Source organism: Paludibacillus litoralis (genome assembly GCF_037646705.1).
Taxonomy (GTDB): Bacteria; Pseudomonadota; Alphaproteobacteria; order Rhodobacterales; family Rhodobacteraceae; genus Pikeienuella; species Pikeienuella litoralis.
Genome location: NZ_JBBHER010000004.1, coordinates 401072 through 457364, shown reverse-complemented (window position 1 = coordinate 457364; position 56293 = coordinate 401072). Strand labels below are relative to the sequence as shown.

Genomic DNA, 56293 nt, shown 5'->3' with positions numbered 1-56293 from the left:
GTCTCGCGCCGAAGAGGCCCATCCGGGCCGGGGGGCGCCATGGCCGCGCCGGGCTTCATGGCGTTTCTGGTCGGCGCGCTCGCGCTTCGCCGCGCCGCTTGCATGGCGCGCGGCCCCGGGCGCATACAGGCGCCGGGCGGCGCCGTCTCATCGCTTTCGCCTTCGTCGCTCCTCGCGATGGGGGCGTGAATCACAAACCCTTGACGCCGTTCGACCCGTTTCGAGTTGGCCTCGCCGGAGCGTGCGATTATCGGTCAACTCTGCGGATCGGGCGCGGGTCGGCGGCCGCAGGCAGGATAGGGAGCGGACGGCATGGACGTCAATTCGGATTTTTCGCAGCGTGTCCTGGTGCATTCGGACGAGACGCCATGGCGCGCCTCTCCCTCCGCCGGCGTGGAGCGCCGGATGCTGGATCGGATCGGCGGCGAGGTCGCGCGGGCCACGACGATCGTGCGCTTCGCGCCGGGCCACAGCTTTTCCCCGCACACCCATGGCGGCGGCGAGGAATTCGTCGTGCTGGAGGGCGTGTTTCAGGATGAGCGCGGCGATTATCCGGCCGGAACCTATGTGCGCAATCCGCCGACCACGCGGCACACGCCCCGCTCGGACGCGGGCTGCACGATCTTCGTCAAGCTCTGGCAGTTCGACCCCGCCGACCGCGACCAGTTCCGGAAGACCATGACCGACGGCCTGAGCGCCGCGGGCGAGGGGGTCAGGCGCGCGGAGCTGCACAGGGACGCGCGCGAAACCGTCAGCTATCTCGATGTCGCCGCCGGCGCCTCTCTCCATGTCGACGCGCCGGGCGGCGTTGAGCTTCTGGTGCTGAGCGGCGGCCTGACGGAAGGCGGCGACGGGTTGCGGCCGGGCTCCTGGCTCCGCCTGCCGGAGGGGCGCCCGCTCGCGGCGGCGGCGGGCGCTGACGGGGCGACGCTGTGGATGAAGACCGGGCATCTCCGTTTCGTGGCCGCCCCGGATGCCTGACGCGCCGCAGCGGCGCCGCGCGACACCGGCGGCGCGGTCCCATGCCGGGTGAAGACGGTCCGATGGAGACGGAGGTCGCGATCGTCGGCGGCGGGCTCTCCGGCCTGGCGCTTGCGCGCCGGCTCGATCGATCGGGCGTGGATTTTCAGCTTCTGGAGGCGCGCGGCCGCTTCGGCGGGCGGATCGCCGCGCTGGAGACTCCGTCCGGCCCGGTGGATCTCGGCCCGTCCTGGTTCTGGCCGGGACAGCCGCGGATGGCGGCGCTTCTCGCGGCCCTCGATCTGTCCGGGTTTCCGCAATACGCGGAGGGAGACCTCTCCTTTGAGGATGAGGCCGGCCGGGCGCATCGCGGCGTGGGCTTCGCCTCGATGGCGGGGTCGATCCGCATCGCGGGCGGGGTCGTCCGGCTTGTCGACGCTCTGGTCGCGGGCCTTCCCGGGAGCCGCCTCCACCGCGGCGCGCGCGTCTCCGCGCTCGACAGCGCGGGCGGGGTCCATCTGGCGGACGGGCGGGCATGGCGCGCGCGGCGCATTGTGCTCGCGCTGCCGCCGCGCGTCGCGGCGAAGGTGACGTTCCGCCCGGCCCTCGCCCCGGAGCAGATCGGCCGCCTTGAGCGCATACCGACCTGGATGGCCGGACACGCGAAATTCGTCGCGGTCTATGACGCTCCGTTCTGGCGCGCCTCGGGGCTTTCCGGCGACGCGATGAGCCGGCGCGGCCCGCTGGTGGAGATCCACGACGCGTCGGGGCCGGATGGCGCGCCCGCCGCGCTTTTCGGCTTTCTGGGGCCGGCGCCCGCGCATCGCGCGCATCGCGCCGATGAGATCGAGGCGGCGGCGCTGGCGCAACTCGCCCGCATCTTCGGCGCGGCCGCCGGCGCGCCGACTCAAACCGCGCTTCAGGACTGGGCCTTCGAGCCGGAAACCGCGACGGAGCAGGACTTCATCCCACCGGCGGCGCATCCCGATTACGCCGCGCCCTTCGCGCGTCCGGGGCTCTGGAATGGAAGGCTTCAGTTCGCCTCGACCGAAACGGCGCCCGAGATGGGCGGCTACATGGAAGGGGCTCTGGCCGCCGCGGAGCGCATGGCGGCGGATATAATCGAATTATACAAGTAGAATCAATAGATAATATGTAATTCTTAATGTGATGAGTGAACTTAACGCCCGCGAGCGTCAAGCGGGGCCTCAAATCTCGACTTTTGGATTATCTATATATTGCAATAGGTTGACCCCCTTATCGCGTGCGATAACGCGCGATAACGCGCGATATCGCCCCCGCCGCGCCGACCCGGCCGGGGGGGGGGCGCCGCCCCCCGCCCGCGCCTCTCACCTCAGGATGTGAACGGCGCAGCTCGCATGCCGCGCGACCCATGCGGCGGTGGAGCCGAGAAGGTAGTCCGCGATTTCAGGGCGATGCGACGCGATGACGATGCAGTCGACCTTATGATTTTCGGCGTATTCGACGATCGTGTGCGAGACGCTCCCCGCGACGATGGCGGTCTCCACGGTCTGCTTCGATTGGAGCGCGAGCGCGCCGAGTTCGGCCTCCACGGCCTTCCTGTTCTTTTCAAGAACATCGGCGGGAACATAGTTCTCGACATAGCTCGGGACGGTCTCCTGAACATGCAGGAGCGTGACCCGCCCGCCGTCATCGAGGAGCCTGTCGGCCACTTTGAGCGCGGCCGCGCCTTTTTCGGCGCTTCCATAGGCGATCGGGACGAGAATGTGAGGATACATTGCGTGGTCTCCGTTGAAAATGAAGTCAGGACGAGAAAAGAACCGGCGCCGTCATGCTTTCGAGCAACCTGGTCGTGGCGGCGCCGATCACGAAGTCATAGAGCCTCGAATGGCCGAAGGCGCCGGTGACGATGAGGTCGACGCCGCGCTCGAACGCCTCGTTGAGCAGGATGTCGCCGACCGCGACATCCTCCGCGACGCGCTCGACGAACTCCGCCTTCACCCCGTGGCGGGCGTAGGCCTGGGCGAGCTCCTTGGCGGTGGCCGTCGCCGCGCTTTTCGCTTCCTTGGACCGGGCGGTCACGATCACCGCTTCGCATCCCGGCGCGAAGAGCGGAAGCGCGTCATGCGCCGCGCGGGCGGCCTCCCGCGTCGGGCTCCATCCGATCAGGGCCTTGCTGGAGAGCCCTTCGAACACGCCGGCGTAAGGAATGACGAGCACCGGCCTGCCGCTCTTCCGGATCGTGCGCTCGAGGATCAGCGCGCGCGGCCCGCTCTGCGCGTCGGGGCGCTCCTGCCCCATGATCACCAGATCGGCGGCGCGGCATTGTTCGAGGACCGCGTCGGAGGCGCTCGAGAACCGATTGTCGTCGTATCGCCATTCGCTCACGAAATCCTCGCCCTCCGTGGCGGCCCTGAAAACCGCGGCGATCTCCTCGGCGCGCTTTTCCCGCTCCTCGAACACCACGCTCAGATCCGGGAGCGCGGCCATCCCCGGATAGCCGGTGTAGACGGCGATATCCCCCGCGACATGCAGGCCGATCAGATGCGCCCCGTGGCGCCGGGCGACATCCACCGCGGTGTGGAGCGTCTGCTTCGCCGATTCCGGGTCGTTCATCGATACGAGGATGGTCTTGATTGGCATGACTGAACGCTCTCCTGAAGCTTCTGGGTCAATGTCAGATCAATATAGGCGATGAGCGCCGCCACAGACACCCGCGCGCCTGCGACCGATCGCAACGGGGGCGGGCCTCCCACATCCGTTCAGCATCGCGCCCGGCGCCCGGATCGCCGGCGTCATGGCCGGTGCGACGACGCGAAGAAGGATTGCTATTCGGCTCTCGGTCAGCCGAGAGTGCGGGTACACTTGTCCCGACCTGAAATTCCAAACCAGCGAGATGGCTCGCTTCCAGACGCCTGGATGCTGAAGAAGATCAGCCCACACTACGGAGTGCTCTCATGCCGAACTCAAGCGCCAAGACCAATCCGCCGCTCTTCTCGACCTTGCCGGACGTCCGCGTGGACAGCCGCGCCAAGGGCATGCCGGACTCCATCGAGGACATGCCGCTCTCGGCGATCGGCGAACAGGGCTGGAATCTTCTGCGGCGCGACCTGCCGACCCCGCTTGCCGTGCTCGATCGGGCCGCGATCGAGGAAAACAGTCGCTGGATCGCGGCGGTGACCTCCCATTACGGCGTGTCGCTCTGCCCGCACGGCAAGACCACCATGGCGCCGCAACTCTTTCGCAAGCAGCTCGCCGACGGCTGCTGGGGAATAACGCTCTCCACGCAGCATCACGTGCAGGTGGCGCGCCACTATGGCGTGTCGCGCATCTTCCTCGCCAATCAGATCCTCGATCCGGGCTTTCTCGGCTATATTTCCCGCGAGCAGGCCAAGGATCCTGATTTCGACTTCTACTTCCTTCTGGATTCGCTGGAAGGCGTGGAGCTTCTGGAGCGGGTCGCGGCGGGCTGCGCGGGCCATCGGCCGTTCCAGGCGCTGATCGAACTCGGGTCGCCCTACGGGCGCGCCGGCTGCCGGACCGAAGCCGAAGCGCGCGCCATCGCCGAGCGTCTGGCGCGCATGCCGCAGGTGGCGGCGCTCGTCGGGATCGAAGGCTTCGAAGGCAGCATCCGCGGGGCGGATCAGGGCGAGATAGAGCGCCGCGTCAACGAATTCCTCGTCTTCATGACCGACACGGCGAGCGCCCTCGCCGCGGCGGGCCTGTTCGGCGGGCGTGAAATCCTGTTGACCGCGGGAGGCTCGGCCTTTTTCGATCTCGTCGCCAAGGCCCTCAAACGTCCGGTCTTCGACAAGCCGTCGCGCGTGGTGCTGCGCAGCGGCTGCTATATCTCGCACGACGCCTGCATGTACAAGCAGGCGATCGCCCGGGTCCTCGAACGCTCGCCGGAGCTGGCCGCGCTGGATGTGAAGCCGCGCCAGGCGCTGACCGTGTGGACGACGGTGCAGTCGCGCCCGGAGCCGGGGCTCGCGTTTCTCAACGCCGGGCGGCGGGACGTCTCCTTCGATGCGCACCTGCCTCGCCCGCTTCGATACGCCTCCGGCGCGGCGACGATGACCGCGCATGACATGCCCGAGGGCCACGAGGTCATCATGCTGAATGACCAGCACGCCTATCTGAAATGCCCGCCGGACAGCCCCCTTCGCCCCGGAGATCTCGTGGAGCTCGGCATTTCGCATCCGTGCACGACGTTCGATAAATGGGGCGTCCTCTCGGTGATCGACGATCGCTTCGACATTGTCGAAGCGATCAAGACATTCTTCTAGCTGCGGAGAGCCCGAATCTTGCGAGGCGCCGGCTGAGTCCGCCGGCAGGCGGCTCAACCCGTCCTGAGCGGCGTCAAACCGCGCCGCCGCCCGCCCGGGGGGCGCCCGCACCTCCGAGGGCGGGACGCTCCGGACCTGCTTCAACTCGGGCTTCGCCAGCGCGGCCAGGCTTCGGATCCGTGGCCGAATTGGCCCATTCGGACCGACGCCTCGAATGGACGGGGGCGCATCTCGGGACGCGCTTCATAATCTTCGCGTATCAGAGCGATTGGAAAATCCAAATTCTAATTATGAATCTCATGTGGTAGACGTTCGCCCGAGCCGGTCAGGTGCGCGATCGGGCTCGGGTGATGAAGCCCGGGAGCGGGCGTCGGACTTCGCAAGCGATAGCGATGAGGATTGATCATGAAAGACCAGACAAGCAAACCCACCACGACTGACGCGGGGGCGCCGGTCGCTAGCGATGAGCATTCACTCACGATCGGCGCGGATGGCCCGATCGTGCTGCATGATCGTTATCTGATCGAGCAGATGGCGATGTTCAATCGTGAGCGCATTCCGGAGCGCCAGCCGCACGCCAAGGGCGCCGGCGCCTTCGGCCATTTTGAAGTGACCCACGATGTCAGCAAGTATACGCGGGCGGCGCTGTTTCAGCCCGGCGTCAAGACCGACACGTTGATACGCTTCTCCACGGTCGCCGGGGAGCGGGGCAGCCCCGACACCTGGCGCGATCCACGCGGTTTTTCGCTGAAATTCTACACCAGCGAGGGAAATTACGATCTGGTCGGCAACAATACGCCGGTCTTTTTCCTGCGCGATCCGCTCAAGTTTCAACATTTCATCCGGTCGCAGAAGCGCCGCGCCGACAGCGGCCTGCGCGATCACGACATGCAGTGGGATTTCTGGACATTGTCGCCGGAATCGGCGCACCAGGTCACATGGCTGATGGGGGATCGGGGCATTCCGAAAACCTGGCGGCACATGGACGGCTTCTCCAGCCACACCTACATGTGGGTCAACGCGGCGGGGGAGAAGTTCTGGGTCAAGTATCATTTCAAGACCGACCAGGGCATCGAATGTCTGACCCAGGCCGAGGCTGATCGTCTGGCCGGCGAGGACGCCGACTACCACAGGCGCGACCTCTTCACCGCGATCAAGAATGGCGATTTCCCGAGCTGGACGCTGCACATGCAGATCATGCCGTTCGAGGAGGCCAAGACCTACCGCCTCAATCCGTTCGACCTGACCAAGGTATGGCCGCATGCGGATTACCCGCTGATCGAGGTGGGCAAGCTGACGCTCGACCGGAATCCGACCGACTTCCACACGGAAATCGAGCAGGCGGCGTTCGAGCCCGACAATCTGGTGCGCGGCATCGGCCTGAGCCCCGACAAGATGCTGCTTGGCCGCAGTTTCGCCTATGCCGACGCTCATCGCGCGCGTCTCGGCGCGAATTACAAGCAGATCCCCGTCAACCGGCCCAAATCCCCGGTGCACAGCTACAGCAAGGACGGCGCGATGCGGGTGGAGAACGTGTCGGACCCGGTCTATGCGCCAAATTCGTATGGCGGGCCGAAGGCCGATCCGTCCCTCACCGATGACGCCGGACTCTGGTACGCCGATGGCGATATGGTGCGCAAAGCCTACACCTTGCGCAAGGACGATGACGACTGGAGCCAGGCCGGCATTCTGGTGCGCGACGTGATGGACGACGCCGCCCGCGACCGGCTGGTGAGCAACATTGTCGGTCACCTCAAGGGCGGCGTGTCGGAACCGATCCTGAAACGAGCCTTCGAGTATTGGCGCAACGTCGACAAGACGCTCGGCGAGCGTGTCGAGAAGGGCGTGAGGGAAGGCTGATCTCGCCGCCGATCGATGATCGCCGCAAGGTCATCGGTCGGCGCGAGCAGGAATGGAGCCGGCGGCGGACGAGGCGAATGCTCTTCTCCGCCGTCGGCCTCGGGCGATGACATGACGCCGCCTCGAAGAGCGGGGCGGTTTTTTTGATTCAGGCTGCTCGTGGCGTGACAGCCGTCACGGACGGCCCGGCAGAGGCCCGAGACCCGTTGATCTTCATCGCGAAAGCGCCAGAGGGACGGGTCGTCTCCGGCATGGGGCGGCGCCGCGGATGAAGGGCCCGATCCGGCCGCCGGATGCGCGGAAGGATTGACAAACATACCCCATTGCCTTTCCAAGGGCGGCCAATCCGCTGCGGACGGCGCCCGAGCGTCGCGTCATGGCGCCGGTCCGGGGAAAGCGCTGAAATTGGTGAAACCGGCCCGATCCGGCGGTGCTTGCCACGTAAGGAGTTAGTTGATGTCGTTGCCGCCGCTCTTCAATTCGCTGCGCGCGCCGATCGTCGGGGCGCCGCTCTTCATCATCTCGAACCCGAAGCTGGTCATCGCGCAGTGCAAGGCCGGCATCGTCGGGGCGATGCCGGCCCTGAACGCGCGGCCGGCCGAACAGCTCGACTCGTGGTTGAAGGAGATCACCGAGGAGCTGGACCGGCACAATCAGGCGAACCCGGACACGCCGGCGGCGCCTTTCGCGATCAATCAGATCGTCCATCGCTCCAATGACCGGCTGATGCATGATCTTGAAGTCTGCATGAAATACCGTGTGCCGATCACCATCACCTCTCTCGGCGCGCGCGAAGAGATCAATCAGGCCATGCATTCCGTCGGCGGGATCACGCTTCATGACGTGATCAACGACAGGTTCGCGCGAAAGGCGATTGAAAAAGGGGCGGACGGCCTGATCGCGGTCGCCTGGGGGGCGGGCGGCCATGCGGGCCGGCTCTCTCCGTTCGCGCTGGTCTCGTCGATCCGCTCCTGGTTCGACGGGCCGCTTCTGCTTTCGGGCGCGATCGCGACCGGCGGCGCGGTGCTCGCGGCGCAGGCGATGGGGGCGGACCTCGCCTATATCGGCTCACCGTTCATCGCGACGCATGAGGCGCGCGCTTCGGACGAGTACAAACAGGCGATCGTGGACGGAAACGGCGAGGATATCGTCTACTCGAACCTCTTCACCGGGGTGCATGGAAATTATCTTCGCAAGAGCATCGAAAACGCAGGCCTCGATCCCGACGACCTGCCGGAGAGCGACCCATCGAAAATGAGCTTCGGCTCAGACAGAACGAAAGCCTGGCGGGATATCTGGGGATGCGGGCAGGGCATCGGCGCAATCGACCGTGTGCAGGGCGCGGCGGACCTCGTCGGAAAGCTCATCGCGGAATATGAAGCGGCGAAAAAGCGGCTTGCGGCCTGAGGGCTTCCACCGTGGCGGCGGCCGCGCGCTCCTGACGTTGGAGCGCGCGGCGCGCCTCTTGTTCAGATCCGCCCCATGAGAGCGAGTATGAGCAGAACGATGACGACGAGGCCGAGAACGCCCGAGGGGCCGTAGCCCCAATTCGCACTATATCCCCAGCGCGGCAGGGCGCCGATCAGCAGAAGGACGAGGATGACGACGAGGACCGTGCTCAACATGGCGTATTCCTTTCCTGTTCAGTCTCTTTGCTCCATCGCCCCCGGCGGCGCGCCGCGGACGTCCGGGATCAGCGCGCTTTTCTGAGCCAGCTGGGAACGGCGACGTCGACGGAGAGCCCTTCGTCCCGGTGCTTTCCGCCTTCGATCGCGGCGAACCAGGCGGCGGCGGCGCTGATTGCGGCGGCGGCGACGCTGGCGAAGCCGAAAATCGCGCCCGCATTGGCGATGATCCGAGCCTGCGCCGCGGTCGGCTCGATAGCGGAGGCGGCCTGAAGCGCCGGCGAGGCCAGCGCAGCGGCGACGAGCACGGCGACAAGAGTCGCGACCGCCCAGACCACCAGGCCATGCGCTCCGTCCCTGAATTCGGCCTCATCAGGTTTGGCGTCGCCGACGCGCGCACGCAACCGGCCGGCGAGATAGCCTCCCGCCGCCATGCTCGCGATGGCGACGAGCATCACCCATAACCCGGCCAGAAAGACGCTCCATGACGCGGAGCCGTCAGCGCGGAAGGGCTCATGAAGACTGAGTCTGGCGGCGGCGCCGAACTGGGTGAGGACGACCGCGATCGCGAGCGCCAGAGCCGCCCCGCCCGCGGCGGCGCCCCATTCGAGGGGGGAATGAGTTTCAAGTCGTGAATGTGTTCCGGTTTCCATTATCGGCTCCATTTTCTGTTCAACGCAGGCCGAGGAAGGACAGAATGAACAATACGATGACGACGAGTCCGACGAGGTAGATGATGCCACCCATGGCTTGAGCTCCCTTGATTGAATTCTTACTTCTGGAGAACGTGGACTGTGGGTATTGGTTCCTCGAATTCCGAACTCAGGTGCGAGCGGGTTGCCGTGCGGGCCGGAAGCTCGCACTCTCCCTGAAAAAGAGGAGCGCCGTTCATGAGTGATGTCATTCTCTACGATTACTGGCGGTCATCCGCGGCTTACCGCGTCAGGATCGCGTTGAATCTGAAAGAAATTTCTTATCGTTCGGTTCCGGTGGACCTGCTGGCGGGGGAGCAGGGCGAGGCGGCGAATCTCTCGCGGAACCCGCAGGGGCTGGTGCCGACCCTGGAGATCGACGGCCTGGTGCTGACGCAATCGGCGCCAATCGTGGAATATCTCGATGAGACGCGGCCGGAGCCCGGCCTGCTTCCGGAATCGGCGGCCTCGCGCCAGCGCGTGCGCGCCATCGCCGCGGCGATCGCCAACGAGATCCATGCGGTTTGCAACCTTTCCGTCGCGCGCCATGCGGCCGGAGCGAGCGGGGAGGCGATGGAGCGGTGGATGCGCCATTTCATCCCCAAGGGGCTGACGGCGGTGGAGGCGATGGTGGTGAAGGGGAGAACCGGCGGGTTCGTTCATGGCGATGCGCCGGGTCTTGGCGATGTCTGCCTCGCGCCGCAGCTTTACAACGCGCGCCGCTGGGGCGTGGATCTCGCGCCGTATCCGACATTGCGGGAGATCGACGCGCGCTGCGCCGCGCTCGACGCGTTTCAGGCCGCGCATCCTGACATGGCGAGGGCCGCGGCATGAGTTACGGCGCGCATGCGTACGACGCCGACCCGCGAAACGCCGATGTTCTGATTTCGGTGAACGGCGATCTTGTCCCGCGGGACAAGGCTGTGGTCTCGGTCTTCGATTCGAACTTCATGCTCGGGGACGGCGTCTGGGAGGGGCTTCGTCTGAAGGGCGGCGGGATTCCGTTTCTGACGCGCCATCTGGAGCGGCTTTACGGCGGCGCGCGGACGCTCGATTTCGAGAACATGATTCCGCCGGCGGAGATGCGGGCGCGAATCTTCGATTGCCTTGACGCGAACGGGATGGAGGACGGCGTCCATATCCGCCTGATGGTCAGCCGCGGGGTGCGGGCGACCCCCTATCAGGATCCGCGGGTCACGATCACGCCGCCGACGGTGGTGATCATCCCCGAATACAAGGCCGCGAAGGTCGACCAGCGGGGCCTGTCGCTCTTCACCTCGACCATACGGCGGAGCGCGCCGGACGCGCAGGATCAGAAATTGAACTCTCATTCGAAGCTCAACTGTATCCAGGCCTGCATCCAGGCGGCGAAAGCGGGGGCGGACGAAGCGCTGATGCTGGACCCGTCAGGCGCAGTCGCCACATGCAACTCGACGCATTTCTTCATCGTGCGGGGGGGCGAGATCTGGACCTCGACCGGCATGTACTGCCTTGGCGGCGTCACCCGGCGCGCGGTGCTGGATTGCGCGCTCGAGGCCGGGATCCCGGCGTTCGAAAAGCCGTTTTCCCTGTTCGACGTCTACACCGCCGATGAGGCTTTCGTGACCGGGACCTTCGCCGGCCTCTCGCCGGTCCGGACCGTGGACGGGCGCCGGCTCGGCCCGGTGCTGGAGCCCGAGCCCGCCGTTCCCGGGCCGATGGTTCGGCGGCTCCGCACGCTTTACAGCGCATTGCAGGAGCGCGCCGCGGAGGGGCGTGATGGGTGAGCCGGCGCCGAAGAAAGGCGCGCCGATCAGGATCGCGATGTGGTCCGGGCCGCGCAATCTTTCGACCGCGTTGATGCGCAGCTTCGGCGCGCGCGCCGATTGCGCCGTGGCGGATGAGCCGTTCTACGCCGCCTATCTCGCCTCCGGCGTCGAGCATCCGATGAAACGGGAGATTCTCGCGGCGCATGAGACGGACCCGGAAGCCGTCGCGCGGACGCTGCTCGGCCCGGCGCCGGGCGGTCGGGCGATCTGGTATCAGAAGCATATGCCGCATCACATGCTGCCGGGCTTCCCGCGCGGCTGGTTCGCAGCGTGCCGACACGCGGTGCTGATCCGGGCGCCGGAGCGGGTTGCCGCGAGCTTCGACGCCGGGCGCCCGCGCCCGACGCTGGAGGATCTCGGCGTGCCGCAACTGGACGATGTGATCGCCGGGATCGAGCGCGCGACGGGGCGGACGCCGCCGGTGATCGAGGCGGAGGATATCCGCGCCGATCCCGAGGGGATGTTGCGGGCGCTTGTCGCCGCGCTCGATATTCCGTTCGACGCGGCGATGCTGGCCTGGCCGCCGGGTCCGCGCCCGACAGACGGCGTCTGGGCGGCGCATTGGTATGGCGCCGTTCTGGCGTCGTCCGGGTTTGCGCCGCCGCCCAGGGAGGAGCCGGTTCTCGCGCCGCATCTCCGCGAGATCGCGGCCCGCGCCCGGCCGTCTTTCGAGCGCCTTCAGGCGCGAAAGCTGACGCCTCTCTGAGGCTGGCCCTCGGCGTCGGACGACGATAGGTTCGGCCAAAGCGTCGGAAGGGCTTGTCGTGGAATGAAGATTCGTAATCCGATCCGACATTATCGCGTCTGGCGGCGACGGACGGCCGGAGCGAAGCGGCGGCGCCGATCGGATTTTCGGTGGCGGCCGTTTTTTTACGGCCTTTTCGCCATGGCGCTGGTGGTGACGCTTCAGATCGCGGACCCCGCCGGGCTTCGCGCCGTCAACGAGGCTGCGTTCGATCAGTATCAGCGGTGGAAGCCGCGGCAGGTCGACCCGTCGGTGCCGGTGGCGGTGGTGGATATCGATGTCCGCTCGCTCCAGGCGCTGGGCCAGTGGCCGTGGCCGCGAACCGAAATGGCGGCGCTCACCCGCCGCCTCGCCGATCTCGGGGCGCTGGCCATCGCCTTCGACGTGGTTTTCGCCGAGCCGGACCGCACGTCGCCCGACCGGGTGCTGAAGGATTGGCGGAAATACGATCCCGCCGCCGAGATCAAGGTTGACGAGACGCTCCACGACAACGATGCGGTTTTCGCCGCCGCCATCGCCGAGACGCCGACCGTGCTCGGCGTGGTTCTCAACAACGACCCCGATGGCGTGCGCCCGCCGACCCGGGCCGGGGTCTCCTATTCCGGGTCCGACCCGCGCCCGGTGATCCCCAACTTCGCCAGCGCGAACGTCAATCTGCCGCTGCTCAGCCATTCCGCGTCGGGCATCGGCAACTTTTCGCTCGGAAACGAGCGGGCGGACATCATCCGGCGCGTGCCGCTTCTGACGCGGGTCGATGATCAGATCGTGCCGACCCTCGCGCTGGAGGCGATACGCGTCGGCTTTCAGGCGGGCTCGATCCTGATCAAGAGCAACGACGCCAGCCGCGAATACGGCGCGACCGGGGCTGGCATCGCCTCGATGAGGGTGGGGCCGATGGAGGTCCCGGTGGAACCCGATGGCGGGCTTTATATCTATTATTCCGGCGACAGCGTGACGCGCGCCGACCGGGTCGTCTCCGCCATGGATATCCTCGCCGAGGGCGCGCCCGATCCTGCTCTGGCGGAGAGGATCGCCGGCAAGGTGGTCTTTGTCGGAACGTCCGCGCCCGGCCTTCTCGACCTCGTGGCGACGCCGTTCGAGCCGGCCGCCGCGGGGGTGAATGTTCACGCCGAACTCGCCGAGGAGATCATCGCCAGGTTTTTTCAGACCGATCGCATCGCCTATCGGGACGAACTCCGGGCCGCGCTCCCCGCGCTCGAGCCGAAGGAGCGGCTCGCCGCGCTTGAGAAGATCTCCGATCTGGAGGCGCAGATCGCCAAATTCTCGGAGCCGGTCTTCATTTCGAAGCCGGATTGGGGCGAGGGGCTGGAGCGGATCTTCATCGTGCTGATCGGCGCGCTGGCGTCGCTTCTTCTCGCGTATAACCGGACCATCCTCGCCGGGGTCGTGGCGATGCTCGGCGTGATCGTGGTCGGCGCGGCGAGCTGGTTCGCGTTCGATCTTTCGGGGTTTCTGCTCGGGCCGGTCTACCCGGCGCTCGGCGTCTTCGCGCCCTGGGGGACGCTCACGGTCTATAACTATGTCCGAACCGACCGGGACAAGCGCGCCGTCCGGAACCAGTTCGCGCATTTCATGTCGCCCGAGGTGATCGAGCAGATTGCGGATGATCCCCAGCGCTATCTGACGCCTGGCGGCGATCTTCGCCCGCTTTCGATCATGTTCTGCGACGTGCGGCGGTTCTCCACCATCACCGAAAAGATGAGCCCGCAGGAAACCATTCAATTCATCAACGAATTCCTGACGCCGCTCTCCGAGGTCGTGATCCGAAACAACGGCACGATCGACAAATACATGGGCGACTGCATCATGGCGTTCTGGAACGCGCCGCGGGAATCTCCGATGCATATGGAGCAGGCGACGCTGTCTCTGTTCCAGTTCCGGGCGGCGCTGGTCGAGATCAATCGGAAATTCGTCTCCATCGGCTTTCCGGAGATCGATATCGGCGTCGGCGTCAACACCGGGCCGTGCGCGGTCGGCGCGATGGGGTCCAAATCCCGGCTCGACTATTCCTGCATCGGCGACGCCGTGAACCTCGCCTCGCGTCTCGAGGGGATCACGAAGCAATACGGGCTCTGGAACTGCATCGGCGACACCACCGCAACCGGAGTGAGAGAGTCCTTCGCGCTGATCCAGATCGATCAGGTCGCGGTCAAGGGCCGCTCCAAACCGGAGACGATCTGGACCGTCGCAGGCGAGGCGGATGTGCTGTCGGACCCTGACTTTCTCGCCATTCAGGCGGCGGTGGAGGAGGGGCTCGCGGCCTACAAGGCGCAGGATTGGGACCGCGCCGAGGCCGCGTACCGGCGCGCCGGGGCGTATGAGCTTGACGCGTTCTCGCCGAAAGGCTTGGTGGACGTCTTTCTCGGGCGGATCGCCGAATACCGCGCCGCCCCGCCGCCGGCGGATTGGGACGGCGTCTATGTGGCGACGAGCAAATAGGGGAACGGAATGAAGCGGCAGGTGGCGATAGAGATCGGAACCGGGACCGATCTTCGGGGCGAGGATTGCACCAAGGCGGCGGTGCGCGCGGTGAAGGACGCGTTGCACCGGAACGGGCTCACGGTGGCGGATGCGCTCGGTTTTCCGAAATCGGCGATGCTGGTCGATATTCGGGTCGGGGTTCCCGACCCCGCATCGGTCGATCTGGCGGAGGTGGCCGCCGCCGCGCCCTATGGCGTGGTGACGGCGGAGGCGGTCGTCGGCGGGCTCAAGGCGCCCGCGTCTTCGGGCGGATTCACGCTCATCGCCAACGCGATCGTTTCGGTTTCGTTCGATATGGAGGCGGTATGACCGAACGGCGGATCATTCTTGAGCTTGGCTCGGGCGCCGATCTTCATGGCGGCGATCAGACCAAGGCGGCGGGGAGGGCGGTCGAGGACGCGCTCCGGCGCTCCTCGCTTTCTCTGTTTCGAACGCTGGAGCTGGACCCGAAATCCATGCGCGTCGTCATCACGATCGGCGCGCCCGACCCTGCCAGCGTCGATGCGGGCGTCATCGCCCGAATTCCGCCTTACGGCGCCGTCGAGGTGGACGTCGTCAAAGGCGGCGTCTCCGCCGCCGGGCTCGGGGGCGGGGGGATGGGGAGCGACGCGGTGATCGTCGCCGCCGCGATCGCCGTTCATGTCGATATTCCGGATGGACGCTGGCGACTCGCCTGAAACCGGCGCCGACGTCGCTTACTGCTGAGACGACCACCTCCGAACCTGCCATAGGGGACCGAATCGGAGGGCTGGGTCTATGGCGGCGCATGAGCGGCGGATACCGGAGTTGTTGCGACATGCGCCAGCGCCGGGGGTGAAGGGATTCGCCTTCCTCGCGTCGATCGAAGCGGCGGCCCGGGGGATCATGGTCTCCGTCTATCCACTGGCGATGTATCAGGCCCTCGGCGACGCCGAGACGGTCTCGGAGGCGTATTTCTTCATCGGCGTCGCGGCGCTGCTGGCGTCGCTTGTGGTGCCGGCGTTGACGCGCCTGATCTCGCGGCGCTGGACGTTCACGGTCGGCGCGCTTCTTCTCGCGGCGGGCGCGCTGACCGCGTCCCGGGGCGGGCCGCTGATGACGCCGCTCGGCCTCGGCATGACCAACGCCGGGGTGGTCTGCGTCTTCATCTGCTTCAACGCCTATGTGATGGACTATATCGACCGGGCCAATCTTGGCGAATCCGAGACGCTTCGCCTGTTTTACAGCGGTCTCGCCTGGACGGTCGGGCCGATTCTGGGCGTCTGGCTGATGACATTGTGGCCGCCGGCGCCTTTCTACATCGCCGCGACGGCGGCGCTGGTTCTTCTGGGGGTGTTCTGGTGGATGCGGCTCGGCGACGGCAAACTGATCGTCGCGGCGCGGCGGCGCACGGCCAGTCCGCTGCGGTATCTCCCGCGCTTTCTCGCTCAGCCGCGCCTGATCGCGGGGTGGTTCTTCGCCGTGATCCGCTCCGTCGGCTGGTGGGCCTATGTCGTCTACATGCCGATCTACGCGGTCGAGGCGGGTTACGCCAAGGAGGTGGGCGCGGGCTTCGTCTCCATGGCCAACGCCTGCCTTTTCCTGACGCCGTTCATGCTGCGCTGGATGCGTCGCCGTTCGGTCCGGGCGGCGGTCCGCACCGGATTTCTCGGCGCGGCGCTTTGCTTCCTCGCGGCCTCCCTTGCCGCGTATCAGGCGCCGCCGGCGACCATCGCGCTGTTGGCGATGGGCGCGTTTTTTCTGGTGCTTCTCGATGTCTCAGGCGGGTTGCCGTTCCTGATGGCGGTGCGCCCGCATGAGCGGACCGAAATGGCGGTGATCTACTCCAGCTTCCGCGATGTCTCCGGTATCGTCACACCCGGCGCCGTGCGGCTGGTTCTGGCGGTCGCGCCCCTGGCCGCCGTTTTCGCGACGGCGGCGGCGGCGCTGTTCATCGCCTGGAGCGTCGCGGGGCGGCTTCATCCGAGGCTCGGCGTCAGCCCGCGCGAAGGGTTGCAGCCAGAGGCGAAACCGTCGAATGTCCGGGCGGGAATCTGAAGGAGACCGGATATGAAAACCCGTGCGGCGCTGGCGACGAAGGCTGGGGAGAAACTCGAAGTCACCGAGGTCGATCTCGAAGGCCCGAGGGAGGGCGAGGTGCTGGTCGAGATCAAGGCCACGGGCATCTGCCATACGGATGATTTCACGCTCTCCGGCGCAGACCCGGAGGGGATCTTTCCGGCGATCCTCGGGCATGAGGGGGCCGGCGTCATCGTCGATGTCGGACCGGGGGTGAAATCCCTGAAGAAGGGCGATCACGTCATCCCGCTTTACACGCCCGAATGCCGGGAATGCGAATACTGCCTGAACCCCAAGACCAATCTCTGTCAGGCGGTCCGCGAGACGCAGGGGCAGGGCCTGATGCCGGATGGCACGTCGCGCTTCTCGACCCTCGATGGCGATCCGATCTTTCACTACATGGGAACCTCGACGTTCTCCAATTACACCGTGATGCCGGAAATTGCGGCCGCGAAGATCCGTGAGGACGCCCCTTTCGACAAGGTTTGCTATATCGGCTGCGGCGTCACCACCGGCATCGGCGCGGTGATCAACACCGCCAAGGTCGAGATCGGCTCCCGCTGCATCGTCTTCGGGCTCGGCGGGATCGGACTGAATGTGCTTCAGGGGCTGCGCCTCGCTGGCGCGGACATGATCGTCGGGGTCGACATCAATCCCGGCCGGAAGGAGATGGCGACCCGTTTCGGCATGACCCATTTCGTCAACCCGAAAGAGGTCGAGGGCGATCTGGTGCCCTATCTCGTCAATCTCACCAAAGGCGGCGCGGATTACACTTTCGACGCCACCGGCAACGTGCAGGTGATGCGCACCGCGCTCGAATGCGCGCACAAGGGTTGGGGGGAGAGCATCATCATCGGCGTCGCGCCGGCGGGCGCGGAAATCTCGACCCGGCCTTTCCAGCTCGTCACCGGCCGGACCTGGCGCGGCACCGCCTTTGGCGGCGCGCGGGGACGGACCGACGTGCCGAAGATCGTGGAGTGGTACATGGACGGCAAGATCGAGATCGATCCGATGATCACGCACACGATGCCGCTTGAGGACATCAACAAGGGTTTCGATCTGATGCGCAGGGGCGAGAGCATCCGCAGCGTGGTGCTTTATTGAGCCGGGCGGAGCCTCGACGTGAAAATCTATGTCGACGCCGACGCCTGCCCGGTGAAGGCGGAGACGCTTCGCGTGGCGGAGCGCCATGGCGTCGGCGTGGTCTACGTGTCGGACGGCGGCGTTCGCCCCAATCCTCACCCCCTCGCCGAGGTGGTTGTGGTGACGCAGGGCGCCGACGCCGCCGATGACTGGATCGCCGAGCGGATCGCGCCGGGCGATATCTGCGTCACGGCGGATATCCCGCTGGCGCATCGGTGCGTCTCGGCCGGGGCGCGCGCGATGAAGCATGACGGGGCGCTCTTCACCGCCGCCAATATCGGCGAGGCGCTGGCGATGCGGAATCTGATGACGGATCTCCGGGCGGCGAATCCCTTGCGTCAGGGCGGCGGCGGGCGGCCCTTCTCGAAAGCGGCGCGCTCAAGGTTTCTGGAGGCGCTGGAGCGGGAGCTTCGCCGCCGGTGAGCGGCGAGCAGCAGCAGCACGGCGATCAGCGCCGCGCCGGTGAGCGCGGTGAAACGGAGCGTGACACCCACCCCGAACAGGTCCGCCGCGGCGCCCATCGTCAGCGAGCCGAGCGACGCGCCGCCGATTCCGGTCATGATCCAGAGGCTCATCACCCGGCCTCGATATGCGTCGCTGACGGCGATCTGCACCACTGATTGCATGGTGACGCCGGCGATCGTGCTGCAAAAGCCGATCATTGTGACGAGCGCGAGCGCCGCCGGCCAGGTGGGCGCGACGGTGAGGAGCGTCATCGCGGAGAATCCGCCGAAAAGGGCAAAATACGTGCGAAGCGGGGGATGCGGGGATTCGCCCTCCCGCTCGCGCACCGAGTCGCTGGTGGCGAGCCAGAGCGCGGCGGTGAACGCGCCTGCGCCCGCCGCCGCCATCAGCGCTCCAAGGCCGGAGGCGCCGCGCTCGAAAATACCGTCGGCGATAACGGGGAAAAGCTCCATGACTCCCCGAACCACCGACGCGAACGTCGCCATGAGCGCCATCGCGGAGCGGATCGGCGGATGCGAGGCCACATAGCGCGCGCCCTCGCGGATCGATGCGAAGATGCCGATGCGGGGCGACGGCGTTCCCGTCGCCGGGTAGGCGCGGATGACGAAGAGCGCGGCGATCACCGGCAATGGCATGAGGGCGACCACCCCTTGCGTCGCGGGCGCGCCGAAATGCGCGATCGCATAGCCCGCCACCGCCGGCCCCGACAGGCGCGCCAGGTTGAAATTCATCGAGCCGATCGCGATCGCGTTCGCGATCGCAGGACGCCGGACCAGCCGCGGCGTCAGCGCCATTCGCATCGGGTTATGCGCGCTGATCGCGATCCCCTGGGCGAGCGCAAGCGCGGAGAGCGCTCCGAGCGTCAGCATGTCGAGAATGAGCGCGAGAAAGAGTATCGCCGAGACGAGCGCAAGCGCGCTTTCTGTGAGAAGCACCGCGTGGCGCAGGTCGCTCCGGTCCGCGAGGACGCCGAAAATCGGCCCGGAGACGAGGGTCGGCGCGAAACTGAAGAACGCGATCAGCCCGACCCAGCCCGCCGAGCCGGAAAGCTCCCAGGCGAGCCACGCGACGATGGTCCTCTGGGCCCACATTCCCTGGAGCGCAAAGAAATTCCCGGCGGTGAAGAGCCGGTATCCAGGGTCCATGAGGGCGATGGGAAGACGCATGACGCCCCTCGCATACGATAGGTCGCATGCCGGTTCCAGCACGTTGCGCGGGCGGCGGTCCTGCGTCGGCGCGAGGCGCGGGGGGCCGCATGGCGGAAATGGGCCAGGAAGCGCGCCGATCGGCCTCGGATCGCGTTAAGGACTGGTTGACCCGCGTTGCGTTGGGCGCAAGGCGGAGTTGCTCTTACGTATGTTGCGCCAGTGTGTGCGGTGCACCATTTGCTGCACAGCAACAACGCAATGAACTCAGGAGCCGAAACGTGGCCTATCTTCAAACCAGCACCGCCCCTTGCCCCGAAATTGGCCTCGCCGCCCATTTCCACAAGCTCGTCGCCCGGATCAACGCGTGGCGTTCGTACCGCGCGACGGTTCGCGCCTTGAGCGCGCTTTCCGACGCCGAGCTGAAGGATATCGGACTGACCCGCGACCAGATCATTGGAGTTTCGCGCCGGTCGCTCTGATCAATCTGACGAGGACTGCAGCATAAGGGGCGGGCCATAGGGTCCGCCCCTTACGCTATGCGGCCCACTGGATGTTCGCGCGACGGGTGGACCGCCGAGATGATCAGCCGATGGCCTTTCGTTCGGGCGGACGCCGGGGAGTGAACCTCGGGCGGTAAGCGCGCTTCGCTACGGGGACAGGCGGCAGGGTCGACATATGGTGATCGACGGCGGCCGCGCCGGTCCAATCCACTAAACTCGGCGTCGCCCCCCATTTTTAAGGGGTGGCGCAAAGGATTTGCGAGGGCCCTGATGCGGACGGCGCGCTTTCGATGAGTCGAAGCGGGGCGTCCCTCCTTCGGATATCTTGGATATGTCTGTCGGGCTGCCCCAATGGCCCAAGCCTCAGGAGAACCGGGTCTGGGTGTTTTGGTGGGGCGCTGGGCGTGGGTGGGCACGCCCGGCGCTTTTGCTGGTAAATGTTAACGGCGCGATCAGCAGGCGGCGACGGCGCGTCCGGTCATCACGCGCACCAGGTGCGCGCGATATTCGGGCGAGCCGTGAAGGTCGCCGATCATGCCGTCCGCGGATGGCGCGGCCGGGACCGCATCGGCGGAGAAATTGGCCGAGAGCGCCTTTTCCGCCTCCGTCCAGCGGAAAACGCCGCCTTCGGATGCGCCGGTGACGGCGACGCGGACCCCGTCCTTCCCCTTCGCGACGAAAACGCCGACGAGGGCGAACCGGGAGGCCGGCTGGACGAATTTCTGGTAGTTGGCCGCCTCGGGGACGCTGAAGGTCACGCCGGTGACGATCTGCCCTTCGCCGAGGGCGGTGCCGAACATGCCCTGAAAGAAGTCGTCCGCGGCGATGTCGCCGTCAGAGGTGTGAATCACCGCGTCGAGCGCGAGGCAGGCCGAGGGATAGCAGGCGGCGGGGTCGTTGTTCGCGACGGAGCCGCCGATCGTGCCGCGATGGCGCACCGCCGGATCGCCGATATGCCCGGCGAGCGCGGCGAGCGCGGGGATCGCGCCGGCGACGGCGGCGCTGGACGCGACCTCATGATGCGTGACCGCGCCGCCGATCCGCACGGTGGAGCCGGCGGCCTCGATCCGCTTCATTTCCGGGACGCCGGTGAGATCGACGAGCGCGGAGGGCTGGCCGAGCCGCGCCCTCAGCGTCGGGAGCAGGGTCTGCCCGCCGGAGAGCGGCTGCGCGTCCTCCGCGGCGAGCGCCTTGACCGCCTCGGAGATCGAGCCGACTTTCACATAGTTGAAATCATACATTCGAAGTCTCCTTATCTCGCCGCTTCGATCGCCGCCCAGACCCGCGACGGGGTCAGGGGCATGTCGATATGCGCGATATTGTGGCCGCCGGAATTCAGCGCGTCGAGCACGGCGTTGACCAGGGTGGCCGGCGCGCCGATCGCCCCCGCTTCGCCGCAGCCCTTCACCCCGAGGGGGTTGTGCGTGCAGGGCGTCTGGCAGGAATTGTCCACGGTGATCATCGGCAGATCGCTCGCGCGGGGCATCGCGTAATCCATGTAGGAGCCGGACAGCAGCTGCCCGTCTCCGTCATAGACGGCGCGCTCCAGCATCGCCTGGCCGATGCCCTGGGCGACGCCGCCATGGACCTGCCCGTCGACGATCATCGGGTTGACGACATTGCCGAAATCGTCCGCCGCGGTGAAGGCGCAGATCTCGACGACCCCGGTCTCCGGATCGACCTCGACCTCGCAGGAGTAGGCGCCCGCGGGGTAGGTGAAGTTGGAGGGATCGTAGAACGCGGTCTCCTCCAGCCCCGGCTCGAGCTCCTCCAGCGGGTAGTTGTGCGGCACATAGGCCGCCAGCGCCACGGCCGCGAAATCGAGCTTCTTGTCGGTGCCGGAGACGGTGAAGACGCCGTCCTTGAACTCGACGTCCTCGACCGCCGCCTCCATCATGTGGCCGGCGATCTTCTTGGCCTTGGCGATGATCTTCTCGGCCGCCTTGACCATGGCGGAGCCGCCGACCGCGAGCGAGCGCGAGCCGTAGGTGCCCATGCCCATCGGGCCGCGCCCGGTGTCGCCGTGGACGATGCTCACCATGTCCTCCGGCACGCCGAACATCTCCGAGATCACCTGGGGAAAGGTGGTCTCGTGCCCCTGGCCGTGAGAGTGCGAGCCGGTCATCACCACGATGCCGCCGGCGCCGTTCACGCGCACCGTGGCGCTCTCGTAGAGCCCGGCGCGGGCGCCGAGCTGGCCGACGAGATGCGAGGGGGCGATGCCGCAGGCCTCGATATAGGCGGAGACCCCGAGGCCGCGCAGCTTGCCCCGCGCCGCGCTCTCGGCCCGGCGCGCCGGGAAGCCCTTCAGGTCCGAGAGCTCTTCGAGCTTGTCCATCGTCGCGAAGTAATCGCCGGAATCATAGGTGAGCGCGACCGGCGTATCGTAGGGATAGGCGTCCTTCGGGATGAAGTTGCGGCGGCGAAGCTCGATCGGGTCGATCCCCATCTCGCGCGCCGCCTTGTCCACCGTCCGCTCGATCGCGTAGGAGGCCTCCGGCCGCCCGGCGCCGCGATAGGCGTCCACCGGAACCGTGTTGGTGAACAGCGCCTTCACATTGCAGTAGACCAGCGGCGTCTTGTAGTTGCCGGCGAGCAGCACGCCGTAGAGCCAGGTCGGGACCGACGTCGAGAAGGTCGAGAGATAGGCGCCCAGATTGGCCAGCGTGTTGACGCGGAGCGCGAGGAAATTCCCGTCCTTGTCCAGCGCCAGCTCGACCTTGCTGACGTGATCTCGGCCATGGGTGTCGGTGACGAAGGCCTCGGACCGATCCGCGGTCCATTTCACCGGTCTTTTCAACACCTTCGCCGCATAGGTGCAAAGCGCTTCTTCGGCGTAATGCGGAATCTTGGTGCCGAACCCGCCGCCCACGTCCTTGGAGATGACGCGGAGCTTGTGCTCCGGAATGCCGAGCACGAAGGCCCCCATCAGAAGCCGGGTCACATGCGGGTTCTGGGTGGTGGTGTAGAGCGTGGATTCGCCCGTTCCGGCGTTGAAGTCGCCGATCGCGACGCGCGGCTCCATCGGGTTGGCGATCAGCCGGTTGTTCACCAGTTCGAGCGTGGTGACGTGATGCGCGTTCTTGATCGCCTGATCGACGGCCTCGCGGTTTTCCTCGACGAACCCCCAGTCGTAGCAGAGATTGTCCGGCGCCTCCTCATGGACGGGCGCGCCGGCCCCGGAGAGCGCGGCCCTCATGTCGATGACGGCCGGGAGATCCTCGATATCCACCTCGATCGCCTCGGCCGCGTCGCGCGCCGCGCCGAGCGAGGTGGCGACGACGGCCGCGATCGGGTCGCCGACATGGCGGACCTTGCCGTGCGCGAGCACAGGGTGCTTCGGCTCCTTCATCGGCTCGCCGTCGCGCGAGGTGATCAGCCAGCCGCAGGGCAGGCCGCCGATCTCGACGAAATCCGCGCCGGTGAAGATCTTCAGAACGCCGGGCATTTTCTCCGCGGCGGCGGTGTCCACGCCGTTCAGCTTCCCGTGCGCGACCGTCGAGCGGAGGAAATAGACGTAAGCCTGCCCGGCGAGATTGAGATCGTCGGTGTACGCGCCGTCGCCGGTCAGAAATCGGATGTCCTCGCGCCGCTTGCTCGACGCGCCGATACCACTGTCCTTGGCCATGATCTCCCCTCCTATTCAGCCGCGATCATGGCGGCTGAAGCCGCCTGAATCGACTTCACGATGTTGTGGTACCCGGTGCACCGGCAGATATTGCCTTCGAGATAGGCGCGGATCTCGGTCTCGGAGGGGTTCGGGTTCCGCTTCAGGAGATCGGCGGCGGTCATCACCATGCCGGGGGTGCAGAAGCCGCATTGCAGGCCGTGATTGTCCTGGAACGCCTGCTGGATCACGCTGAGGGAGCCGTCGGGATTGGCCATCCCTTCGATGGTGACGACCTCGGCGCCGTCCGCGGCGGCGGCGAGCATGTTGCAGGTCTTGACGCTGTCGCCGTTCACATGCGCCACGCAGGCGCCGCATTGCGCGGTGTCGCAGCCGACATGCGTGCCGGTGAGGCCGAGATGCTCGCGGAGGAACTGAACCAGAAGCGTTCGCCCCTCGACCTCTCCCGACACGGACTCGCCATTCACGGTCATTGAAATCTTCGGCATCTCATCCTCCCTGGATATCCTGGCGCCACGCGGGGCGCCGTCATCTTGGTCTCGCCCGGTCGGGCGTGTCAGTCGCGCTCAAAAGGTCCCGGGATCACCCGGTCAGCCGTTTGAGCCATGATTTCTTTTCCTCGGCGGGGGCGTCGTCCGGCGGCGGCTCCTCGCCCTCCGGGTCGCCCTCGACCACCTTCTGGAAGGTGGTGAAGAACTGATCCGCCATCTTCTTCGCGAAGCCGTCGATCAGGCGCGCGCCGAGCTGCGCGATCTTGCCGCCGACCTTGGCGTCGACGTCATAGGCGAGCGACGTGCCGCCCTCGACCTCTTCGAGGCGCACATTCGCGCCGCCCTTGGCGAATCCGGCGGCGCCGCCCTTGCCTTCGCCCGAGATCCGGTAGCTTTCAGGCGCGTTGATCTCCGAGAGCTCGACCGCGCCGCGAAAGGTGGCGGAAACCGGCCCGACCTTCTGCTTCACGGTCGCCTCGAACGAGGTCTCCGACGTCTTGGTGAGTTCGGTGCAGCCCGGGATGCAGGCTTTCAGAGCGTCCGGGTCGTTCAGAGCCGCCCAGACAACGTCCCGAGGCGCCGAGATCACCCGGGTTCCGGTCAATTGCATTGTCGCCTCCTCTTGCGCGCCGGCTTAAACGCTAATCGATAGTCGGCCATGGGAACAAGATGCTTTCAGCGAAAAGCGGTATTCCGCCACGCGGGGGTAATGAGCAGGGGCGATGACAGGCGCGCGCGCGGGCGGCGCGTATTTTTTGTCGCTGCGGCGTCACTGCGGTTTTGCAAAGTTTTGCGGCTGCGGCTATGGCCTTCTCCGACGTCGCGCAGCAAAAACAGTGGGAAAGCGGGAGGAATCGCATGGCTGACGTACTTGTCGAACTGGAGCGGCGGCGGGAAGGGGCCCGGATGGGCGGGGGCGAGCGGCGCATCGCCTCCCAGCATGGCAAGGGCAAGTTGACCGCGCGCGAGCGAATCGAGCTTCTGCTCGATGAGGGCAGCTTCGAGGAGTACGACATGTTCGTCGCTCATCGCTGCGCCGATTTCGGCATGGACGCGGAGCATATCCCCGGCGACGGCGTCGTCACCGGCTGGGGCACGGTGAACGGGCGCGTGGTCTACGTGTTCAGCCAGGATTTCACGGTCTTCGGCGGCTCGCTCTCGGAGACGCACGCGCGGAAGATCTGCAAGATCCAGGACATGGCGCTCCGCAACGGGGCGCCGGTGATCGGGCTGAACGATTCCGGCGGCGCGCGGATCCAGGAGGGCGTCGCCTCGCTCGCGGGCTACGCCGACGTCTTCCAGAACAACGTGCTCGCCTCGGGCGTGGTGCCGCAGATCTCGGTGATCATGGGGCCCTGCGCGGGCGGCGCGGTCTATTCGCCGGCGATGACGGATTTCATCTTCATGGTGCGCGACTCGAGCTACATGTTCGTGACCGGCCCGGACGTGGTGAAGACCGTGACCAACGAGGTGGTGACGGCCGAGGAGCTCGGCGGCGCCTCCACCCATACGCGCAAATCCTCGGTCGCGGACGGGGCCTACGAGAACGATGTCGAGGCGCTGGCGGAGATCCGGCGGCTGGTGGATTTCCTGCCGCTCTCGAACCGCGAGAAGCCGCCGACGCGGCCGTTCTTCGACGATCCGCTGCGGCTGGAGCCGAGCCTCGACACGCTGATCCCGGCCAATCCGAACACGCCCTACGACATGAAGGAGTTGATCCTCAAGGTCGCGGATGAGGCGGATTTCTTCGAGATTCAGGCGGAGTTCGCCAAGAACATCATCACCGGGTTCATCCGGATCGAGGGGCGGACGGTCGGCGTCGTCGCCAATCAGCCGATGGTGCTGGCCGGGTGCCTCGATATCGATTCGTCGCGGAAGGCCGCCCGTTTCGTGCGGTTCTGCGACGCGTTCGAGATCCCGATCCTGACCTTCGTGGACGTGCCCGGATTCCTGCCCGGCACCGGGCAGGAATATGGCGGCGTCATCAAGCATGGCGCGAAGCTGCTCTTCGCCTATGGCGAGGCGACGGTGCCGAAAGTCACTGTGATCACGCGGAAAGCCTATGGCGGGGCCTATGACGTCATGGCGTCGAAACATCTCCGGGGCGACATGAACTACGCCTGGCCGACGGCGGAGATCGCGGTGATGGGGGCGAAGGGCGCGGTGGAGATCCTCTATCGTTCGGAGCTGGGCGACCCCGAGAAGATCGCGGCGCGGGTGAAGGATTACGAGGACCGCTTCGCCAACCCGTTCGTGGCGGCGGAGATGGGCTTCATCGACGAGGTGATCCGGCCGCAATCGACGCGGCGCCGGGTGGCGCGGGCGTTCGCGGCGCTCAGGACGAAGAAGTTGAGCAATCCTTGGAAGAAGCACGATAATATTCCGCTCTGAGGGCGGCGCGGCGCGCTCTCGGAATGGCGGCCGGCCGGGTCCGGCCGGCTTGACTTGATGCGGCGCGCTTCGCTTGGGCCAGGCCCGGCGGCGGCGCGGGGCGTGGTCCGCCCCGGAGGAGGTCATGCCTGAACTCCACAAGAACCAGGCCTTCGCCATCTCCCACGCCGATTCCGGCAAGGTTGAGGGCGCGGGGCTTCGGCCGCTTTTCGAATACCGCAAGCTCGGGATCGACGGCGCGACGGGGGGGCGCCTATGACGCGCGCGTCATTCGCGCGGTTCGCGGCATGGAGAGCCCGGGGGCGCGGCGCGCGCATGACCTCGGCTTTCAGATGGTCTATGTGCTGAAGGGTTGGGCGGCGTTCGAATATGAAGGCGCGGGCGCGCATCTCTCGCGGGCGGGCTCCTCGGTGCTTCAGCCGCCGGGGATCAGGCGCCGCGAAGCGCGCCATTCCGACGATCCGGAGCTGCTGGAGATCGTCTCTCCGGCGGCGTTTGAAACGGCCGAGGCGACGGCCCCGAGGGTGTAAAATGGTTAACGTGATTTTCTGTAAAAAATTTACAGGCTCCGGGCGGCGGCGCGGGGCCGGGGAGGGGGCGGCGTGCTGAAGCACAGGGGCATGCCGGGGCGGTTCCCCGGCACCGATCTCCAGTTCACGATCCGGCGCGCGGCGAAGAAGGCGACGCCTCTGATCGCGCGCCCGCGCCATGCGGACCGGAAGAAAGGCGACCTCGAGGCGGACGCGTTCTTTCTCGCCTCGCTGATCGATCTTTACGGGGAAGAGCCGTTCCCGCGCGGCAATCTCGACGCCGGGCGGCTCTCCTGGCTGCTCGGGCGGGAGGTGGTCCCGGCGGAGGAGAATTTCGCGCCGGATTCCTATGACGCGCTGCTCCGGGTCGACCTCGACGCGGTGGCGAAGAGCTTCCCCGAGGCGCTGCCGCGCTAAGGTTTCGGGACATGTCGGCGCGGCCGCGAATATGTGAGCGCGGCGCGCATCATTTCGCCACATTCATCTTTGATTTACCGGCTTGGAGTCACTTTCGCCCCAGGGGGAGAATCACATGCGGTTGGAACATGTTGTCGCCGGAATCATCATCGTCGTCGCGCTCACGGCTTGCGGGACCAACCCCGAACGGCGGGCGCTGACCGGCGGCGGGCTCGGCGCGGCCGCGGGCGCGGTCGGAACCGCCATCGTCGGCGGGCCGGTGCTGGCCGGCGCGGCGGTGGGCGCGGCCGCAGGCGCGGTGGTCGGCGCGGTCAGCGACCCGCGAAAGATCAATCTCGACTGAAATTCGGGCGGCGGGCGCGGTCTCGCGCCCTTTCCGCTCCTGATGTGAGTCGTCGCGCCGGCGTCAACGCCGGCGCGAATGATTCAGTCGCCCGGGCGCATGAACAGCTCGAACAGAGTCTTCTGATCGGGAAGGCCGGTCTCTTCGAGGCCGCGCGCCTTCTGGAAGGCGAGGAAGGCGTCGGAGGCGGTCTGGTCGAATTCGGCCTCCACCGGGCCGGGGGCGAAGCCTTCGGCGGCGAGCCGGCGTTTCGCCGCGTCGAGGACCGCGCTGTAAATCGCGAAGCCGCGCCCGCCGCGCCGAACCCCTTCGAGCTTCGATGAGGCGGAGAGGGCCATCGGGGCCATTTGCTGAATCAGGCGCGCGAACGCGTCGAGAAAGCGGGTCTCCTCCGGCACCTGGCCGCATGCGGACCGGGTCATGCCGAGGAGAGTCTCGGTCGATTGCCAGGGCGCGAGGTCATAGGCGCCGTCGGTGAACTGGTTGAGCCCGGTGAGATAGCCCGAGAGCCAGCCGGCGTATTGCGCGAGATCGCGGTTGCCTTCGTCCCAGGCCTTGAGAAAGGCGCCGCAGGTCTGCGCGCCCGCGTCCTTGATCGCGAAGGCGCCGTCGGCGTCGGCGGCGTGAGCGGCGCCTCCGAAAATGCAGAAGGCCGCCGCGGCCGCGGCGGCGAAGGGTCCGGCGACCGCCCCCGCGGGGCGGCGCCCCGGTGGGGCGGAGGGCGCGCGGCGCGCCCTCCGCTGGGGCCGCATTCAGGCCGCCCGAACGGCGCGCCGACGGCGCGCGACGAAGCCGAATCCGGCGAGGCCGCCGAGATAGAGCAGCATCGAGGCCGGGAGCGGCACCGCGCCGACGCTGTCGTCCATGACGATCGGGGTCATGCTCACCACGGTCTGGAAGGTCTGCCCGACGAAGCTGACGCCGGTCGGGAAGGCCAGCTGGTTCAGCGGATCGAGCGCGAGCGCCTCATCGATTCCGGTCAGGGTGAAGAAGGTCGGATTCAGGCCGAACTCGTCGAAGAAATTCAGGGTCTGACCGGCGGCGATAAGCGCCGACTCCGCGCCGACGGTGATGATGTAGCCGTCGACGTCCGCGACCGTGGCGAGCGAGGGCGCGGTCACGGTGGCGAATTCGCCGCCGTTGATCTCATACTCGTAGCCGACCGCGATGGGCGGATCGATCCAGGCGGTCTCGCCCGCGGCGAGCCCGTCGGGGATTTCGATCTCGAACGCGCCGGTTTCCGGGTCCGGCGGGTTGTTCGGCAGGATCGGATTGAATTCGCTGGCGCCGACGCCGCCGGCGGTCGGGTCCGAGAAGAGGCTGGAGAGATAGACGGTCGAATCGTACCCGTCATCGTTGCTGTCGGCGAGAATGATGGTGAACGTGTTCGCCGCGCTTGGGTTGATCGGCACGTCGAAGCGCAGCACCGGGTTGCCGTTCGGCGCGAGAACGCCGTTCAGCTCGGTGCCGGGGATCTCCGCGAAATCAGGATGGTCGATGTTGATCGGCAGGAGCGGATCGCCCGGCTGCCCGCCCGTCTGAAGCGTGCCGGCGTAGTTCACGCCGTTGACGTAAAGGCCGAACCCGTCATTGAAGCCGGAGTCCACGAAGACCGGAAACTCCTCCGAGCCGAAGGTCGCGAAGAAGGTGACGGTCTCGGCCGGGGTCTGGGCGAAGAAGTCGATGTCGAGCTGGACGACGTCGAAATGCTCGTTTTGGCCGGTGATCGGGAAAAGCAGGTCGTGCTGCTCAGGCGTCGCCGAGCCGAAAAACCCGCTCTCGTCGATCTCGATCGGGCCTGAGCCCCCCGAGGACTCAGCGATGAAGAACGGGCCGTCGCCGCCGTCGCCGCCGCCGTCGCCCTCTTCGAAATTGCCGAAGGATCCGGAAGTGCTTCCACTCGTGTTCGGGCCGGTCCCATAGCTGGACACGTATCCGGTGGAGAGGACGATGCCGGAGTTCGGCAACCCGTAGGTGCCGGCCAGATTGGTGTAGAGCCCGGCCTGCCCGAACTCCCCGGACAACGAGGCGTTCATGATGCTCAGATCGGTGTTGAGAAACAGCGTCGACGCGAGCGCGCCGGAATTATCCGTCTCGGTGATGGACAGCGCGGACGCCGGCGCCGCGAGCGCGCCTACGGCGATCGCCGCCGCGGCGGCGGAGCAAAATGCGGATCTCATGTAGTTCCCCCAGTGAAGATGTCTACAATAAACAGAATCAGGCACATACAAACTCGTGAAAATTGTTAACATTTTTTATATGAATTTTCTATGCGTGAAATGTCACACGTCGAATCGGACGCCGCGCAGCGCCGCCCGAGGCGAGGCGCAGGGCGCGGTTGGACGCCGCCGCCGAACATAATAGAAGGGGGGCGCGGCGCGCCGGCGAGAGGCGGGTCCGCGCCAGAGAAATTCATGAGGGACCGCCGGATGTTCAAGAAGATCCTGATCGCCAACCGGGGCGAGATCGCCTGTCGGGTCATCAAAACCGCGAAGAAGATGGGGATCGCGACGGTCGCGGTCTATTCCGACGCGGATCGGCGCGCGCTGCATGTGCGGATGGCGGACGAGGCGGTGCGCATCGGCCCGGCGCCGGCGAACCAGTCCTATATCGTGATCGAGAACATCATGGCCGCGATCCGCGAGACCGGGGCGGACGCGGTGCATCCGGGTTACGGGTTCCTCTCCGAGAACCGGCGATTCGCGGAGGCGCTGGAGGAGGCGGGCGTCGCCTTCATCGGGCCGCCGGCCGGCGCGATCGAGGCGATGGGGGACAAGATCACCTCCAAGAAGCTGGCGGCGGAGGCCGGGGTCTCCACGGTGCCGGGGCATATGGGGCTGATCGCGGACGCGGACGAGGCGGCGCGAATCGCGGGCGAGATCGGCTATCCGGTGATGATCAAGGCCTCGGCCGGCGGCGGCGGCAAGGGGATGCGCATCGCCTGGACCGACGCGGAGGCGCGCGAGGGGTTCCAATCCTCGAAGAACGAGGCGGCGGCGTCCTTCGGCGACGACCGGATCTTCATCGAGAAATTCGTCACCCAGCCCCGGCATATCGAGATTCAGGTGCTGGGCGACAAGCACGGGACCTGCCTCTGGCTCAATGAGCGGGAATGCTCGATCCAGCGGCGGAATCAGAAGGTGATCGAGGAGGCGCCCTCGCCGTTTCTCGACGCCGAGACGCGGCGCGCGATGGGCGAGCAGGCGGTCGCGCTGGCGAAGGCGGTGAATTACAGCTCCGCCGGGACGGTGGAGTTCATCGTCGACGGCGACCGCAATTTCTATTTCCTCGAGATGAACACAAGGCTTCAGGTCGAGCATCCGGTGACCGAGCTGATCACCGGGATCGACCTCGTGGAGCAGATGATCCGCGTCGCGGCCGGCGAGAAGCTCGCCTTCGGGCAGGCGGATGTCGGCATCAACGGCTGGGCGATGGAGAGCCGGCTCTACGCGGAGGACCCCTATCGCGGGTTCCTGCCGTCGATCGGCCGGCTCAGCCGCTATCGCCCGCCGGAGGAGGCCGAGGGGCGGGTGCGCAACGACACCGGGGTGTTCGAGGGCGGCGAGATCTCGATGTATTACGATCCGATGATCGCCAAGCTCTGCACCTGGGGCGAGACGCGGAGCGCGGCGATCGAGGAGATGCGCGGCGCGCTCGACGCGTTCGAGGTCGAGGGGATCGGCCATAACCTGCCGTTCCTCGCGGCGGTGATGGACCATCCGAAATTCATCGCCGGGACCATCACCACCGCTTTCATCGCCGAAGAGTATCCGGAGGGATTCGAGGGCGTGACGCTGGGCGAAGCGGAGCTCAGGCGGGTCGCGGCGGCGGCGGCGGCGATGCACCGGGTGGCGGAGATCCGCCGGGCGCGGATCTCGGGCCGGATGGACAATCACGAGCGGACGGTCGGCCGCGACTGGGTGGTCGAGCTGCAGGACGCGCGGTTCGACGTGACCGTGGACGCGGACCCGGACGGCGCGACGGTGACGTTCAAGGACGGGGACGGGCCGGCGCTGCGCGTCGTCTCGGACTGGACGCCGGGGCGGAGCCTCGCGAAGCTCGGCGTCGACGGCGCGGCGCTGGTTCTGAAGGTGGAGGAGATCACCTCCGGCTTCCGGCTCCGGACCCGCGGCGCGGATCTGAAGGCGCGCGTGCGCACCCCGCGGCAGGCGGAGCTGGCGGCGCTGATGCCGGTGAAGACGCCGCCGGACACCTCGAAGCTGCTGCTCTGCCCGATGCCGGGGCTGGTCGTCTCCATCGCGGTCGAGGCGGGCGAGGAGGTTCAGGAGGGGCAGGCGCTCTGCACGGTCGAGGCGATGAAGATGGAGAACGTGCTTCGCGCGGAGCGGAGGGGCGTCGTCGCCAGGATCAACGCCGAGGCGGGCGCCAGCCTGGCGGTGGACGATGTGATCATGGAGTTCGAATAGAGCCGGGGCCGATACGGGACGGATCCGAAACGGGACGGGGCCGATGCGCCATATCTTTCTCCTGATCGTTCTGGTGAGCGCCGCGCTGGCGGGGTTCGCGCTCTGGACCATCGGGGAGGCGCCGCGGCCGCTGGATCCGCGAATCCTTCAGGCGGCGGCGGCGGGCGCGCTGGTCGGGGTCGGCTGGGGCGTCACCTTTCTCGCGCAGGAATATCAGCGCTGGCGGGAGCGCGAGACGATCCGGATCGAGACGCAGATGGCGCTCCGGGCGGAGATCAGCGATTTCGCGGCCACCGTCGCCTACGCCGATCTCAAGACTCACGGCGCCGAGATGGACGCCGCGATTCTCGGGGGGGACGACGAGGGGAAGGGCGCGTTCCACGTCTTCGTGCCGCGCGCGAAGAACAAGATGATCTTCGACATGCTGGGCGACAAGGTGCGCCATGTCGGCCCGGCCTCGGTCGATCATGTGATCTGGTTCTACAGCCAGATCGCGGATGTCGAGGCGTTCGCGGAGGATCTGAATTCGGCGGCGTATCGGAGGCTGCCGGCGGACCGGCGGGCGAAGGCCTACCGGCATTACATCCAGATGACGGCGGAGGCGAAGCGGCGGGCGGATCTGGCGATCGCGGCGTTGACCGCGGCGCTCGGCGACGGAGCGGAGAGCGAGACGAACGACGAAAAGACGCTGGAGAGGGCGAAGCTTGACCGGCGCGCGGAGCGGAAGGCCGAACTCCGCGCCTGGCTCAATAGCCGGGCTGAGGCCCCGGGCGGCCGGTGATGGGCCCCTGCGACGGCAGTTTCTGGATCGGCGGCGTCTTCATCGGCGCGGCTCCCCTATCAGGCCGCCCCGAACGGGCGGCGGATGACGAGATGAAGATAAGCGGCGCGGGCCGCGCGCGCAAGGCGGCGGGCGGCCCGGGCTCACTGGCCGGCCTTGCGCCGCTCGTCGACCTCCTGCTGGCGGAGCGGGGTCCGGTCGATCATCCGGGTCAGCGCGTCGACCGCCATCGGCCGGGGGCGGCGGAGCTTGATCTCCCCATCCTTGTCGATCAGGATTATCGTGAAGCCGCGCGGGTGCAGCGCCCTGCGGAGCGGGCCTTTCGCGGCGGGATCTGTGTCCGTCAGCAGGACGACGTCGCGATCCTCGATGTCGGCCTTGCGGCGGTCGAAATCGGCCATCTGCCGGATGAAGCTCGGATCTCTCGGGCTGTCGGCGAAGACGATCACGGGGCGCGCCTCCCAGAGATACTGGGCGAGCGGATCTTCGTCGGCCGTCGCCGGAGCGGCGGCGAATGCGGCGATGAGCCCGAAGGCGAGGGCGAAGGCGAGACGCATGCGGTGATCTCCTTTGACCGTCAACATAACCACGCTCGCCGGCAATGCGAGGGCGGGATCGGCGAGGACGGTCGGGGGATACCCCTCGCCGGCCGATGCGACTAGACTATTCAGCGGAAGACATGATGCCGCGGCGCGTCCGGCGCCGGCGGCGGGAGAACCGACATGACCGAGAATTCCGAGCTTGCCGCCTGGCGCGCGCGCGCCGAAAAGGAGCTGAAAGGGCGCGACCCTTCGAGCCTGACCTGGGAGACCCCGGAGGGAATCGCGGTGAAGCCGCTCTACACCGCGGCGGACCTGGAGGGGATGGATCATCTCGGCTCGCTGCCGGGCGCGGCGCCGTTCGTGCGCGGGCCGCGCTCGACCATGTACGCGGGGCGGCCGTGGACGATCCGGCAATACGCGGGATTCTCGACGGCGGAGGAATCCAACGCCTTCTACCGCAAGGCGCTGGCGGCGGGGCAGAAGGGGCTCTCGGTCGCCTTCGATCTGGCGACGCACCGGGGCTATGACAGCGACCACGAGCGCGTGGAGGGCGATGTCGGCAAGGCCGGCGTCGCCATCGACAGCGTGGAGGACATGAAGATCCTCTTCGACGGCATCCCGCTGAAGGAGATGTCGGTCTCGATGACGATGAACGGCGCGGTGATTCCGGTGCTGGCGAATTTCATCGTGGCGGGGGAGGAGCAGGGCTGCGCGCCGGCCGATCTTTCGGGCACGATCCAGAACGACATCCTGAAAGAGTTCATGGTGCGGAACACCTATATCTATCCGCCGGAGCCCTCGATGCGGATCGTCTCCGACATCATCGCCTACACGGCGAAGAACATGCCGCGCTACAACTCGATCTCGATCTCCGGCTACCACATGCAGGAGGCGGGCGCGAACCTGGTGCAGGAGCTGGCCTTCACGCTGGCGGACGGCAAGGAATACGTGCGCGCCGCGATCGAGGCGGGAATGGACGTGGACGCCTTCGCGGGAAGGCTCTCGTTCTTCTTCGCCATCGGGATGAATTTCTTCATGGAGGCGGCGAAGCTGCGCGCGGCGCGGCTGCTCTGGCACCGGATCATGGAGGAGGCCGGCGCGAAGAAGGACAGCTCCAAGATGCTGCGCACCCATTGCCAGACCTCGGGCGTCTCCCTCGCGGAGCAGGACCCTTACAACAATGTCGTGCGCACGGCCTATGAGGCGCTGTCGGCGGCGCTCGGCGGCACGCAATCGCTCCACACCAACAGTTTCGACGAGGCGCTGGCGCTGCCGACCGAGTTCTCGGCGCGGATCGCGCGGAACACGCAGCTCATCCTCCAGCATGAGACCGGGGTGACCAAGGTCGTCGATCCGCTGGCCGGCTCCTATTACGTCGAGAGCCTGACCAAGGAGCTGGCCGACGCCGCCTCGGCGCTGATCGCGGAGGTGGACGCGATGGGCGGCATGACCAAGGCGGTCGCCTCCGGCATGCCGAAGCTCCGCATCGAGGAGAGCGCGGCGAAACGGCAGGCCGCGATCGACCGGGGCGAGGAGGTCGTCGTCGGGGTCAACAAGTACCGGCTCGAGAAGGAGGACGATCTCGAGATCCGGAGCATCGACAACGCCGAGGTGCGGCGCGCCCAGATCGCGCGGCTGAAGAGCGTGCGCGCGAACCGGGACCAGGCGGCCTGCGACGCGGCGCTCGGCGCGCTGGAGGCCGGCGCGCGGGACGGGACCGGAAACCTCCTCGCGCTCGCGGTCGAGGCGGCGCGGGCGCGGGCCACGGTCGGCGAGATCTCCAGCGCGATGGAGAAGGCGTTCGGGCGGCACAGAGCGGAGGTGAAGACATTGGCGGGCGTATATGGCGCGGCCTACGAGGGCGACGCGGGCTTCGCCGCGATCCAGCGCGAGGTCGAGGAATTCGCGGAGCGCGAGGGGCGCCGGCCGCGGATGCTGGTGGTGAAGATGGGCCAGGACGGCCATGACCGGGGCGCGAAGGTGATCGCCACCGCCTTCGCCGATATCGGCTTCGACGTCGATGTCGGCCCGCTGTTCCAGACCCCGGAGGAGGCGGCGCGGGACGCGGTGGACAACGACGTGCACATCGTCGGCGTCTCCAGCCAGGCGGCGGGGCATCTGACCCTGGCGCCGAAGCTGGTCGAGGCGCTCCGCAAGGCGGGCGCGGATAACGTGATCGTCATCTGCGGCGGGGTGATCCCGAGCCAGGATCATCAGGCGCTGAAGGACGCGGGGGTGACGGCGATCTTCGGGCCGGGCACCAACATTCCGGAGGCGGCGCGCGAGATCCTCAAGCTGATCCCGACGGCGGCCTGAGGCGCGGCGGCGGGGCGGAGCGGGGCGGCGGCGTTCCCGGCGGGCGCGTCTTCGATGGAATGATCGCCCGTCGAGGCGTATGATCGGCCGGATCGGAGGAGCACCGCCATGCGTTCCCTTCTTCTCGCCGCCCTGATCTCGATCGGATCCGCCGCCGCCGCCGCCCCGATCGGCGTTCTCGGCGGCGCGCCGGCGGATTTCGGCGCCGGCTACACATCCCGCGATCTGACCGGCGCGCCCGACCCCTGGCCCGATGGCGGCGCGGTGGCCGGCGGCGCCGTCGCCATCGCGCCCGGACGCGCGGTCGAGGCGATCTTCCGCGGCGGCGACGCCGACGCCTGGAGCGCCGTTTTCGGCGACGGCCGGGCGTTTTCCAGCGCCTCCGCCCCCGGCGACCGCATCTCCGGGCTGAGCGCCGCCGCGTTCCTCGCGCTGTTCTTTTCGAATGAAGGGGCGGGCGCGCCGCTCGGCGCCCCTTCGGTGGCGCTGCAGGTCTTCGGCGACACGCTCGAAATCGGCTGGGACGGAACGTCCTCCGAGAAAGATCATGGCTACGCGCGCATCGTCGCGATCGTCGGGCCGGCCGCGGTTCCGGCGCCGGCGTCGGCGCTTCTTCTGGTCAGCGCGCTCGCGGCGCTCTGCGCGGCGGGCGGGCGGCGCCGCTTCGCCCGAGACGACTCGGCGCCGAGGAATGGCCGCGGGCCGCGCCCGCACGATATTGTCATCGCCCGCCGCGGCGCATGAAGGCGCGCGCCCATCGGAGCTTTCGCGCGCCAATCGCCCGGTATTGAAGCGCCGGCGCCGCCGAAAAGGCCGGCGCGCGCGCGATTTTCTTCAGATGATTTCTTCTATTGAGAGAGCGGCTTGCTCTGGCGCAGGGGCGTGTTCCGGGCCTAGAGTGGGGAAAACAAGAACCATTCGGGAGAAGCGTCTGTGACTGACGAGACCAATAACGCCCGCGCCGCGCTGCGCGAGGACGCGCTGCGCTATCATGAAGAGGGCCGCCCGGGAAAGCTGGAGGTGCGCGTCACCAAGCCGATGTCGACGGCGCGGGACCTGTCGCTCGCCTATTCTCCCGGCGTCGCGGACGCCTGCCTCGCGATCACGGAGGACGCGGAGGCGGCGGCGCGCTACACCGGCAAGGGCAATCTCGTCGCGGTCATCACCAACGGGACCGCGGTGCTCGGGCTCGGCGATATCGGCGCGCTGGCCTCGAAGCCGGTGATGGAGGGCAAGGCGGCGCTGTTCAAGAAATTCGCCAATATCGACTGTCATGACATCGAGGTGAACGAGACCGACCCGAAGAAGCTCGCCGAAATCGTGATCGCGCTGGAGCCGACCTACGGGGCGGTGAATCTCGAGGACATCAAGGCGCCGGAATGTTTCGAGGTCGAGCGCATCTGCAAGGAGCGGATGAACATCCCGGTCTTCCATGACGACCAGCACGGCACCGCCATCGTCTGTTGCGCGGCGGCGGTGAACGCGCTGAAGATCTCCAACCGGAAGTTCGAGGACATCAAGCTCACGGTTTCGGGCGGCGGCGCGGCGGGCACGGCCTGCATCAAGCTGATGGTCGCCATGGGCGTGCGGCCGGAGAACATCCTCGTCTGCGACCGCTCCGGCGTGATCCATACCGGCCGCGCCGATCTCACGCCGGACAAGGCGGTCCATGCGCGCGACACGGACGCGCGGACCCTGGCCGACGCGGTGAAAGGGGCGGACATGTTCCTCGGCGTCTCCGCGCCCGGCGTGCTGACGGCGGAGATGGTGAAGACGATGGCGAAGGCGCCGATCATCTTCGGCCTCGCCAACCCGGTGCCGGAGATCATGCCCGACGTCGCGCGGGACGCGGCGCCGGACGCGCTGATCGCGACCGGGCGGTCCGATTATCCGAACCAGGTCAACAACGTGCTCTGCTTTCCGTTCATCTTCCGCGGCGCGCTCGACGTCGGCGCGACGGAGATCAACGAGGAGATGAAGATCGCCTGCGTCCACGCCATCGCGGCGCTGGCGCGCGCGCCCTCCACCGCGGAGGCGGCGGCGGCCTATTCGGGCGAGGCGCTGGTCTTCGGGCCGGACTATCTGATCCCGAATCCGTTCGACCCGCGGCTGCTCTCGGTCGTCGCGACGGCGGTGGCGAAGACGGCGATGGAGACCGGCGTCGCGCGGCGGCCGCTGGCGGATGTGGAGGCCTATCGGCGGAACCTGCTCTCCTCCGTGTTCCGGACCGGGTTCGCGATGAAGCCGATCTTCGAGCGGGCGATGTCGGTTCCGTCGCGGCGGATCGTCTTCGCGGAGGGCGAGGACGAGCGCGCGCTCCGCACCGCGCAGAGCATGCTTCAGGACGGGGTGGACAAGCCGGTCATCATCGGCCGGCCCAATGTGGTGCAGGACCGGCTGGACAAGATGGGCGTCCGCCTGACGGCGGGCGACGATTTCGAGATCGTGAACCCCGAGGACGACCCGCGCTACTTCGAATACTGGAACAGCTATTACGACCTGGTGAAGCGCGACGGCGTCTCCACCGATCTCGCCAAGGCGATGATTCGCACCAACACCACCGCCATCGCCGCGACCATGGTGCACCGGGGCGAGGCCGACAGCATGATCTGCGGCCTGTTCGGCGAATATGGCTGGCATCTGAAGCACGTCACCGAGGTTCTGGCGCGGGACGGGCGGCACGCGATCGGCGCGCTCTCGCTCCTGATCGTGGATTCGGGGCCGCTGTTCATCGCCGACACCCATGTCCACGAGAGCCCGAGCGCGGAGCAGATCGTCGAGATCGCGCTGGCCTCGGCCGAGATCATCCGCGATTTCCGGCTGGAGCCGAAGGCGGCGTTCGTCTGCAACTCCAATTTCGGCACGGTCCGGCAACCCGACGCGGAGAAGATGCGCCGGGCGGTCGAGCTGATGGAGGCGGCGGGGGCCGATTTCGAATATGAGGGCGAGATGCATGTCGACACCGCGATGGAGCCGAAGATCCGGGCCCGCATCTTCCCCGGCAGCCGGCTGACGGGCGCGGCCAACCTGCTGATCATGCCGAACGCCAGCGCGGCGAGCGTGGCGCGGAACCTGCTGAAGACGGTCGGCGTCGGCATGGGGGTCGGCCCGATCCTGATGGGGCTCGGCGGGAAGGCGCATATCGTCACACCGTCGACGACCACGCGCGGGCTGATCAACGTGGCGGCGTTGGCGGGAGGCTGAGCCGATCGGCGGCGTCCCGCGCGGGGCGCCGCCGGCTTTTGAACGCGTCGTCCTCGCCGCGCCCGAAGGCGCGCCGGGGGCGAATCCCCCCCGTCAAGAGCTCGATGCGCCTTGCCGATCGCGGCCTTTCGTGCTTTTCCATTGGGATACGGAAAAAGAAGGAAATGCGGCGATGGGCTATCGGGAGACATACGATAACTGGCGGGCCGATCCGGAAGCGTTCTGGATGGCGGCGGCCGAGGACATCGATTGGGTGAAGGCCCCGACCCGGGCGCTCTTCTCCGAGAACGCCCCGCTTTACCAATGGTTCTCCGACGGCGAGATGAACACCTGCTGGAACGCGGTGGACCGGCATGTCGCGGCCGGGCGCGGCGACCAGCCGGCGATCCTCTATGACAGCCCCGCGACCGGCGCGAAGCGGACGGTGACCTACGCCGAATTGCAGGAGCTGACCGCGCGGCTCGGCGGGGCGCTGGCGGCGCGGGGCGTCGGCAAGGGCGACCGGGTCGTGATCTACATGCCGATGGTGCCCGAGGCGGCGGTGGCGATGCTGGCCTGCGCCCGGATCGGCGCGGTGCATTCGGTGGTGTTCGGCGGGTTCGCCTCGAAAGAGCTGGCGGTGCGGATCGACGATTGCAAGCCGAAGGCGGTGCTGGCGGCGTCCTGCGGCGTGGAGCCGGGGCGGATCGTGGACTACAAGCCGCTGCTCGACGGCGCGATCGAGATGGCCGATCACAAGCCGGACTTCACCGTGGTCCTGCAGCGGCCCGAGAGGGTGGCGACGCTGATCGACGGGCGGGACCATGAATGGTTCGCCTTCCAGGACGGGGCGGCGCCGGCGGAGTGCGTTCCGGTCGGCGGGGCGGATCCGCTGTATATCCTCTACACCTCCGGGACGACCGGGGCGCCGAAGGGCGTGGTGCGCGCCGCCGGCGGCCATGCGGTGGCGCTGAACTGGACGATGTCGAATTTCTACGGCGTCGGCGTCGGCGACGTGTTCTGGACGGCGTCGGATGTCGGCTGGGTGGTCGGCCATTCCTACATCGTCTACGGGCCTCTGATCCGGGGCTGCTCCTCGGTTCTCTATGAGGGAAAGCCGGTGGGCACGCCGGACGCCGGCGCGTACTGGCGGGTGATCTCGGAATACGGGGTGAAGAGCTTCTTCACCGCGCCGACCGCGTTCCGCGCGATCAAGCGGGAGGACCCGAAGGGCGCGCTGGTGAAGGATTACGACATCTCGTCGCTCCAGACGCTGTATCTCGCCGGGGAGCGCTCCGACACCGACACGGTTCATTGGGCGGAGGACCGGCTCGGCGTGCCGGTGGTGGATCACTGGTGGCAGACCGAGACCGCATGGGCGATCACCGGCACGCCGCTGGGGATGGAGCCGGAGATGGAGGTCCGCGTCGGATCCACCGGGGTTCCGATGCCGGGCTACGACATTCGCATCCTCGACGAGGACGGCGGCGAGATGGAGCCGGGAGAGCTGGGCGCGGTGGCGGTGAAGCTGCCGCTGCCGCCGGGAAGCCTGCCGACGCTCTGGAACGCCGAGGAGCGCTACAAGAAATCCTATCTCGAGAAATTCCCTGGCCATTACGAGACCGGCGACGCCGGCGTGCGGGACAGGGACGGATATTTCTACATCATGGCGCGCACCGATGATGTGATCAACGTCGCCGGGCACCGGCTGTCGACCGGCGCGATGGAGGAGGTGATCTGCGATCACGCCGATGTCGCGGAATGCGCGGTGGTCGGCGTGGCGGACGATCTGAAGGGGCAGTTGCCGCTGGCGTTCCTCTGCCTCAACAAGGGAGTCGGGCGGAGCGAGGACGAGATCGTCTCCGAATGCGTGGCGCTGATCCGCGAGCGGATCGGCCCGGTGGCCGCGTTCCGCACCGCGCTGGTGGTGGACCGGCTGCCGAAGACGCGCTCGGGCAAGATCCTGCGCGGGGTCATGGGCAAGATCGCCGATGGCGCGCCCTACAAGGCGCCGGCGACGATCGACGACATGTCGATTCTCGACGAAATCGGCGCCGCCCTGACGAAGATCGGCTATCCGCGCTGACGCGATGGCTTTCGCGGGCGTCGGCGAGCGATATCTAATAGAGAGGATGAACGTGGCCCGGTTCCGCCGGCGCCCGCGCGAGCGCGGGCGTTAATTCGTCATTCGCAAAGTTGGACTAAGCCCTACATCCAGTAAAAGATGTGGGTGATTTGTCGGGAAGGAAACTCGTATGCCCGCATCTGCCGAAGACGAGCTGGAGCGCCTTGACGGCATGACCATACTTTTGGCGGAAGACAATGTCGTCAACCAGATGGTGGCGGCGCAAATGTTGGAGACCCTCGGAGCGGAGGTCGACATCGCGGCCGACGGCGTGATCGCGCTGGACCGGCTGAAGGGGCGGAGCTACGATGTGCTGCTGATCGACATCGAGATGCCCCGCGTCTCCGGGCTGGACGTGATCCGGTCGATCCGGGCTGGCGAAGAGCCGCTGGCCTCCGCGCCGGTGATCGCGCTCACAGCCTATGCGATGCAGGAGCATCGCGAGAAGATCATGCAGGTCGGAGCGGATGGCGTGATCACGAAGCCGATCACCACGATCAAGCAATTCGGGCTCGATATTCTGTCGATCATGGATCTGCGCGCGGCCGGGGGCGCGGGCCGCAAACCGAGCGCGCCCGGCGCCGCGGTGATCGACCTGACGATCTATGAAAGCCTCGCGGCCTCGATCGGCGCCGGGGGCATGGTCGAGCTTCTGAAGCGGGTCGAGATCGATCTCTCCAGCGTGAAGGCCGATATCGCGGCGGCGGTCGACGCCGGCGACACGCATGAGATGCTGCGCGCGAGCCATATCCTGATCTCGGTCGCCGGCTCCATCGGCGCGGTCCGGCTGCAGCGGCTGGCGGAAAACCTCAACCGGCTGGCGGAAAACGACGACGCCGACGCGATGGCGGATCCGGCGGGGCAGGCGGGCGTCGAGCTTGACCGGGTTCTCGATTTCGTCGCCGCGGCGCGCAGGGATGCGGCGCCATGAACGCCCGGGCCGTGCAACCGATCCTCCTGGTCGAAGATACGCGGTCCCTGGCGATGCTCTATGAATCGGTGTTGAGGTCGGCGGGATATGAGGTGGAGTGCGCCTATCTCGCAGAGGAGGCGGCCGAGAAGCACAAGGGCGCTGAGGGGCGGCTGGTGCTGCTCGATCTGATGCTTCCGGATGGCGACGGGCTCGATCTGCTGACCGACATGCGCGCCGCCGATCCGGGCGGCAAGGTGATCGTCGTCACCGCCAACGGCTCGATCAACCGGGCGGTGAGCGCCATGCGCGGCGGCGCGTTCGATTTTCTGGTGAAGCCGTTCGATGAGCGTAGGCTTCTCTCCGCGGTCGACAACGCGCTGGAGGAGATCGCGAAATCCGGAAGCGGGCCGCGCAAGCCGGCGCGGCCGGAAACGAGCGTCTTTCACGGCTTCATCGGCGGCTCCCCGGTCATGCGCGACGTCTACCGCCTGATCGGGGAGATCGGGCGCTCCACCGCGACGGTGTTCATCACCGGTGAAAGCGGCTCCGGCAAGGAGGTGGCGGCGCAGGCGATTCACGCCGAATCGGGGCGCGCGCGAGGCCCGTTCATCGCGTTGAACTGCGGCGCGATTCCGCGCGATCTGCTCGAATCGGAGGTGTTCGGGCATCTGAAGGGCTCCTTCACCGGCGCCATCGCCGACAAGCCGGGGGCGGCGGCCGCCGCGGATGGCGGGACGCTGTTCCTCGACGAGGTCTGCGAGATGGATCTCGCGCTTCAGACCAAGTTGTTGCGGTTTCTGCAAACCTCCACCGTGACGCCGGTCGGCGCGACGACGCCGCGAAAGGTGGACGCGCGCATCATCTGCGCGACCAACCGCAACCCGGTCGAGGAGGTGCGCGCCGGGCGGTTCCGCGAGGATCTGTTCTACCGGCTCCATGTGGTGCCGATCCATCTGCCGCCGCTCCGCGAGCGGGGCGACGACGTGATCGAGGCGGCCGAGGCCTTCCTCGCGCGCTATTCGGAGCAGGAGGGGAAGCGTTTCACCGCGCTCTCCCCCTGCCTGAAGGCGCGGCTCCGCGCGCTTCCCTGGCCCGGAAACGTGCGCCAGCTGCAGAACGTGATCTGGAACGTGGTCTTGCTTCATGACGCGGAGGTCGCGACGGAAAGCATGTTGCCGGCGGGCCTTCTGGAAGAAAGCCTGACGCCTCCGCGCCCGGCGGACGGGGCGCCGCCGATGGTGGAGGAGCAGCCGCTGTCGGCGCGGGTCGAGCCGCTCGTCGGTGCGACGATGGCCGAGATCGAGCGAGAATTCATCGAAGCCACCATCGCCGCGCATGGCGGCTCGATCCCGAAAGCGGCGCGGGTGCTGGATCTCAGCCCCTCCACGATCTACCGCAAGCGCGAGGGCTGGACGAAAGAGAACGCCTGAGCGGGGCTTGCCGCGCGCGGCGCGCGGCGCGATCATGCGCCGGAGCCAGCCGGGAGCCTGAACGCCGATGCCAACCAACCTGATCGGAGAGGCGAAAGAGGCCGCCGCCCGCGCCTTGACCGGGAGGCGCGGACGTGAGTGAGGACGAGGCCGACCTGCGCCGCGCGGCGCGCCGGGCGCTGCTCTCGGTCGATCTCACCAATCTGGAGGAGACGTGCGACGAAGCGGCGGCGACGGCGCTGGCGCGCCGGGCGATCACCGATTTCGGCGCGGTGTCGGCGGTGTGCGTCTGGCCGCGTTTCGTGGCGCTGGCGCACGGGCTTCTTGCGCATCAGGGGGTCAAGGTGGCGACCGTGGTCAACTTTCCCGGCGGCGACGAAGACAGCGGCGAGGTCGCGGATCTGACCGGGCGCGCGGTCGAGGACGGCGCGAGCGAGATCGACGTGGTGATCCCTTACGTCGATTTTCTGGAGGGAAACGAGGAAGCCGTCATCGCCGAGATCAAGCGCGTGCGCCGGGCGGCGGGGCCGGGGGTTCGGGTGAAGGCGATCCTGGAGACCGGGGCGCTGGAGACGAATGAGCGGATCGGCAAGGCGGCGGGGCTCGCGATCAAGGGCGGCGCGGACTTCCTGCAGAGCTCGACCGGCGCGATCGCGGCGGACGCCACGCTCCGCGCGACGCGGATGATGCTGGAGGCGATCCTGGCGGCGGAGGCGCCGGTCGGGCTGAAGCCGGCGGGCGGAATCAGGACGGCGCGCGAGGCGGCGAACTATCTCGCGCTCGCGGATGAGGTGATGGGCGCGGACTGGGCGACGCCGGCGACCTTCAGAATCGGGGCGTCGGAGGAGCTTCTCGACGCGTTGATCGAGACTCTGTCGGATGGAGACGAGGCCGAGGCCGAGGCGGCGCCGCGCGCCGCGGGGCCGGGCGGCCAGGCATGACGCGGAGGCCGGAATGGCTGACACATTGACGATCGTCCAGCATCCGCTGGTGCGGCACAAGCTCTCGCTGATGCGGGACGTGACCTGCTCGACCGCCAAGTTCCGGCGCCTGCTGCGGGAGATCGGCCAGTTTCTCGCCTATGAGGCGCTCCGCGATCTGCCGCTGACGACGCGCCGGATCGAGACGCCGCTGGAGGCGATGGACGCGCCGGTGCTGGCGGGAAAGAAGCTGGTCTTCGTCTCGATCCTGAGGGCCGGGAACGGGCTTCTGGACGGGCTTCTGGAGCTGGTGCCGGGCGCGCGGGTCGGGTTCATCGGGCTTTACCGCGACCCGGAGACATTGCGCCCGGTGGAGTATTACAAGAAGCTGCCGGCCAATCTCGACGAGCGGCCGGTGGTGCTGGTCGACCCGATGATGGCGACGGCGAATTCGGCCATCGCGGCGGTGGACAACGTGAAGGCGGCGGGCGCGAAGGATGTGCGGTTCATCTGCCTTTTGGCGGCGCCCGAGGGGGCGGCGAAGATGGCGGCGGCGCATCCGGATGTCCGGGTCTTCACCGCCGCGCTGGACAAGCGGCTGAACGAGAAGGGGTATATCGTTCCGGGCCTGGGCGACGCGGGCGACAGGATGTTCGGAACGAAGTAGACGGCGCCGCCCGACCGGCGCGGCGCGAATTTCAGTCGGAACGCCGTCACGCGGCGCCGGGAGACGATGGCGTATCATGGCGACGACGAGCGAGACCAGCCTGACGATCGGGGTTCTGAGCGCGCTCGGCGTCATCGTGATCTGGTCCGGGTTCATCGTCATCTCGCGCGCCGGCGTCACCTCCGGGCTGACGCCTTACGACGTGGCGGCGCTCCGGTTCATGATGGCGGGGGTCGTGGTCCTGCCGTTCATGTGGAAGTGGTGGCCGCGCCATCTGCCGCGCTACGCGCAGGCGATCATGGCGCTGTCGGGGCCGGGCGCGCTTTACTCCATCTTGCTCTATGCGGGGCTCTCCAACGCCTCGGCGGCGTTCGGGGGCGTGTTCTCCAACGGCTCGCTGCCGATCTTCACCATGCTGGCGATGTTTTTCGCCGCGGGCGAGCGGCCGGGGCGGCTTCGGCTGCTGGCGGTCGGCGTCATTGTCGCGGGCGGGGTGATGTTGAGCTATTCCGGGCTGACGCGCGGCGGCGACGACGTGATGCTCGGCATCCTGCTCTTTCTCGGCTCCGCCCTGATCCAGTCGGTCTATCTGGTCGGGGTGCGGCTCTGGCGGATCACGCCGCGCGAGGCGCTGGCGCTGGTGAGCGGGTCGAGCGCGCTGATCTTTCCGCCGCTCTGGTATGTCGCGCTTCCGTCCACGATGGACACGGCGGCGACGTCGACGATCGTCTTCCAGGCGCTCTTTCAGGGGCTGGGGCCGGGCTTCGCCGCGATCATGCTGTTCGCGCTGATGGCGCGCCATCTCGGCCCGACGCCGACGGCCGGGGTCGCGGCGGTGGTGCCGGCGACGGCGGCGATCCTCGCGGTGCCGGCGCTCGGCGAGATGCCGGCCCCGGTGGAATGGGTCGGGATCTGCGTCGTCACCGCGGGGCTTTTCATGATGCTGCGCGGCCGCTGAGGGCGGCGTTCCGCTCAGGCGTAGCGGTTCTTTTGCGGCGCGCCGGCGATCCATGTCTCGGCGATGGCGCGGTCGTCGCCGAGGATGATCAGCGCGAAGAGCTGGTCGAATATCGAGTCCGCCCGCGCGCTTCGCTGCGCCAGCACCGGCGTCGCGGCGGGGTCGAGCGCGATGATGTCGGCGGCGGCGCCGGCGCGGAGCCGGCCGAGGTCGGGGCGGCGCATCGCGCGGGCGGCGCCTTCGCTCGCCAGCCAGAAAAGCTGCGCCGGGTGGAGCCGGTCGCCCCGGATCTGCGCGATCTCGAACGCCGATTTCATCGTCGCCAGCATCGAGAAGGAGGAGCCGCCGCCGATATCGGTGGCGAGGCCGACCTCCACCCCCGCCGCCTTCAGCCCGAGCACGTCGCAGAGCCCCGAGCCGATGAAGGCGTTCGAGGTCGGGCAATGGGCGACGGCGGCGCCGGTCTCGCGGAGGGCGCCCAGCTCACGCTCGGCGAGATGGACCGCGTGCCCCATGATCGCGCCCGGGCCGCAGAGGCCGTGGCGCTGATAGACGGAGAGATAATCGGGGTCGCCGGGGAAAAGATCCCGGACCCAGGAGATCTCCTCCGGCTGCTCGCAGAGATGGGTCTGCAGCGCCGCCTCGGGATGCTCGGCCCAGAGCGCGCCGGCGGCGGCGAGCTGCGCGTCGGTCGAGGTTGGCGCGAAGCGCGGCGTGACCGCGTAGGCGAGGCGCCCGCGCCCGCTCCATTTCCCGATCAGCGCCTTGGATTGATCATAGCCGGTCCGGGCGCTGTCGCGGAGCCCGTCGGGCGCGTTCCGGTCCATCATCACCTTGCCGGCGGTGATGGCCATGCCGCGGGCGAGGGCGGCGGCGAAGAGCGCGTCCACGCTCGCGGGGTGGATGGTGCAATAGGCGGCGGCCGCGGTGATCCCGTTGTCGATGAGGAGATCCAGATAGCTCTCCGCAACGCCGGCGGCGTAGGCCGGATCGGCGAAGCGCGTCTCCTCGGGGAAGGTGTGCGTGTTCAGCCAGTCGATCAGCCGCTCGGCCCGGCTGGCGATGATCCGGGTCTGGGAATAGTGGTTGTGGCAATCGACGAAGCCGGCGGCGAGGATATGGTCGCCGCAATCGACGCGCCGGGCGCGGGGGTGATCGGCGAGAAGGCGGGAGGCGTCCGCCACCGCCTCGATCCGGCCTGACCGGATCAGAACGCCGCCGCGCCGGCGCCAGGAGAGCGCGGTCTCCGGCGGCTGGGCGAAGGGGTCGGCGTCGAACGCGACGGTCTGGCCGAGCAGGATGGTCTCTTCGTGCGGCATGGGGCATGACGTAGACGAAGCGGAGCCGCGCGCCAATGGGAGCGCCGCTTTTCGCGGCTCTGGCGGGATTGACGGAATATCCGTTTGAACGCGGCGGCGATCTCGGCGAGGAAGGGGCGGCGGCGGCCTGAGCCGGGCGGCGCGCGGGATGAAACGGAGGATGCTGATGACCGAAACCCAGACGAAATTTCGCGACGGGCCGTTGACCGGGTTGCGGGTGCTGGATCTCTCCCGAATTCTCGCGGGGCCGACGGCGGCGCAGCTTCTCGGCGACCTCGGCGCGGACGTGATCAAGATCGAGCGGCCGGGCGCGGGCGACGACACCCGCCGCTGGGGCCCGCCCTTCGTCAAGGACGCGGACGGGAACGACACCGCCGAGAGCGCCTATTATCTTTGCGCGAATCGCAACAAGCGCTCGGTCACGGTGGATATGGCGACCGAGGCGGGGCAGGCGCTGCTGCAGGATATCGCCGCGCAGTCGGATATCCTGATCGAGAATTTCAAGGTCGGCGACCTGAAGCGGCGCGGCCTCGATTACGAGACCCTGAGCCGGCGCCATCCGGGGCTGATCTATTGCTCGATCACCGGCTTCGGGCAGACCGGCCCCTACGCCAGCAGGGCGGGCTATGATTTCCTGATCCAGGGCATGGGCGGGATCATGTCGATCACCGGCGAGCCGGACGGGCCGCCGACCAAGGTCGGCGTCGGCATCACCGATGTGATGACCGGCATGTACGCGGTGGTCTCGATCCTCTCCGCGCTCAGGGTGCGGGACGCGACCGGCGCGGGCCAGCATATCGACCTCGCGCTGCTGGACACGCAGATCTCATGGCTGATCAATCAGGGCCTGGATTATCTGACCGCCGGGCTGACGCCGGTGCGGCGCGGCAACGCGCATCCGACCGTGGTGCCCTACGAGACGTTCCCGGCCTCCGACGGCTGGTTCATCATCGCCATCGGCAATGACGGCCAGTTCCGGCGCTTCATGGAGGAGGCGGGCAGGGCGGATCTGGCCGCCGACCCGCGGTTCGCGACCAACCCGGCGCGGGTCGCCAATCACGATGAGTTGATCCGGCTGATGCATGAGATCACCCGCACGCGGACCGAGGCGGAGTGGATGGAGGCGCTTTCGGCCGTCGGCGTGCCGACCGGGCCGGTGAACGATATCCCGGCCGCGATCAACGATCCGCAGGCGCTCTCGCGCGGGTCGCGGGTGAAACAGCCGCACGCCAAGGCCGGAAAGGGCTATGTCGAGACGCTCGGCAATCCGGTGAAGCTCTCCGCGACGCCGGTCACCTATCGGCGGCCGCCGCCGATGGTCGGCGAGCACACCGAGGAGGTGTTGGCGGAGCTCGGCTTCGACGCCGCCGAGATCCGCGGGAAAGGGGCGCTCGGCTGACGCCTCGCGCATAGGCGGCGGGCGTGTCGCCGCCTATTTCACGGCGTCTTGGGCGATCTTCGCGAACACCGCGTCCAGCTCCTTCGCGATCTCCATCACCTCGGGGCTGTCGTCGGCGTAGGGGGAGAAGACGAGGCTCGGCGTCTTGTAGCTGAGCGTCGCGGTCCCGTCCTCCTGCTCGGTGACGTAGAACCTGACCGGAGCCTCGATCATCGCGGCTTCGGACGCCTCCAGCATCCGCACCGCGAACACGTTGTTGTAGACGCCGATCACGCGGTTGCCGGGGATGGCGACGCCGCGACTGGCGGCGGCCTCGGTCGGGCCGGCTTCGGTGACGACGCCCATCTTGTTGGCCTTCGTCGCGGTTTTCACCCTGTCGATCAGATCCTGATAGGCGTGATCGGTCTCGATCACCGCCCAGCCGTCGCGCTCGGCGGGGCTGGCGGCGGCGGAGAAGGCGACGAGAGAGAGGACGAGGACGAGATATCGCATGTGAGTGCTCCTTTTTACGCGATTTTCGGTCGGGCTTCGGGGGAGAGCGGAGGGTCCATGGAGAGGAACGCCCGCAGGCCGGTTCCGATCCAGGAGCCGGCGAACCCCCAGATCAGCCACCACCAGCCGTGAAGCGAGCCGGAGACCAGCCCGCCGAGATAGGCGCCGATATTACACCCATAGGCGAGCCTGGCGCCATAGCCCATCAGCAGCCCGCCGATGAGCGCGGTGGCGACGTCGCGCGCCGAAAGCCGGAAGACCGGCGCCCAGCGCCCGGCCAGCGCCGCGGCGGCCATCGCGCCGGCGATGATTCCGAAATTCATCACCGAGACGCCATTCGCGAAGACCGACGCCTGAAGCTGCGCCGCGCGCCAGCCGGCCCAGTAGCTCCAGCCGTCGACCGAGCCGCCGAGGGCGAGCCAGATCTTCGCGCCCCAGAGCGCGAATCCGGAGGTGACGCCCCATGGCTGCCCGAGAAAGACGAGCGAGCCGACGCCGACCAGCGCCAGCGCCGCCGCGCCGAGCGGGAGCGACCACGGGCCGGTCAGGACGCTCCGCGTCCGCCGGCCGCGCTCCAGCGCGCCATGCGCGCGCCGCTCCAGCGCCGCGGAGAGGAGCGCGATGGCCGAGAGCGCCGCGGCCATGACCGCCATCGCCCAGGGCGCGCCGAGCTCGCGGATCAGCGAGACGCCGCGATTGTCGTTCAGCCGGGCGGTGACGATGGATTTGAGCGCGGCGTAGGCCGCCGGCGCGCCGGGCTCCGCCGGCTCGGTCCAGAACGACCAGTGCGCGGTCGCGATGACGGAGCCGGCGATGAAGAAGGCCAGCGTGACCGCCATCCGCACCGATCCGCCGCCGGTGGTGAAGAGCGTGCCGGAGGCGCAGCCGCCGCCGAGCTGCATTCCGGCGCCGAAGATGAACGCGCCGAAGGCCGAGGAGACGCCCATCGGCAGGATGAAGCCCCGCGCCTCGAGCCCGATCGCCCCGCCCCAGGCGATCAGCGGATAGGAGACGAGGCAGGTGAGCCCGATCAGCAGCATCTGCGCCCGGAGCCCGGCGCCGCGGCGCTCGCGCGTCATGCGCCGCCAGGCGGCGGTGAAGCCGAAGCTGGCGTGATAGAGCGCGAAGCCCGCGCCGCCGCCGATCAGCGCCGCCGCGGCCAGCGCGCCGCCCCGCGCCTGAAGCGCGAGAAGCGCGATGGCGGCCAGCGCGACAAGCGCGACGATGAGCGGCGAGCGGTTCATGGCTCCGTCTCCGTTCGGCGGGGCGGGCGCGCCCCGGCCCCGGCGCCGCGATTCGGGGCCGGGTCGGGCGCGCCCGGTTCGCCCCGGCGGTGGTCCCATCATCCTCGATTCTGAGGGTGGGAGGAAAGGCGCCTCGTGCGCCGAAAGCCGTCTGACGCGTTGACATCGGGTCACATCCCGGTGAGACGCCGCGCGAAGGCCGCGCGCGCGCCCCATTTGCGGGCTAGAGGTTAACGTCATTGGATACGGAACCGAGCGGAGACAGACGCGCATGACGGGATCGCCTGCGCCAGCCGCCACGATCAAACGGCCGCGGGATCTGCGGCTGGATTTTTTTCGCGGCCTGGCGATGTTCATCATCCTGGTGGCGCATACGCCAGGCAACTCCTGGACGCTGTGGATTCCGGCGCGGTTCGGCTATTCGGACGCGGCGGAGATCTTCGTCTTCTGCTCGGGCATGGCCTCGGCGATGGCGTTCGGCTCCACCTATGTCGCGCGGGGCTGGCTGATCGGGGCGGCGCGCGTCGCGTTCCGGGTCTGGCAGGTCTATTGGGCGCATATCGGCGTCATTCTCGTGACGACGCTGCTGATGATCCTGCTGGACAGGAGCGGCATGGGCCCGGAGGGGCGCGCCTACACCAACTGGTGGCCGGTCTCGGGGTTCTTCCGGGATGCGGAGGCCGCGTTGCTCGGGTACTTCACGCTGACCTACGTGCCGGGCCTGTTCGACATCCTGCCGATGTATCTGGCGATCCTCGCGATGATTCCGGTCATCATGCTGGCGCATCATCTTGGCGGGCGGATGGCGGTGTTCGGCGTCGTCGCGGCGGTCTGGTTCGCGGCGCAGCTCGCGATCTGGCGCTACAGCCTCGGCGGGGAGGAGACGCATGCGCTCGGCGAGATGCTGGCGACCCTTGGCGGGGCGTTCTCGTTCATGTCCCTGCCCTCCAACCCGTGGGGAAAGGGAACCTGGTTCTTCAACCCGTTCGGCTGGCAGATCGTGTTCTTCACCGGCTTCGCCCTCGGCATGAAATGGCTGACGCCGCCGCCGGTGACGCGCGGCCTCGTGCTGGCCGCGGCGGGCTATCTGATCGTCTCGATCCCCTTCGCCTGGCACAAGATTCATGGCGTCGGATACCTGCCTGAGGACTGGGTGATTCGGGTCTGGATCGCGGACGCCCGGAATTTTCTCGGCCCGCTGATCGGGAAGGCCGGGGTCGGGCCGCTCCGCTATCTCCATTTCCTCGCGATCGCCTATCTCGCATGGGCGGCGGTCGGGCCGGACGGGGCGCGGCTCCGGAGCGGCTGGCGGCCGCCGCGGGCGATCCTCGACAAGGCCTGGCTCGCGGCTCTGGTCGGGCTGGCGCTGCTGACCGCGCCTTACGCCTATGTCGATGAGATCCGGGCGCTGTCTCCGGCGCTCGACAGCTGGCTGCTGGCGGTGATGGGGCGCTTCGGGCTGATCGCCGATCCGGGGCGGATCGGAGTGGCGCAGCTTGCGCATCTCGGCGCGCTGATAGTGCTGATCTGGTCGGCGATCGGGCCGGAGCGGCGGGCATGGGTCACGGGCGAGGGCTTTCTCGCCATCGTCCCGGTGATCCGCAAGGTCGGCACGCAATCGCTGGCGGTGTTCATGGTCTCGATCGTGCTCGGCCGGTTCAACGGCTGGTGGCTCGACGTGATCGGGCGCGACGTCTGGACCTATGCGCTGGTGAACCTGACCGGGTTCGCCGCGCTGGTCGCCACGGCCTATGTGGTCGGCTGGTTCAAGGCGGAGCCATGGCGGCGTGTGAAGGAACGGCATCGGGACGAGGCGCCGGCGCGGGTCGCGGCGAGCCGGACCCCGGCGGAATGAGGGCGGAGCGATGAATCTTCATGTCACGGATGCGGGGGCGGCGCTTTTCTCCCTTGCGGGGAGCGGGCCCCTGGTGGTCGCGCAGCTTGGCCAGTCGCTCGACGGGCGGGTCGCGACGACGACGGGAGCGTCGAAATACATCTCCGGCGCGGCGGCGTTGACGCATCTCCATCGGCTTCGCGCCGGGGTGGACGCGGTGGTGATCGGCGTCGGCACGCTGATCGCGGACGATCCGGCGCTGACGGTGCGGCATGTGCCGGGGCGCAGCCCGGTGCGGGTGGTGATCGACCCTGACGGCCGCGCGCCGGCCGACGCGCGGGTGATGCGCGACGGGGCGGCGGAGGTGATCTGCATCACGCGGCGCGGGGCGCCGGCGCCGGCGGGCGCGCGCCGGATCGCGCTGGAGCCGGGGCCGGACGGCCGCTTCGCGCCGGCGGCGATCGTCGCGGCGCTGAGGGCGGAGGGGCTGGCGCGGATTCTGGTCGAGGGCGGGCCCGACACGCTGGGCGATTTTCTCGACGCGGGCGCCGTCGATCTTCTGCATGTGCTGGTCGCGCCGATCATCCTCGGCTCCGGCAAGACCGGGCTCTCGCTGGCGCCGATCGACCAGTTGGACGAGGCGCTTCGGCCGCGAACGACGGTGCGCGTGCTCGAAGACGGCGATGTGCTTTTCATCTGCGATTTGCGGCGGGCGATCGCGGCCGCGCCGCTGCGCTCGGCGGCGGAGGCCGCGATATGAGCGGGATGCGCGCGGGCGCCGCGCCGCGCTACGCGTTGATCCAGAGGGCGCTGCACTGGCTGATCGCGCTCATGGCGGTCGGGGTTCTGGGGTTGGGGCTGACGCTGGACGCCTACGGTTTCGACGGGTTGAACGCGGCCTTCGGGATCGAGATCACCAATATGGTGTTCAAGTATCACAAGACGCTCGGAGTTCTGATCCTCGCGGCGATGGCGGCGCGGATCGCGGCGCGGCTGGCGTTCGGCGCGCCGCCCTACGCCGCGCCGCTGACCCGTTTCGAGCGGGCGGCGAGCCGGCTCACGCATGGCCTGCTCTATCTCGGGCTGGTGGCGATGCCGGTTCTCGGCTGGAGCGCGACGGCGGCGAGCGGGTTTCCGGTCGAGTTCTTCAACTGGCGGCTGCCGGGGCTGATCGGCGTGGACAAGCCGCTGGGCGCCGCGCTTTACACGATCCACGGCGCGGTCGCGTGGGGGCTGATCGCGCTGATCCTGCTGCATGTCGCGGCGGCGACGATGCATGGCGTGGTGAAGCGCGACGGCGTGCTCTCGCGGATGCTCTGAGCCCGCCCGCCAATCCCTGACCTTGTCTAATCCCTGACCTTATAGAGCGCGCCATCCTTCTGATAGAAGGCGCGCTGCTCGGCTTCGTTGAACGGGCGTGAGCCGATGCGGCCGAACACCGCGATCTGGTTGCCGTTCTCATCCACCGCGCGGTCGCGCTTCAGGCCGCCGGAGAGGGCGACGGCGGCGCCGTCCGTCTTCCACCAGGCGATCAGCTCGGGTTTCGGGGCCGGGCTGAAGCCATAGAAATTCGGCTGGCTGGCGGGGGAGGTGAGCTGCAGCACCTTCAGCCCGTTCACGCCGTCGGCGACATAGCCGATCAGGGAGGCGTTGGTCGTGCCGATGACGATATCGGTGGCGTCGTTCATGGCGCCGCCGAAATTCTCGGTCATGTAGGTCTTCGGCTTTTCCGGGTTCTTCACGTCCACGATCACCAGCCCCTCGGCGCCCGCCGCGATATAGGCGTAGGTGCGCGCGACGTGCAGATTCCGCGCGTCCCGGATCGGGACGAAGGCGCCCTCGACGATGAACGGCGTCTCCTGGTCGGTGACGTCGACGACGTGGAGCCCGCGCTCGTCGGTGACGAAGAGATAGCGGAACTGATGATCGACATAGCGCGCGCCCTGCATCGGGATCTCGGCGACGAGGCGCGGGCTGGTCGGCGTGTCGATGTTGACCACGACAACGGCGCGCGGCGTGGTGATGTAGACATATTCGCCGCGGACCAGAAGATAGCTCGCGCCGTTCAGCACCCCGTTCGGGTTCCAGGTCACGGCGCGCTCGATGTCGTTGTTGCGGGGCTCGCCGTCCTGGAAGGTCTGGTTGTCGAAGAGGATCAGGCCCTCTTCGGCGTCGGTCACATAGGCGTATTTGTAGAGCGGGTGGAACGGCTGTTCGAGATTGGTCTCGAACATCAGCTCATGGCCGTATTTCTCCTGTTTGAAGGGCGCGATCGGCTGCTCCGTCGGCAGCGCGACGCAGGTCGCGCGCCTGGTGGAGATGTGCGCGTCCTGCCCGAGCGGGCTGAACGGTGCGGAGAGGATCCGGTCCGAGACGCCCTTGTTGCCGATCGAGGCGACGTCATAGACCTGCACGCCGTCGCCCTGCGAGGCGTAGAGATATTCGCCGCGCAGCTGCAGGCAGCCGACGGTTCCGGGCGCGGATTGCGACGAGACCATGTTGCGCTCGTCCCAGGCCAGCTCTTTCCCTCGGTTCTGCAGCATCCGCCAGTCGTCCGGATAGGCGTATTTGTGGAGATAGGAGCCGAACACCGCCTGCGGCTCCTCCCATTCGGTGACGCGCACCGCCTGAAGGCCGCCGACCTCGCCGATATAGGCGTGATGGCCGATGAAATCGATGAAATTGGTGCCGTGGAGCAGAAGCTGCGCCATGATCGCGTTGTTGTCGTTCTCCTCCGAGAGGTGGCAGTCGGTGCAGGTCTTGGTCTCCTCCTTTCGCGCGGTGTGCGGGAAATGCGGCGCGAAGGCCTGGCTGGAATAGCCGGAGGCGGCGACCGGGGGCTGCTGGATGTAGATCCGCTCGCGGTTGATGTTGGTGGAGGAGAGGACGAGCGCCGAGGACGAGCGGATCGGCGCGATGATCCCGCCCTTCACCGGCCCATGCTTGCCGAGTTGATAGATCTGGTCGCGCGCGACCTGCGGGTTGTAGGAGGCCCAGTTCCGGGTCTCCAGGCCGTCTTCGTAATGGTGATGCTCTGTCTTCCAGTTCGCCTCGATCGGCAGATGGCATCCGCCGCAGGACGTGGTCCAGGAGGTGTGGCAGGAGAAACAGGCCATCTCCTCGTCGTCATGGGCGAGGTTGGAGTCGGGGACGCCGCCGCCCCAGTCCATCGTCGTGTCGTTCGGGCCGTTGAGCTTCGCCATCAATTTGGCGCGCGCGGCCTTCGGGTTGTAGTGCGGGTCGCCCTTGGTCACGCTCTTCTTGACCAGGCTCACCTCCCATTCGAGCCCCGGATTGACGATCGAGCGCTGGATCAGCCGCCCGCCGACCCATTCGAAGCGGCGCTGGCCGTCGGGGTTGCGCAGAAGCGTCAGGTCCTCGCCGCCGGGCCGGGCCGCGGGGCCGCTGGTCCGCAGCGTCGGCAGCGCCTTCGAGGTGCCGTGGCAGTCCTTGCAGCGGATCTGCACCGCCTGCGCGACCTCGCCATGCATGTAGCCGTTGCCGTGGCCGTCCTGGCTGAAATGGCAATCGACGCAGTGCATGCCCTTCTCGGCGTGGATCGAGTTCATGTGGACGGCTTTTTCGAATTTCTTCGGGTCGTCGTTCGAGACGACGCCGCCGGCCTTGTCGAGAAGGTCGCCCTCGCGGTTGCGCTTGTAGATCGCACGGAAGTTCCAGCCGTGGCCGTGATAATCGGCGAACTGGGTGTCCTGCGCCTTCGGGTTCACGTCGGTCCAGACCTCTTCGAGGAACGGAAGATCGCCCCATTTCCCGACCGCGGCGGCGGCTTCAGGGTTGCGGTCCAGAATCTCGCGCATTCTCTGCCAGGGGCCGTAGGTCTCCGTCGCCGCATGGGAATCTTCGCCGGCGTAGCTGCGGGCGGCGTTCCGCTCCTCCTCGCGAAGCGGCTTGCCGAGGTCGCGGTCGCGGCGGCTCACCTGGTCTTTCGGCCACATCAGCGGCGCGTCGGATTCGTAATCCCACATCGTGTAGCCGAGATAGGTGTTCACGAACATGTTCGGCTGATGCATGTGGCAGGACATGCACTGCGCGGTCGGGATCGCGGAGGAGAAGGCGTGGCGGAGCGGGTGGCCCTTCTCGCCCTTCATCTCGGGGAAATGCTCGCCGTTGATCGCCGGGTCGATGGTGACGGTCTGGCCCTTGTTGCCGTATTTCGCATATTGGCCGGA

At 67.7% G+C, this 56293-nt stretch carries 52 protein-coding genes (1 of these 52 only partly in view); 36 read left to right on the top strand and 16 right to left on the bottom strand.

What is annotated here, in order from left to right:
• Nucleotides 1-39: 39 nt before the first annotated feature.
• The 3 genes from WG921_RS08905 to WG921_RS08895 all read left to right on the top strand — a co-directional run bounded on the left by WG921_RS08905 (nt 40) and on the right by WG921_RS08895 (nt 2099).
• Entirely contained in the window at nt 40-189 is a 150-nt protein-coding gene (locus tag WG921_RS08905) for a hypothetical protein (RefSeq protein WP_340108864.1), read from the top strand.
• Between the two features lie 123 nt (nt 190-312).
• On the top strand, nt 313-981 hold the full coding sequence (locus tag WG921_RS08900) for a cupin domain-containing protein (protein ID WP_340108863.1): 669 nt from the start codon (nt 313-315) through the stop codon (nt 979-981).
• A 41-nt stretch (nt 982-1022) separates the two neighbouring features.
• A complete protein-coding gene (locus WG921_RS08895) occupies nt 1023-2099 on the top strand; it encodes a flavin monoamine oxidase family protein (RefSeq protein WP_340108862.1) in 1077 nt (358 codons plus the stop codon).
• A gap of 210 nt (nt 2100-2309) precedes the next feature.
• Here WG921_RS08895 and WG921_RS08890 read toward each other — a convergent pair whose 3' ends face one another.
• Together WG921_RS08890 and WG921_RS08885 are read right to left on the bottom strand one after the other, a co-directional pair.
• On the bottom strand, nt 2310-2720 hold the full coding sequence (locus WG921_RS08890; RefSeq protein WP_340108861.1) for a universal stress protein: 411 nt from the start codon (nt 2718-2720) through the stop codon (nt 2310-2312).
• A 25-nt stretch (nt 2721-2745) separates the two neighbouring features.
• Nucleotides 2746-3585 (bottom strand): universal stress protein, encoded by an 840-nt coding sequence (locus WG921_RS08885; RefSeq protein ID WP_340108860.1) that lies wholly within the window; start codon nt 3583-3585, stop codon nt 2746-2748.
• A gap of 314 nt (nt 3586-3899) precedes the next feature.
• On the opposite strand from WG921_RS08885, the gene WG921_RS08880 reads away from it, so the two are divergent.
• The 3 genes from WG921_RS08880 to WG921_RS08870 all read left to right on the top strand — a co-directional run bounded on the left by WG921_RS08880 (nt 3900) and on the right by WG921_RS08870 (nt 8495).
• Nucleotides 3900-5228 carry a type III PLP-dependent enzyme domain-containing protein gene (locus WG921_RS08880; protein WP_340108859.1) on the top strand — a complete coding sequence of 443 codons (1329 nt, stop codon included), beginning with the start codon at nt 3900-3902 and terminating at the stop codon, nt 5226-5228.
• Between the two features lie 405 nt (nt 5229-5633).
• A complete protein-coding gene (locus WG921_RS08875) occupies nt 5634-7088 on the top strand; it encodes a catalase (protein ID WP_340108858.1) in 1455 nt (484 codons plus the stop codon).
• 456 nt (nt 7089-7544) lie between these two features.
• Nucleotides 7545-8495: an NAD(P)H-dependent flavin oxidoreductase gene (locus tag WG921_RS08870; protein WP_340108857.1), complete on the top strand. Its 951-nt coding sequence runs from the start codon at nt 7545-7547 to the stop codon at nt 8493-8495.
• 62 nt (nt 8496-8557) lie between these two features.
• On the opposite strand, the gene WG921_RS08865 is transcribed toward WG921_RS08870, so the two are convergent.
• Nucleotides 8558-8713 (bottom strand): DUF3309 family protein, encoded by a 156-nt coding sequence (locus WG921_RS08865; RefSeq protein ID WP_340108856.1) that lies wholly within the window; start codon nt 8711-8713, stop codon nt 8558-8560.
• A gap of 68 nt (nt 8714-8781) precedes the next feature.
• On the bottom strand, nt 8782-9366 hold the full coding sequence (locus WG921_RS08860) for a hypothetical protein (RefSeq protein WP_340108855.1): 585 nt from the start codon (nt 9364-9366) through the stop codon (nt 8782-8784).
• A gap of 237 nt (nt 9367-9603) precedes the next feature.
• On the opposite strand from WG921_RS08860, the gene maiA reads away from it, so the two are divergent.
• The 9 genes from maiA (at nt 9604) to WG921_RS08815 (ending at nt 18063) form a co-directional block, all read left to right on the top strand.
• Complete coding sequence (maiA, locus tag WG921_RS08855) at nt 9604-10239, top strand: maleylacetoacetate isomerase (protein ID WP_340108854.1); 636 nt, start codon at nt 9604-9606, stop codon at nt 10237-10239.
• Nucleotides 10236-11171: an aminotransferase class IV gene (locus WG921_RS08850; protein ID WP_340108853.1), complete on the top strand. Its 936-nt coding sequence runs from the start codon at nt 10236-10238 to the stop codon at nt 11169-11171. The genes maiA and WG921_RS08850 overlap by 4 nt, the downstream gene beginning before the upstream one ends.
• Before the next feature lie 25 nt (nt 11172-11196).
• Nucleotides 11197-11919 (top strand): sulfotransferase-like domain-containing protein, encoded by a 723-nt coding sequence (locus WG921_RS08845; RefSeq protein ID WP_461786845.1) that lies wholly within the window; start codon nt 11197-11199, stop codon nt 11917-11919.
• A 192-nt stretch (nt 11920-12111) separates the two neighbouring features.
• Entirely contained in the window at nt 12112-14418 is a 2307-nt protein-coding gene (locus tag WG921_RS08840) for a CHASE2 domain-containing protein (RefSeq protein WP_340108851.1), read from the top strand.
• A gap of 21 nt (nt 14419-14439) precedes the next feature.
• Entirely contained in the window at nt 14440-14769 is a 330-nt protein-coding gene (locus tag WG921_RS08835) for a Lin0512 family protein (protein ID WP_340108850.1), read from the top strand.
• Entirely contained in the window at nt 14766-15137 is a 372-nt protein-coding gene (locus tag WG921_RS08830; RefSeq protein WP_340108849.1) for a Lin0512 family protein, read from the top strand. Before WG921_RS08835 ends, WG921_RS08830 begins: the two co-directional genes overlap by 4 nt.
• A 79-nt stretch (nt 15138-15216) precedes the next feature.
• A complete protein-coding gene (locus tag WG921_RS08825; RefSeq protein WP_340108848.1) occupies nt 15217-16476 on the top strand; it encodes an MFS transporter in 1260 nt (419 codons plus the stop codon).
• 12 nt (nt 16477-16488) lie between these two features.
• On the top strand, nt 16489-17601 hold the full coding sequence (locus tag WG921_RS08820; protein WP_340108847.1) for an S-(hydroxymethyl)glutathione dehydrogenase/class III alcohol dehydrogenase: 1113 nt from the start codon (nt 16489-16491) through the stop codon (nt 17599-17601).
• 18 nt (nt 17602-17619) lie between these two features.
• Complete coding sequence (locus WG921_RS08815; protein WP_340108846.1) at nt 17620-18063, top strand: YaiI/YqxD family protein; 444 nt, start codon at nt 17620-17622, stop codon at nt 18061-18063.
• Here the strand turns inward: WG921_RS08815 and WG921_RS08810 are convergent.
• Complete coding sequence (locus WG921_RS08810; protein ID WP_340108845.1) at nt 17979-19271, bottom strand: MFS transporter; 1293 nt, start codon at nt 19269-19271, stop codon at nt 17979-17981. The genes WG921_RS08815 and WG921_RS08810 overlap by 85 nt on opposite strands.
• Nucleotides 19272-19531: 260 nt before the next feature.
• Between WG921_RS08810 and WG921_RS08805 the strand changes: the two genes are divergently transcribed.
• Nucleotides 19532-19732 (top strand): DUF1127 domain-containing protein, encoded by a 201-nt coding sequence (locus WG921_RS08805; RefSeq protein ID WP_340108844.1) that lies wholly within the window; start codon nt 19532-19534, stop codon nt 19730-19732.
• A gap of 473 nt (nt 19733-20205) precedes the next feature.
• Here WG921_RS08805 and WG921_RS08800 read toward each other — a convergent pair whose 3' ends face one another.
• The 4 genes from WG921_RS08800 to WG921_RS08785 form a co-directional block, all read right to left on the bottom strand.
• A complete protein-coding gene (locus tag WG921_RS08800; protein ID WP_340108843.1) occupies nt 20206-20994 on the bottom strand; it encodes an FAD binding domain-containing protein in 789 nt (262 codons plus the stop codon).
• 11 nt (nt 20995-21005) lie between these two features.
• Nucleotides 21006-23381, bottom strand: a complete 2376-nt coding sequence (locus WG921_RS08795; protein WP_340108842.1) for a xanthine dehydrogenase family protein molybdopterin-binding subunit — start codon at nt 23379-23381, stop codon at nt 21006-21008.
• Nucleotides 23382-23392: 11 nt separating this feature from the next.
• A complete protein-coding gene (locus tag WG921_RS08790) occupies nt 23393-23869 on the bottom strand; it encodes a (2Fe-2S)-binding protein (RefSeq protein ID WP_340108841.1) in 477 nt (158 codons plus the stop codon).
• 94 nt (nt 23870-23963) lie between these two features.
• Nucleotides 23964-24482: a CoxG family protein gene (locus tag WG921_RS08785; RefSeq protein WP_340108840.1), complete on the bottom strand. Its 519-nt coding sequence runs from the start codon at nt 24480-24482 to the stop codon at nt 23964-23966.
• Between the two features lie 248 nt (nt 24483-24730).
• Here WG921_RS08785 and WG921_RS08780 point away from each other — a divergent pair, with 248 nt between their 5' ends.
• The 5 genes from WG921_RS08780 to WG921_RS08760 all read left to right on the top strand — a co-directional run bounded on the left by WG921_RS08780 (nt 24731) and on the right by WG921_RS08760 (nt 27553).
• Nucleotides 24731-26263, top strand: coding sequence for an acyl-CoA carboxylase subunit beta (locus WG921_RS08780; RefSeq protein ID WP_340108839.1), 1533 nt, complete (start codon nt 24731-24733; stop codon nt 26261-26263).
• A gap of 124 nt (nt 26264-26387) precedes the next feature.
• Complete coding sequence (locus WG921_RS08775) at nt 26388-26522, top strand: hypothetical protein (RefSeq protein ID WP_340108838.1); 135 nt, start codon at nt 26388-26390, stop codon at nt 26520-26522.
• A 28-nt stretch (nt 26523-26550) separates the two neighbouring features.
• On the top strand, nt 26551-26793 hold the full coding sequence (locus WG921_RS08770; RefSeq protein WP_340108837.1) for a cupin domain-containing protein: 243 nt from the start codon (nt 26551-26553) through the stop codon (nt 26791-26793).
• 72 nt (nt 26794-26865) lie between these two features.
• Nucleotides 26866-27210, top strand: coding sequence for a hypothetical protein (locus WG921_RS08765; RefSeq protein ID WP_340108836.1), 345 nt, complete (start codon nt 26866-26868; stop codon nt 27208-27210).
• A 115-nt stretch (nt 27211-27325) separates the two neighbouring features.
• A complete protein-coding gene (locus WG921_RS08760) occupies nt 27326-27553 on the top strand; it encodes a hypothetical protein (protein ID WP_340108835.1) in 228 nt (75 codons plus the stop codon).
• A gap of 83 nt (nt 27554-27636) precedes the next feature.
• Here WG921_RS08760 and WG921_RS08755 read toward each other — a convergent pair whose 3' ends face one another.
• Both WG921_RS08755 and WG921_RS08750 read right to left on the bottom strand, forming a co-directional pair.
• Nucleotides 27637-28305: a peptidoglycan-binding domain-containing protein gene (locus tag WG921_RS08755; protein ID WP_340108834.1), complete on the bottom strand. Its 669-nt coding sequence runs from the start codon at nt 28303-28305 to the stop codon at nt 27637-27639.
• On the bottom strand, nt 28306-29733 hold the full coding sequence (locus WG921_RS08750; protein WP_340108833.1) for a choice-of-anchor L domain-containing protein: 1428 nt from the start codon (nt 29731-29733) through the stop codon (nt 28306-28308).
• Between the two features lie 249 nt (nt 29734-29982).
• Between WG921_RS08750 and WG921_RS08745 the strand changes: the two genes are divergently transcribed.
• Entirely contained in the window at nt 29983-31980 is a 1998-nt protein-coding gene (locus WG921_RS08745) for an acetyl/propionyl/methylcrotonyl-CoA carboxylase subunit alpha (protein ID WP_340108832.1), read from the top strand.
• Nucleotides 31981-32023: 43 nt separating this feature from the next.
• A complete protein-coding gene (locus WG921_RS08740; RefSeq protein WP_340108831.1) occupies nt 32024-32761 on the top strand; it encodes a hypothetical protein in 738 nt (245 codons plus the stop codon).
• Nucleotides 32762-32904: 143 nt separating this feature from the next.
• Here WG921_RS08740 and WG921_RS08735 read toward each other — a convergent pair whose 3' ends face one another.
• Entirely contained in the window at nt 32905-33318 is a 414-nt protein-coding gene (locus tag WG921_RS08735; RefSeq protein WP_340108830.1) for a DUF4174 domain-containing protein, read from the bottom strand.
• Nucleotides 33319-33483: 165 nt separating this feature from the next.
• Here WG921_RS08735 and scpA point away from each other — a divergent pair, with 165 nt between their 5' ends.
• From scpA to WG921_RS08690, 9 genes are all read left to right on the top strand, one after another.
• Nucleotides 33484-35619 carry a methylmalonyl-CoA mutase gene (scpA, locus tag WG921_RS08730; protein ID WP_340108829.1) on the top strand — a complete coding sequence of 712 codons (2136 nt, stop codon included), beginning with the start codon at nt 33484-33486 and terminating at the stop codon, nt 35617-35619.
• Between the two features lie 108 nt (nt 35620-35727).
• A complete protein-coding gene (locus tag WG921_RS08725; RefSeq protein WP_340108828.1) occupies nt 35728-36363 on the top strand; it encodes a hypothetical protein in 636 nt (211 codons plus the stop codon).
• 189 nt (nt 36364-36552) lie between these two features.
• The gene (locus tag WG921_RS08720) at nt 36553-38823 is read left to right on the top strand and encodes an NADP-dependent malic enzyme (RefSeq protein ID WP_340108827.1); all 2271 of its coding nucleotides are present in this window, start codon (nt 36553-36555) and stop codon (nt 38821-38823) included.
• A gap of 172 nt (nt 38824-38995) precedes the next feature.
• Nucleotides 38996-40888, top strand: a complete 1893-nt coding sequence (locus WG921_RS08715; RefSeq protein ID WP_340108826.1) for an AMP-binding protein — start codon at nt 38996-38998, stop codon at nt 40886-40888.
• A 169-nt stretch (nt 40889-41057) separates the two neighbouring features.
• Nucleotides 41058-41858, top strand: a complete 801-nt coding sequence (locus WG921_RS08710; RefSeq protein ID WP_340108825.1) for a response regulator — start codon at nt 41058-41060, stop codon at nt 41856-41858.
• Nucleotides 41855-43270, top strand: coding sequence for a sigma-54-dependent transcriptional regulator (locus WG921_RS08705; RefSeq protein WP_340108824.1), 1416 nt, complete (start codon nt 41855-41857; stop codon nt 43268-43270). Before WG921_RS08710 ends, WG921_RS08705 begins: the two co-directional genes overlap by 4 nt.
• A gap of 134 nt (nt 43271-43404) precedes the next feature.
• Nucleotides 43405-44211 carry a deoxyribose-phosphate aldolase gene (deoC, locus tag WG921_RS08700; RefSeq protein WP_340108823.1) on the top strand — a complete coding sequence of 269 codons (807 nt, stop codon included), beginning with the start codon at nt 43405-43407 and terminating at the stop codon, nt 44209-44211.
• A 13-nt stretch (nt 44212-44224) separates the two neighbouring features.
• Entirely contained in the window at nt 44225-44857 is a 633-nt protein-coding gene (gene upp / locus WG921_RS08695; protein ID WP_340108822.1) for a uracil phosphoribosyltransferase, read from the top strand.
• Nucleotides 44858-44933: 76 nt separating this feature from the next.
• Nucleotides 44934-45815 (top strand): DMT family transporter, encoded by an 882-nt coding sequence (locus WG921_RS08690; RefSeq protein WP_340108821.1) that lies wholly within the window; start codon nt 44934-44936, stop codon nt 45813-45815.
• Nucleotides 45816-45829: 14 nt separating this feature from the next.
• Here WG921_RS08690 and guaD read toward each other — a convergent pair whose 3' ends face one another.
• Nucleotides 45830-47134: a guanine deaminase gene (gene guaD, locus WG921_RS08685; protein ID WP_340108820.1), complete on the bottom strand. Its 1305-nt coding sequence runs from the start codon at nt 47132-47134 to the stop codon at nt 45830-45832.
• Between the two features lie 166 nt (nt 47135-47300).
• On the opposite strand from guaD, the gene WG921_RS08680 reads away from it, so the two are divergent.
• Entirely contained in the window at nt 47301-48533 is a 1233-nt protein-coding gene (locus WG921_RS08680) for a CaiB/BaiF CoA transferase family protein (RefSeq protein WP_340108819.1), read from the top strand.
• 33 nt (nt 48534-48566) lie between these two features.
• On the opposite strand, the gene WG921_RS08675 is transcribed toward WG921_RS08680, so the two are convergent.
• A complete protein-coding gene (locus WG921_RS08675; RefSeq protein ID WP_340108818.1) occupies nt 48567-49025 on the bottom strand; it encodes a DUF302 domain-containing protein in 459 nt (152 codons plus the stop codon).
• A 14-nt stretch (nt 49026-49039) separates the two neighbouring features.
• Entirely contained in the window at nt 49040-50269 is a 1230-nt protein-coding gene (locus tag WG921_RS08670) for a YeeE/YedE family protein (RefSeq protein ID WP_340108817.1), read from the bottom strand.
• Between the two features lie 271 nt (nt 50270-50540).
• Between WG921_RS08670 and WG921_RS08665 the strand changes: the two genes are divergently transcribed.
• From WG921_RS08665 to WG921_RS08655, 3 genes are read left to right on the top strand one after another with little or no spacing between them, the layout of a single operon-like run.
• Nucleotides 50541-52124: an OpgC family protein gene (locus tag WG921_RS08665; protein WP_340108816.1), complete on the top strand. Its 1584-nt coding sequence runs from the start codon at nt 50541-50543 to the stop codon at nt 52122-52124.
• Between the two features lie 10 nt (nt 52125-52134).
• A complete protein-coding gene (locus WG921_RS08660; protein WP_340108815.1) occupies nt 52135-52863 on the top strand; it encodes a RibD family protein in 729 nt (242 codons plus the stop codon).
• Nucleotides 52860-53423, top strand: a complete 564-nt coding sequence (locus WG921_RS08655) for a cytochrome b (protein WP_340108814.1) — start codon at nt 52860-52862, stop codon at nt 53421-53423. The genes WG921_RS08660 and WG921_RS08655 overlap by 4 nt, the downstream gene beginning before the upstream one ends.
• 26 nt (nt 53424-53449) lie before the next feature.
• Here WG921_RS08655 and WG921_RS08650 read toward each other — a convergent pair whose 3' ends face one another.
• Nucleotides 53450-56293, bottom strand: the 3' portion of a protein-coding gene (locus WG921_RS08650; protein WP_340108813.1) for a hypothetical protein. It continues 1035 nt past the right edge of the window; 2844 of the gene's 3879 nt are visible here — the last part of the coding sequence; its start codon lies off the right edge, out of view; its stop codon occupies nt 53450-53452.

Coding starts and splice junctions, on each gene's coding strand:
- WG921_RS08905 (WP_340108864.1), top strand. CDS start 40: ATGGCCGCGCCGGGCTTCATGGCGTTTCTGGTCGGCGCGCTCGCGCTT.
- WG921_RS08900 (WP_340108863.1), top strand. CDS start 313: ATGGACGTCAATTCGGATTTTTCGCAGCGTGTCCTGGTGCATTCGGAC.
- WG921_RS08895 (WP_340108862.1), top strand. CDS start 1,023: ATGCCGGGTGAAGACGGTCCGATGGAGACGGAGGTCGCGATCGTCGGC.
- WG921_RS08890 (WP_340108861.1), bottom strand. CDS start 2,720: ATGTATCCTCACATTCTCGTCCCGATCGCCTATGGAAGCGCCGAAAAA.
- WG921_RS08885 (WP_340108860.1), bottom strand. CDS start 3,585: ATGCCAATCAAGACCATCCTCGTATCGATGAACGACCCGGAATCGGCG.
- WG921_RS08880 (WP_340108859.1), top strand. CDS start 3,900: ATGCCGAACTCAAGCGCCAAGACCAATCCGCCGCTCTTCTCGACCTTG.
- WG921_RS08875 (WP_340108858.1), top strand. CDS start 5,634: ATGAAAGACCAGACAAGCAAACCCACCACGACTGACGCGGGGGCGCCG.
- WG921_RS08870 (WP_340108857.1), top strand. CDS start 7,545: ATGTCGTTGCCGCCGCTCTTCAATTCGCTGCGCGCGCCGATCGTCGGG.
- WG921_RS08865 (WP_340108856.1), bottom strand. CDS start 8,713: ATGTTGAGCACGGTCCTCGTCGTCATCCTCGTCCTTCTGCTGATCGGC.
- WG921_RS08860 (WP_340108855.1), bottom strand. CDS start 9,366: ATGGAAACCGGAACACATTCACGACTTGAAACTCATTCCCCCCTCGAA.
- maiA (WP_340108854.1), top strand. CDS start 9,604: ATGAGTGATGTCATTCTCTACGATTACTGGCGGTCATCCGCGGCTTAC.
- WG921_RS08850 (WP_340108853.1), top strand. CDS start 10,236: ATGAGTTACGGCGCGCATGCGTACGACGCCGACCCGCGAAACGCCGAT.
- WG921_RS08830 (WP_340108849.1), top strand. CDS start 14,766: ATGACCGAACGGCGGATCATTCTTGAGCTTGGCTCGGGCGCCGATCTT.
- WG921_RS08825 (WP_340108848.1), top strand. CDS start 15,217: ATGGCGGCGCATGAGCGGCGGATACCGGAGTTGTTGCGACATGCGCCA.
- WG921_RS08820 (WP_340108847.1), top strand. CDS start 16,489: ATGAAAACCCGTGCGGCGCTGGCGACGAAGGCTGGGGAGAAACTCGAA.
- WG921_RS08810 (WP_340108845.1), bottom strand. CDS start 19,271: ATGCGTCTTCCCATCGCCCTCATGGACCCTGGATACCGGCTCTTCACC.
- WG921_RS08800 (WP_340108843.1), bottom strand. CDS start 20,994: ATGTATGATTTCAACTATGTGAAAGTCGGCTCGATCTCCGAGGCGGTC.
- WG921_RS08795 (WP_340108842.1), bottom strand. CDS start 23,381: ATGGCCAAGGACAGTGGTATCGGCGCGTCGAGCAAGCGGCGCGAGGAC.
- WG921_RS08790 (WP_340108841.1), bottom strand. CDS start 23,869: ATGCCGAAGATTTCAATGACCGTGAATGGCGAGTCCGTGTCGGGAGAG.
- WG921_RS08785 (WP_340108840.1), bottom strand. CDS start 24,482: ATGCAATTGACCGGAACCCGGGTGATCTCGGCGCCTCGGGACGTTGTC.
- WG921_RS08780 (WP_340108839.1), top strand. CDS start 24,731: ATGGCTGACGTACTTGTCGAACTGGAGCGGCGGCGGGAAGGGGCCCGG.
- WG921_RS08775 (WP_340108838.1), top strand. CDS start 26,388: ATGCCTGAACTCCACAAGAACCAGGCCTTCGCCATCTCCCACGCCGAT.
- WG921_RS08770 (WP_340108837.1), top strand. CDS start 26,551: ATGGAGAGCCCGGGGGCGCGGCGCGCGCATGACCTCGGCTTTCAGATG.
- WG921_RS08760 (WP_340108835.1), top strand. CDS start 27,326: ATGCGGTTGGAACATGTTGTCGCCGGAATCATCATCGTCGTCGCGCTC.
- WG921_RS08755 (WP_340108834.1), bottom strand. CDS start 28,305: ATGCGGCCCCAGCGGAGGGCGCGCCGCGCGCCCTCCGCCCCACCGGGG.
- WG921_RS08750 (WP_340108833.1), bottom strand. CDS start 29,733: ATGAGATCCGCATTTTGCTCCGCCGCCGCGGCGGCGATCGCCGTAGGC.
- WG921_RS08745 (WP_340108832.1), top strand. CDS start 29,983: ATGTTCAAGAAGATCCTGATCGCCAACCGGGGCGAGATCGCCTGTCGG.
- WG921_RS08740 (WP_340108831.1), top strand. CDS start 32,024: ATGCGCCATATCTTTCTCCTGATCGTTCTGGTGAGCGCCGCGCTGGCG.
- WG921_RS08735 (WP_340108830.1), bottom strand. CDS start 33,318: ATGCGTCTCGCCTTCGCCCTCGCCTTCGGGCTCATCGCCGCATTCGCC.
- scpA (WP_340108829.1), top strand. CDS start 33,484: ATGACCGAGAATTCCGAGCTTGCCGCCTGGCGCGCGCGCGCCGAAAAG.
- WG921_RS08725 (WP_340108828.1), top strand. CDS start 35,728: ATGCGTTCCCTTCTTCTCGCCGCCCTGATCTCGATCGGATCCGCCGCC.
- WG921_RS08715 (WP_340108826.1), top strand. CDS start 38,996: ATGGGCTATCGGGAGACATACGATAACTGGCGGGCCGATCCGGAAGCG.
- WG921_RS08710 (WP_340108825.1), top strand. CDS start 41,058: ATGCCCGCATCTGCCGAAGACGAGCTGGAGCGCCTTGACGGCATGACC.
- WG921_RS08705 (WP_340108824.1), top strand. CDS start 41,855: ATGAACGCCCGGGCCGTGCAACCGATCCTCCTGGTCGAAGATACGCGG.
- upp (WP_340108822.1), top strand. CDS start 44,225: ATGGCTGACACATTGACGATCGTCCAGCATCCGCTGGTGCGGCACAAG.
- WG921_RS08690 (WP_340108821.1), top strand. CDS start 44,934: ATGGCGACGACGAGCGAGACCAGCCTGACGATCGGGGTTCTGAGCGCG.
- guaD (WP_340108820.1), bottom strand. CDS start 47,134: ATGCCGCACGAAGAGACCATCCTGCTCGGCCAGACCGTCGCGTTCGAC.
- WG921_RS08680 (WP_340108819.1), top strand. CDS start 47,301: ATGACCGAAACCCAGACGAAATTTCGCGACGGGCCGTTGACCGGGTTG.
- WG921_RS08675 (WP_340108818.1), bottom strand. CDS start 49,025: ATGCGATATCTCGTCCTCGTCCTCTCTCTCGTCGCCTTCTCCGCCGCC.
- WG921_RS08670 (WP_340108817.1), bottom strand. CDS start 50,269: ATGAACCGCTCGCCGCTCATCGTCGCGCTTGTCGCGCTGGCCGCCATC.
- WG921_RS08665 (WP_340108816.1), top strand. CDS start 50,541: ATGACGGGATCGCCTGCGCCAGCCGCCACGATCAAACGGCCGCGGGAT.
- WG921_RS08660 (WP_340108815.1), top strand. CDS start 52,135: ATGAATCTTCATGTCACGGATGCGGGGGCGGCGCTTTTCTCCCTTGCG.
- WG921_RS08655 (WP_340108814.1), top strand. CDS start 52,860: ATGAGCGGGATGCGCGCGGGCGCCGCGCCGCGCTACGCGTTGATCCAG.